The organism is Xanthomonas hawaiiensis, assembly GCF_031834635.1.
Taxonomy (GTDB): domain Bacteria; phylum Pseudomonadota; class Gammaproteobacteria; order Xanthomonadales; family Xanthomonadaceae; genus Xanthomonas_A; species Xanthomonas_A sacchari.
On sequence record NZ_CP115873.1, the window covers coordinates 3752839 to 3810509 of the forward strand.

Annotated in this window: 45 protein-coding genes (2 of these 45 only partly in view); 21 read left to right on the forward strand and 24 right to left on the reverse strand. The window is 70.4% G+C overall.

Annotation, left to right across the window (positions count from 1 at the left end):
- The 3 genes in view from PG878_RS15995 to leuB are tightly spaced (each overlapping or abutting the next) and all read left to right on the forward strand, a layout consistent with a single transcriptional unit that may run on beyond the window.
- Positions 1-43: the 3' end of a hypothetical protein gene (locus tag PG878_RS15995; RefSeq protein ID WP_209030850.1), read on the forward strand. It extends 140 nt beyond the left edge of the window; only the last 43 of its 183 coding nucleotides appear in the window; its start codon lies beyond the left edge, outside the window; the stop codon is at positions 41-43.
- Complete coding sequence (leuD, locus tag PG878_RS16000; protein WP_148828555.1) at positions 43-621, forward strand: 3-isopropylmalate dehydratase small subunit; 579 nt, start codon at positions 43-45, stop codon at positions 619-621. Before PG878_RS15995 ends, leuD begins: the two co-directional genes overlap by 1 nt.
- Entirely contained in the window at positions 611-1672 is a 1062-nt protein-coding gene (gene leuB, locus PG878_RS16005) for a 3-isopropylmalate dehydrogenase (RefSeq protein WP_209030849.1), read from the forward strand. Before leuD ends, leuB begins: the two co-directional genes overlap by 11 nt.
- A 180-nt stretch (positions 1673-1852) precedes the next feature.
- Here the strand turns inward: leuB and PG878_RS16010 are convergent, their stop codons facing one another.
- The 8 genes from PG878_RS16010 to PG878_RS16045 form a co-directional block, all read right to left on the reverse strand.
- Complete coding sequence (locus tag PG878_RS16010) at positions 1853-4858, reverse strand: two-component regulator propeller domain-containing protein (protein ID WP_209030848.1); 3006 nt, start codon at positions 4856-4858, stop codon at positions 1853-1855.
- Between the two features lie 114 nt (positions 4859-4972).
- On the reverse strand, positions 4973-6349 hold the full coding sequence (locus tag PG878_RS16015) for an ATP-binding protein (protein ID WP_209031076.1): 1377 nt from the start codon (positions 6347-6349) through the stop codon (positions 4973-4975).
- A gap of 17 nt (positions 6350-6366) precedes the next feature.
- A complete protein-coding gene (locus PG878_RS16020; RefSeq protein ID WP_209030847.1) occupies positions 6367-7044 on the reverse strand; it encodes a response regulator transcription factor in 678 nt (225 codons plus the stop codon).
- A gap of 21 nt (positions 7045-7065) precedes the next feature.
- Complete coding sequence (locus PG878_RS16025; RefSeq protein WP_209030846.1) at positions 7066-7719, reverse strand: tetratricopeptide repeat protein; 654 nt, start codon at positions 7717-7719, stop codon at positions 7066-7068.
- A complete protein-coding gene (locus PG878_RS16030) occupies positions 7716-8534 on the reverse strand; it encodes an SDR family oxidoreductase (RefSeq protein ID WP_209031075.1) in 819 nt (272 codons plus the stop codon). Before PG878_RS16030 ends, PG878_RS16025 begins: the two co-directional genes overlap by 4 nt.
- A complete protein-coding gene (locus PG878_RS16035; protein ID WP_209030845.1) occupies positions 8534-9211 on the reverse strand; it encodes an iron-containing redox enzyme family protein in 678 nt (225 codons plus the stop codon). The genes PG878_RS16030 and PG878_RS16035 overlap by 1 nt, the downstream gene beginning before the upstream one ends.
- A complete protein-coding gene (locus PG878_RS16040) occupies positions 9208-10701 on the reverse strand; it encodes an AMP-binding protein (protein WP_209030844.1) in 1494 nt (497 codons plus the stop codon). Before PG878_RS16040 ends, PG878_RS16035 begins: the two co-directional genes overlap by 4 nt.
- The gene (locus tag PG878_RS16045) at positions 10698-11354 is read right to left on the reverse strand and encodes a thermostable hemolysin (protein ID WP_209030843.1); all 657 of its coding nucleotides are present in this window, start codon (positions 11352-11354) and stop codon (positions 10698-10700) included. The genes PG878_RS16040 and PG878_RS16045 overlap by 4 nt, the downstream gene beginning before the upstream one ends.
- A 220-nt stretch (positions 11355-11574) precedes the next feature.
- Between PG878_RS16045 and PG878_RS16050 the strand changes: the two genes are divergently transcribed.
- The 3 genes from PG878_RS16050 (at position 11575) to PG878_RS16060 (ending at position 14408) form a co-directional block, all read left to right on the forward strand.
- The gene (locus PG878_RS16050) at positions 11575-12234 is read left to right on the forward strand and encodes a TetR/AcrR family transcriptional regulator (RefSeq protein WP_209030842.1); all 660 of its coding nucleotides are present in this window, start codon (positions 11575-11577) and stop codon (positions 12232-12234) included.
- A gap of 134 nt (positions 12235-12368) precedes the next feature.
- The gene (locus PG878_RS16055; protein ID WP_209030841.1) at positions 12369-13028 is read left to right on the forward strand and encodes a protein-L-isoaspartate O-methyltransferase family protein; all 660 of its coding nucleotides are present in this window, start codon (positions 12369-12371) and stop codon (positions 13026-13028) included.
- A gap of 18 nt (positions 13029-13046) precedes the next feature.
- Positions 13047-14408, forward strand: a complete 1362-nt coding sequence (locus tag PG878_RS16060) for a TolC family outer membrane protein (protein ID WP_209030839.1) — start codon at positions 13047-13049, stop codon at positions 14406-14408.
- Positions 14409-14859: 451 nt separating this feature from the next.
- Here the strand turns inward: PG878_RS16060 and waaA are convergent, their stop codons facing one another.
- On the reverse strand, positions 14860-16179 hold the full coding sequence (gene waaA, locus PG878_RS16065) for a lipid IV(A) 3-deoxy-D-manno-octulosonic acid transferase (RefSeq protein ID WP_209030837.1): 1320 nt from the start codon (positions 16177-16179) through the stop codon (positions 14860-14862).
- Between the two features lie 103 nt (positions 16180-16282).
- Between waaA and PG878_RS16070 the strand changes: the two genes are divergently transcribed.
- Positions 16283-17230 (forward strand): LpxL/LpxP family Kdo(2)-lipid IV(A) lauroyl/palmitoleoyl acyltransferase, encoded by a 948-nt coding sequence (locus PG878_RS16070; protein ID WP_209030835.1) that lies wholly within the window; start codon positions 16283-16285, stop codon positions 17228-17230.
- A 4-nt stretch (positions 17231-17234) separates the two neighbouring features.
- Here the strand turns inward: PG878_RS16070 and PG878_RS16075 are convergent, their stop codons facing one another.
- Genes PG878_RS16075 through PG878_RS16085 form a run of 3 tightly spaced genes read right to left on the reverse strand, consistent with a single transcriptional unit; the run spans position 17235 to position 19900 of the window.
- Entirely contained in the window at positions 17235-18590 is a 1356-nt protein-coding gene (locus tag PG878_RS16075) for an O-antigen ligase family protein (protein ID WP_209030834.1), read from the reverse strand.
- A complete protein-coding gene (locus PG878_RS16080) occupies positions 18571-19692 on the reverse strand; it encodes a glycosyltransferase (protein ID WP_209030833.1) in 1122 nt (373 codons plus the stop codon). The genes PG878_RS16075 and PG878_RS16080 overlap by 20 nt, the downstream gene beginning before the upstream one ends.
- 10 nt (positions 19693-19702) lie before the next feature.
- A complete protein-coding gene (locus PG878_RS16085) occupies positions 19703-19900 on the reverse strand; it encodes a zinc-finger domain-containing protein (protein ID WP_010344507.1) in 198 nt (65 codons plus the stop codon).
- Positions 19901-20102: 202 nt separating this feature from the next.
- On the opposite strand from PG878_RS16085, the gene PG878_RS16090 reads away from it, so the two are divergent.
- Complete coding sequence (locus PG878_RS16090; protein WP_244672594.1) at positions 20103-20342, forward strand: helix-turn-helix domain-containing protein; 240 nt, start codon at positions 20103-20105, stop codon at positions 20340-20342.
- Between the two features lie 419 nt (positions 20343-20761).
- Here the strand turns inward: PG878_RS16090 and PG878_RS16095 are convergent, their stop codons facing one another.
- Together PG878_RS16095 and PG878_RS16100 are read right to left on the reverse strand one after the other, a co-directional pair.
- Positions 20762-23047 (reverse strand): NADP-dependent malic enzyme, encoded by a 2286-nt coding sequence (locus tag PG878_RS16095; RefSeq protein WP_209030832.1) that lies wholly within the window; start codon positions 23045-23047, stop codon positions 20762-20764.
- A gap of 149 nt (positions 23048-23196) precedes the next feature.
- On the reverse strand, positions 23197-24558 hold the full coding sequence (locus PG878_RS16100; protein ID WP_209030831.1) for a dicarboxylate/amino acid:cation symporter: 1362 nt from the start codon (positions 24556-24558) through the stop codon (positions 23197-23199).
- A 447-nt stretch (positions 24559-25005) separates the two neighbouring features.
- Between PG878_RS16100 and PG878_RS16105 the strand changes: the two genes are divergently transcribed.
- Together PG878_RS16105 and PG878_RS16110 are read left to right on the forward strand one after the other, a co-directional pair.
- Positions 25006-26178, forward strand: a complete 1173-nt coding sequence (locus PG878_RS16105; protein ID WP_209030830.1) for an OprO/OprP family phosphate-selective porin — start codon at positions 25006-25008, stop codon at positions 26176-26178.
- 306 nt (positions 26179-26484) lie between these two features.
- A complete protein-coding gene (locus PG878_RS16110; protein WP_209030828.1) occupies positions 26485-29130 on the forward strand; it encodes a hybrid sensor histidine kinase/response regulator in 2646 nt (881 codons plus the stop codon).
- A 690-nt stretch (positions 29131-29820) separates the two neighbouring features.
- Here the strand turns inward: PG878_RS16110 and PG878_RS16115 are convergent.
- Both PG878_RS16115 and PG878_RS16120 read right to left on the reverse strand, forming a co-directional pair.
- Complete coding sequence (locus PG878_RS16115) at positions 29821-30171, reverse strand: DUF5713 family protein (protein ID WP_209030827.1); 351 nt, start codon at positions 30169-30171, stop codon at positions 29821-29823.
- Between the two features lie 94 nt (positions 30172-30265).
- Entirely contained in the window at positions 30266-30904 is a 639-nt protein-coding gene (locus PG878_RS16120; RefSeq protein WP_209030825.1) for a LuxR C-terminal-related transcriptional regulator, read from the reverse strand.
- A 283-nt stretch (positions 30905-31187) separates the two neighbouring features.
- On the opposite strand from PG878_RS16120, the gene PG878_RS16125 reads away from it, so the two are divergent.
- Complete coding sequence (locus PG878_RS16125; protein ID WP_209030823.1) at positions 31188-34322, forward strand: ligand-binding sensor domain-containing diguanylate cyclase; 3135 nt, start codon at positions 31188-31190, stop codon at positions 34320-34322.
- A 28-nt stretch (positions 34323-34350) separates the two neighbouring features.
- On the opposite strand, the gene PG878_RS16130 is transcribed toward PG878_RS16125, so the two are convergent.
- From PG878_RS16130 to PG878_RS16140, 3 genes are read right to left on the reverse strand one after another with little or no spacing between them, the layout of a single operon-like run.
- The gene (locus PG878_RS16130; protein ID WP_425611752.1) at positions 34351-35433 is read right to left on the reverse strand and encodes an ABC transporter substrate-binding protein; all 1083 of its coding nucleotides are present in this window, start codon (positions 35431-35433) and stop codon (positions 34351-34353) included.
- Positions 35430-36818, reverse strand: a complete 1389-nt coding sequence (locus PG878_RS16135) for a sensor histidine kinase (protein WP_209030821.1) — start codon at positions 36816-36818, stop codon at positions 35430-35432. The genes PG878_RS16130 and PG878_RS16135 overlap by 4 nt, the downstream gene beginning before the upstream one ends.
- Positions 36811-37515 carry a response regulator transcription factor gene (locus tag PG878_RS16140; RefSeq protein WP_209030819.1) on the reverse strand — a complete coding sequence of 235 codons (705 nt, stop codon included), beginning with the start codon at positions 37513-37515 and terminating at the stop codon, positions 36811-36813. Before PG878_RS16140 ends, PG878_RS16135 begins: the two co-directional genes overlap by 8 nt.
- A 221-nt stretch (positions 37516-37736) precedes the next feature.
- On the opposite strand from PG878_RS16140, the gene PG878_RS16145 reads away from it, so the two are divergent.
- From PG878_RS16145 to PG878_RS16165, 5 genes are all read left to right on the forward strand, one after another.
- Positions 37737-38927 (forward strand): OprO/OprP family phosphate-selective porin, encoded by a 1191-nt coding sequence (locus PG878_RS16145; protein WP_209030817.1) that lies wholly within the window; start codon positions 37737-37739, stop codon positions 38925-38927.
- A gap of 131 nt (positions 38928-39058) precedes the next feature.
- Positions 39059-40384, forward strand: a complete 1326-nt coding sequence (locus PG878_RS16150) for a CitMHS family transporter (protein WP_209030816.1) — start codon at positions 39059-39061, stop codon at positions 40382-40384.
- A gap of 107 nt (positions 40385-40491) precedes the next feature.
- On the forward strand, positions 40492-41232 hold the full coding sequence (gene phbB, locus PG878_RS16155) for an acetoacetyl-CoA reductase (protein WP_010344527.1): 741 nt from the start codon (positions 40492-40494) through the stop codon (positions 41230-41232).
- 87 nt (positions 41233-41319) lie between these two features.
- Complete coding sequence (locus tag PG878_RS16160; protein WP_209030814.1) at positions 41320-42351, forward strand: LacI family DNA-binding transcriptional regulator; 1032 nt, start codon at positions 41320-41322, stop codon at positions 42349-42351.
- A gap of 180 nt (positions 42352-42531) precedes the next feature.
- Positions 42532-43890 (forward strand): sensor domain-containing protein, encoded by a 1359-nt coding sequence (locus tag PG878_RS16165; protein WP_209030812.1) that lies wholly within the window; start codon positions 42532-42534, stop codon positions 43888-43890.
- Between the two features lie 84 nt (positions 43891-43974).
- Here PG878_RS16165 and PG878_RS16170 read toward each other — a convergent pair whose 3' ends face one another.
- Entirely contained in the window at positions 43975-45321 is a 1347-nt protein-coding gene (locus PG878_RS16170) for an MFS transporter (RefSeq protein WP_209031072.1), read from the reverse strand.
- Between the two features lie 299 nt (positions 45322-45620).
- Here PG878_RS16170 and PG878_RS16175 point away from each other — a divergent pair, with 299 nt between their 5' ends.
- Both PG878_RS16175 and PG878_RS16180 read left to right on the forward strand, forming a co-directional pair.
- Complete coding sequence (locus tag PG878_RS16175; RefSeq protein WP_209030811.1) at positions 45621-48080, forward strand: TonB-dependent receptor domain-containing protein; 2460 nt, start codon at positions 45621-45623, stop codon at positions 48078-48080.
- 47 nt (positions 48081-48127) lie between these two features.
- Positions 48128-50047, forward strand: a complete 1920-nt coding sequence (locus PG878_RS16180; RefSeq protein WP_209030810.1) for an alpha-amylase family glycosyl hydrolase — start codon at positions 48128-48130, stop codon at positions 50045-50047.
- A gap of 343 nt (positions 50048-50390) precedes the next feature.
- Here the strand turns inward: PG878_RS16180 and PG878_RS16185 are convergent, their stop codons facing one another.
- The 4 genes from PG878_RS16185 to rsgA all read right to left on the reverse strand — a co-directional run bounded on the left by PG878_RS16185 (position 50391) and on the right by rsgA (position 55224).
- Positions 50391-51074, reverse strand: coding sequence for a type 1 glutamine amidotransferase domain-containing protein (locus tag PG878_RS16185; RefSeq protein ID WP_209030809.1), 684 nt, complete (start codon positions 51072-51074; stop codon positions 50391-50393).
- A gap of 692 nt (positions 51075-51766) precedes the next feature.
- Positions 51767-52822: a hypothetical protein gene (locus PG878_RS16190; RefSeq protein ID WP_209030808.1), complete on the reverse strand. Its 1056-nt coding sequence runs from the start codon at positions 52820-52822 to the stop codon at positions 51767-51769.
- Positions 52823-52858: 36 nt separating this feature from the next.
- Positions 52859-54103: a flavohemoglobin expression-modulating QEGLA motif protein gene (locus PG878_RS16195; RefSeq protein WP_209030807.1), complete on the reverse strand. Its 1245-nt coding sequence runs from the start codon at positions 54101-54103 to the stop codon at positions 52859-52861.
- An 8-nt stretch (positions 54104-54111) separates the two neighbouring features.
- Positions 54112-55224: a ribosome small subunit-dependent GTPase A gene (rsgA, locus tag PG878_RS16200; RefSeq protein ID WP_209030806.1), complete on the reverse strand. Its 1113-nt coding sequence runs from the start codon at positions 55222-55224 to the stop codon at positions 54112-54114.
- A gap of 213 nt (positions 55225-55437) precedes the next feature.
- Between rsgA and PG878_RS16205 the strand changes: the two genes are divergently transcribed.
- From PG878_RS16205 to PG878_RS16215, 3 genes are all read left to right on the forward strand, one after another.
- A complete protein-coding gene (locus tag PG878_RS16205; protein ID WP_017910899.1) occupies positions 55438-56715 on the forward strand; it encodes a pyridoxal phosphate-dependent aminotransferase in 1278 nt (425 codons plus the stop codon).
- A gap of 144 nt (positions 56716-56859) precedes the next feature.
- Positions 56860-57501 carry an SGNH/GDSL hydrolase family protein gene (locus PG878_RS16210; RefSeq protein ID WP_209030805.1) on the forward strand — a complete coding sequence of 214 codons (642 nt, stop codon included), beginning with the start codon at positions 56860-56862 and terminating at the stop codon, positions 57499-57501.
- Between the two features lie 57 nt (positions 57502-57558).
- Positions 57559-57671 carry the 5' portion of a methyltransferase domain-containing protein gene (locus PG878_RS16215; protein ID WP_209030804.1) on the forward strand. 559 nt of this gene lie beyond the right edge of the window, so only the first 113 of its 672 coding nucleotides appear in the window; the start codon lies at positions 57559-57561; its stop codon lies off the right edge, out of view.

Sequence of the window (57671 nt, forward strand, 5' to 3'; positions counted from 1 at the left end):
GGCGCCCGCCCCCGACTCCATCGCTTCCCAGGAGACCCCGTGATGGCCGGCTTCGCCACCCTCACCTCGCGCAGCGTGGTGCTGCGCCAGACCAACATCGACACCGACCAGATCATCCCGGCGCGGTTCCTGTCCACCACCGAGCGCGCCGGCCTCGGCCGCCACGCGTTCAACGACTGGCGCTGGCAGGCCGACGGCACGCCGAATCCCGAGTTCGCCTTCAACCAGGCGCACAACGCCGGCCGCCAGATCCTGCTGGCCGGGCGCAACTTCGGCTGTGGCTCCTCGCGCGAGCATGCGCCGTGGGCGCTGACCGACCTGGGCCTGCGCGCCATCGTCAGCAGCGAGATCGCCGACATCTTCCGCAACAACAGCCTCAAGAACGGCCTGCTGCCGATCGTGCTGGCCGAGGACGACGTGCAGACGCTGATGCAGCGCCCGGACGACGCGCTGACCGTGGACGTGGCCGCGCGCGAACTGCGCACGCCCGACGGCCGCGTCTACGCCTTCCCGCTCGACGCGTTCTCGCAGACCTGCCTGCTCGAAGGCGTGGACGAGATGGGCTACCTGCTGCTGCGCCAACCCGACATCGAACGCTACGAGGCCACCCATGCACGCTGACATCGTCGTCCTGCCCGGCGACGGCATCGGTCCGGAAGTCGCCGCCGCCGCGGTCGCGGTGCTGCGCGCCGTCGCCGCGCGCCACGGCCACGACTTCCAGTTCCACGAACACGACATCGGCGGCATCGCCATCGACCGCCACGGCGAGCCGCTGCCGGCGGCCACGCTGACCGCCTGCCAGGGTGCCGATGCGGTGCTGCTGGGTGCGGTCGGCGGACCGAAGTGGTCCGACCCCAACGCCAAGGTGCGCCCCGAACAGGGCCTGCTGGCGATCCGCCGCGGCCTGGGCCTGTTCGCCAACCTGCGCCCGGTCAAGCCGCACCAGGCGGCACTGGACGCCTCGCCGATCAAGCCGCACCTGCTGCAGGGCGTGGACATCGTGGTGGTGCGCGAACTGACCGGCGGCATCTACTTCGGCGACAAGACCCGCAGCGCCAGCGACGCCAGCGACCTGTGCCGCTACACCGTCGCGGAGATCGAGCGAGTGCTGCGCAGCGCGTTCCGCCTGGCCCGGCAGCGCCGCAATCACGTGGTCTCGGTGGACAAGGCCAACGTGCTGGAAACCTCGCGACTGTGGCGCGACGTCGCCGCGCGCATCGGCCGCGAGGAATTCCCGGACGTGCGCCTGGAACACCAACTGGTCGATTCGATGGCCATGCACCTGCTGGCCAAGCCGCGCGAGTACGACGTGATCGTCACCGAGAACATGTTCGGCGACATCCTCACCGACGAAGCCTCGATGCTCGCCGGCTCGCTGGGCCTGCTGCCATCGGCCTCGCTGGGCGATGGCCGCATCGGCCTGTACGAGCCGATCCACGGGTCGGCGCCGGACATCGCCGGCAAGGGCATCGCCAACCCCTACGCGACCATCCTCAGCGCCGCACTGCTGCTGCGCCACTCGCTGGGCCTGGAAGCCGAGGCGGCGGCGATCGAGCAGGCGGTGGATGCCGCGCTCGAGGCGCAGGCGTTCACTGCCGATCTCGCCGCGCCCGGCCAGGGCATCTCCACCGAAGCCGCCACGCAGGCGGTGCTGCAGCGCCTGCAGGGCTGATCCGCGCCGGCGCCCTGGCGCCGGCCATTTCCCGCCCGCCGCGACGATGCGGCGGGTGCGGAACGCTCCACTGGAACGCCCCCACGCGCTTCGCGGCGCCTGCCTGGCGCCTGCGCGCGCTTCCCACCCAACCTGCGTCGCCGCGCAACCGCCGCGCGGCGCCCGTGTTGCGACAGCGCCCTAGCCGACCACCCGATCGCGGCCTTCGCGCTTGGCCTGGTACAGGAGCTTGTCGGCCTTCACCAGCAGGTCGCGGCGCGTGCGCAGGGTCGGCGACACGCAGGCGAAGCCGATGCTGGCGGTGAAGCGCACCGCGCGCCCGTCGTCGTCGTACAGCACCAGGTCGGCGATGCGCACGCGCAACGCGTCCAGGCGCATGCGCGCCGGTTCCTGGTCCAGGCCGGGCAGCACCAGCAGGAATTCCTCGCCACCGTGGCGCGCGGCGAACGCCTGCTCGCCGAGGCTGGCGCGCAGCGCCTCGCCGACCCGGCGCAGCACCTCGTCGCCGATCTCATGGCCGTGCGCGTCGTTGATCTTCTTGAAGTGGTCGATGTCCAGCAGCGCCACGCACAAGGGCGTGCGCGTGCTCAGCGCCCGCTCCAGCGCCGCGTTGAGGTAGGGATCGCCGGTGCGCCGGTTGGGCAGGCCGGTCAGCGCATCGTGGCCGGCCTGGTAGGCGAGCTTGCGCACCAGATCCTCGCGTTCGAGGTTGGCCAGCTTCAAGGCCAGGTTCTTGGCCTTCAGCTCGTGGGTACGCTCGGCGATGATGGTGTTGAGGCGGCGCTGGCGGCGCCGGTAGCGATGGCTGCGGCCGCGGTACCACCACAGGATCAGGCCGGTCGCGCACAGGGCCACCAGCACCACGAACGGCCAGCGCTCCCAGAACGGCGGCACCACCTGCAACTGCAGCGAGGCGCTGCCGATGCGTTCGCTGCGCGACCAGTCCAGCGGACTGGTCATCGCCTGCACGTCCAGGCGATAGCTGCCCGACGGCAGGTTGGTGTAGACGGCCTCCTCGCTGCTGCCGGCATCGACCCACTGACGGTCGAATCCCTGCAGGCGGTAGCGGTAGCGCACCTTGTCCGGCGAACGGAAGCTCAGCCCGGCATAGCCGACCGCGAGCCGGGCGATGCCGCCGTGCAGGCGGTACTCGCCGCGCAGCGGCTGCGCCACGCCATCCACCTGCACGTGGGAGATCACCAGCGGCGGCGCCCGCACGTCGCGCCGGCTCGGCAGCGCCGGATCGATCAGCGCCAGGCCGGCCGAGGTCGGGATCAGCAACACCCCGTCGCGGCTGCGCCAACCGGCCGGCGCGGTGCTGCCGTTGCCCTGCACGCTGGGCATGCCGTCGCTGCGGTCGACCACGTCCACCGCCAGGGTGCTGCGCTGGCCGGCGTCCAGTTCCGCCAGGCGCGCACGCGCGATGCGCAGCACGCCGCGATTGCTGTTGGCCCACAGGTTGCCGTTGCCGTCGTCGAGCAACCGGAACAGCTTGTCGCGCGGCAGGCCGACGCGGTGGTCGTAGATGCGCCACTGCCCGCCGCGCAGCCGCAGCAGGCCGCGGTCACTGGCGACCCACAGGGTGCCGTCGGCATCTTCGAGGAAGTCGAAGGCGTTCTGCGCCGGGAAGCCGTGGCCGCTCGGCCGCGCCCGCAGCGTGCCGTCCGCGGCGAGCGTAGCGATGCCCTGGCTGGTGCCGATCCACAGCACGCCGGCGCGGTCGCGGTACAGCGCCTGCACCTGCCGCCCCGGCAAGCCGTCGGCGCTGCCGTAGGCCCGCGTGCGATCGCCCTTGCGGTACAGCAGCCCCTCGTTGCCGCCGATCCACAGGCCACCATCGGCGTCGGCCAGCAGCGCCCGCACCATGCTCCGCGGCACGCCCGCGGCCACGCCCAGGCGCTGCCGGATGGTGCCGTCGGCCGACAGCAGCAGCACGCCCTGGTCGTAGGTGCCCACCCACATGCCGCCGTCGCGCGCGGCGGCCAGCGCCAGCACCGACGGATCGCGGCCCGCGCGTTCGCTCAGCCGCACCCCACGGATGCGGCCGCCCTGCCAGCGGTCGAGACCGGCGGCATGGCCGATCCAGATCGCGCCATCGGCGTTCTGCTGGACAACGCGCACGTAGTCGCTGCCCAGCCCGTCCTGGCGGGTCAGGCCGCCCGCGTCGCCCTTGGCGACGCGGAACAGGCCTTCGGTACTGCCGGCCCAGACCAGGCCTTCGTGATCTTCGATCAGCGCCGGGCTGACCACGCCGGAAATCGACAGCACTTCGTCGCTGGCGCCGTTGCCGGCGCGCCGCAGCAGTTGCCCGCTGGACAGGCTCATCCACAGTTGGCCGTCGCGGTCCTGCAGCGCGGCATCGACGCGCTGGCCGCGGCGCAGCCATTGCAGGCTGTCATTGGCGCCGAGCCAGAACAGGCCTTCGTCGCTGGCCGCCAGCAGGCCGCCGTGGCGGTCGGGCGCCAGGCGCCGGATCGACGCCGTGCGCATCGCCGGCGCGCCCCAGGGTTGCGCGCGCGTGCCATGCGCGGTCAGCCGGAACAGCCCTTGCGGCGTCCCCACCAGCACCGCATCGCGGTAGCGCAGCAGCGCGGCGATGCGGGTCCTGCCCAGCCCCGCGGCGGCGCCGACATCGACCAGGCGGCCGTCGGCCTCGATCCGGAACAGGCCGTCCTCGCTGCCCACCCACAGCCCGCCATCGGCATCGCGCAGCAGCGCGGTGACCCGCAGCCGTTGTGCGCGCGCATCGCCCAGATGCTCCCAGCGCCCGGCGGCGTAGCGGAACACGCCGTCGTAGGCGGTGCCGACCAGCATGCCGCCGTCGGCGTCGGCGAGCAGCGCGAACACCCCCGACAGCTCCATGCCCGGCGTGCTCTGCCGATCGAAGACGGTGAAGGCGCGGCCGTCGAAACGCGCCACGCCTTCCCAGGTGCCGACCCAGATCATGCCGTCGCGGTCCTGCGCCAGCGCGTGCACCAGGTTGTGCGGCAGCCCCTCCTGCATGGTCCAGCGCGCGATCACCGGGCGCTCGAGCACCGCGCGTTCGGTCAGCGCCGCAGCCGGTTCGGCGCGGGCGACGACATTGGCGCAGCACAACGCCAGCAACAGGCACAGACCCACGCCCAAGCGGCGACACAGCGCGTGCGCGCCGTCGCGAATATCGTGACGCCGATCCCCCTGTTCCATCCTTTCCGAATCACACCGGCAACGGCGCGCGGGTACCCCCCTGTGGGCAGATGGCTAATCTATCACCGCCTGTTCGGCGCCGATGTCAGGGTGTTCCTGACGCCCAGGCCGCATTCACGGCGGCAGCGGCAAGGTCACGCAAACGCGCAGGCCACCCAGGGTCGGGGAGGCGTCCAGGGTCACCTCGCCACCGTGCGCGGTCACCACCTCGCGCACGATCGCCAGGCCCAGGCCGCTGCCCTCCACGCCGCTGCCCAGTTCACGGTGGAAGCGTGCGAACACCCGCTCGCGCGCCTCGGCCGGGATGCCGGGGCCGGAATCCTCGACGCTGAAGCAGACCCCATCGCGCCCGGCGCACAGCGCCACCTCGACCTGGCCCTGCGGCGGCGCGTAGCGCAACGCGTTGTCGATCAGGTTGCGCACCAGCGCCGACAGCGCCGCCTCGTTGGCCGGCAACCGCGCCGGGTCGTTGCGGCGCAGGTGCAGGTGCTGGCCGCGGCGCGCGGCCAGGTCGTGCGCCTCCTCCACCTGCAGCGCCACCAGCGCGTCCAGCGCCAGCGGCGCCAGCGTCGCGGCGGCAGCCCCCGGCTCGACCCGGCTCAGGGTCAGCAACTGCGCGACCAGCCGCTCCACCCGCCGCACGCTGGCGTCCAGGTGCCGCTGCGAGTCGGCGCGCTCGTCGGCATCGCGGGCCTGCCGCAGGTTGTCGGCGTGCACCTTCAGCGCGGCGATCGGGGTGCGCAGTTCGTGCGCGGCGTCGGCGATGAAGCGGCGTTCGCGCTCCAGCGCGGTCTGCAGGCGCCGCATCAGCCCGTTGACCGCGGCGACCAGGCCGAGGATCTCGCGCGGCACGCCCTGCAGCGGCAGCGGCTCCAGCCGCTGCGGGTCGCGCTCGCCGATCTCTTGCGACACCCGGCTCAACGCGCCGCTGGCCCAGTTCACCAGCAGCCACACCAGCACCACCAGCACCGGCAGCGCCAGCAGCAGCGGCAAGGCCGTGCCCAGCGCGATGTCCTCGGCCAGTTCCTCGCGGATATCGGCCTGTTCGCCGGTCTGGAACCAGCGCCCGCCCGGCGAGCGCAGGCTGAAGGTGCGCCAGCGGTCGCCATCCAGCGTCACGTCGGCGAAGCCGGCGCGCAGCGGCGCCAGTTGCCGGGTCGGCCCGCTGTCCGAGCGCAGCAGCAGATGGCCGTTGCCATCGCGTACCTGGAACGCCAGCTTGCTTTCGTAGGCATGTCCGGTGCGGAACGCCAGCGCCTCGCCCACCCCCTGCGCCTGGCCATGCCAGCCGTGGATCACGATGGCATCGCCGGCCGGCCCCAGCCGCGACAGATCGTCCAGCGGTTCGTCGACCAGGCTCAGCAGCACCCGCGAGGACTGCACCAGCTTGGCGTCGAACATCTCGCCGGCCTCCTGCAGGCCGGCACGGTAGCTCAGCAGCGCGGTCAGCGCGAACACCGGCACCACCACGCCCAGCAGGCCGCCCAGCAAGCGTCGCCGCATCGAACTCATGGCGCCGCCGTCGCGGCCTGGGTGTCGAGCGCGTAGCCGACCCCGCGCACGGTGCGGATCAGCGCCGGATCGAGCTTGCGCCGCAACTGGTGCACGTGCACGTCCACCGCATTGCTGGCCACGTCCTCGTCCCAGCCGTACAGCCGCTGCTGGATCGAATCGCGGGCGATGGCGCGACCGTGGCGCTCGGCCAACAGCCACAGCAGGGCGAACTCGCGCCGGGTCAGGTCCAGCGCACGGCCGCGCCAGCGCACCGCCAGGCGCTCGGGGTCCAGGTGCAACGCGCCGATCTCCAGTTGCGGCGTGGCGCGGCCGGCGCTGCGTCGCAGCAGCGCACGCGTGCGCGCCAGCAGTTCGGTGGTGTCGAAGGGCTTGCCCAGATAATCGTCGGCGCCCACGTCCAGGCCCAGCGCGCGATCGGCCGGCCGTTCGCGCGCGCTGAGCACCAGGATCGGCACGTCGGCGCCGAGCTGGCGGGTGCGCCGGATCACCTCCAGCCCGTCCATCCGCGGCAGGCCCAGGTCCAGCAGCACCAGGTCGATGTCGCCATCGCCGATCGCAGCCAGCGCGGCGGCACCGTCCTGCACCCAGTCCACCGAATAGGCGGCGCGGCGCAACGCGGTGCGGATGCCTTCTCCCAGCGACAGATCGTCTTCCACCAGCAGGATGCGCATGGCCGCAGTGTGGGCGGCCGCTCAGCGGCTGGCAAGATGCGGTTCGACCTCGCGCAGCGCCGCCTGGATCTGCTGGCGGCGGCCGTGGTCGGCCACCTCGCGGCCGGGCCGCGGCGCCGCCGCCAGGGCCTTGCGCAAGGCGGCGGCAGCGCCGCTCCAGTCCTTCTGCGCGCGCAGGAAATCGCCGTAGAAGTAATTGGCGTCGATGCCGTCCGGATCGTACTGCAGGCCCTGCTGCAACAAGGTCCGCGCCTTGGCGTCGTCGCCGAAGCCCACCGGCCAGCCCGGCACCTGGTAGTACAGCGCGCCCAGGCTGGTGCAGGCGGCGCCGTTCAAGGCCGCCGGGTCCAGTGCCAGCGCCTGCTCGAAGTCGCCGCGGGCGCGCTTGACCAGGGCGAGCGCGCCGAGTCCGCCGCGTTCGTTGGCCTCGCTGGACAGCACGATGCCCTCCCAGATCAGCGCCGCCGGATCGCGCGGCGCCGCCTGCCTGGCCACGCCCGCCTGCGTGGCCAGGCGGGCATAGGCCTGCAGGCGTTGCGGCTTCGGGGTCTGGTAGGCGATCTGCGCCCACTGGTCGCGCACCGCGGCGACCGCGGGCATCAGCGGCGTGGCGGCAGCCGCACCCAGCGGCGACAGCGCAAGCAACAGGAACAACACACGCGAGCGGTATTTCATCGGGCATCTCCAAATCGGGAAGGAACACGCGCGGCATGCCGGCGTACCACCGGCAACTGCGCTTTCAGGCTGCGGTCCACCAGTCCCGGCAAGGCGCCGTTGAGGCGGGCGAAGAGCTTTTCCGGCCAGCCGATCTGCAGGCGGCGGTCGCCGCGTTCGATCGCCTGACGCAACGCGCGCGCCACCCGTTCGGGCGTATCCGCACCGACCTTCAGTTCCTGGTTCATCGCATCCACCTGCGCGGTGTTGAACGCCGTGCGGGTGGCGCGCGGCGCCAGGTACTGGAAGCGCACATGGCTGTCGGCGTACTCGCGCGCCAGCGCCTCGAACAGGCCGCGCAGGCCGAACTTGCTGGCGCTGTAGCCGGCGAAACCGGGAAAACCCAGGCTACCGAAGGTCGAGCCGACCGCCACCACCGTGGCCTGGGGCTGCGCCTGCAGCAACGGCAGCAACGCGCGCACCAGCAACATCGGCGCCATCAGGTTGGTGTCCAGCAGTTGCCGCAGATCCTGCTCGGACTGCTCGGCGAACAGGCCGAAGCCGCTCTGCGCATGGGCGATCAGCAGCAGCGAGGGACGGATCGGCAAGGCCCCGGCGGCGCCGAGCAACTGCGCGCGCCCGGCCGGCGTGGACAGATCCAGCGGCAGCGGCAGCACCCGCCCCTGCGGATGCCGGCCGGCGACCTGCGCCAGCCGCATCGGGTCGCGGCCGACCGCCAGCACGCAGGCGCCGGCGGCCACCAGTTCGTCGCAAAGGGCGGCGCCGATGCCGCCGCTGGCGCCGGTGAGAATCACGCTGCGTCCGTTGAGATCCATCATGCGGCCTCCGCCATGGGCAGCGCCGGCTGGACGCGCAGGCTGCGGAAAATGTCGCCGTACAGGCCGTAGAAGCGCTTGGCCGCATGCACCACGGCGCGCTGATCGTCGGCGTCGTCGAGGCGGTCCATCAGGCCTTCGAAGAAGCCGGCGTGCTCGATGTCCAGGTCGCCGTGCGAGCGCAGGTAGCTGAAGGCATTGCGCGGCAGGCCCAGCGAGATCTCGATGCTCTCGGCCGCGCGCGTGGCCAGCGCCACGCTGGTGCCTTCCAGCACCAGCACCATGCCGAAGAAGCCGACCGGATTGCCGCGGGCGATGGTGTCGTAGGCGTAGGCCACCATCAGCTCGGTCGCCGCCGAGGGCATCGATGCGGCGGCGGCGGCGCGGTCGGCGCCGCAGGCGGCCAGGTCGTCGAGGATCCACTCCTGGTGGCCCAACTCTTCCTCGATGTACTCGGCCACCGCGCTGCGCAGCCATTCCAGCCGTGCCGGCAGGCGCGCGCCGCAGGCCATCAGCAAGGGCACGGTGTGGCGTACGTGGTGATAGGCCTGGCCGAGGAAGGCGACATAGTCGGCGCGGGCGATCTGCCCGGCCAGGGCGGTCTGGATGATCGGGATGGCGATCAGGTCGGCGCGTTCGGCCTGGGTCTCGGCGAGCAGCCGGGCATGGAAACTCATTGGAAGGCTCCTGGGGCGGGATCGGGTTCGAGTTCGGCATAGCGCTGCGCCACGGCGTCGGCGTAGCGCTGCAGGATGGCGTCGCGGCGCGGGCGGCCGTTGCCGGTGAGCAGGCCGTCGGCGGCGCTGAACGGCGCGGCGGCGCGCACGAAGCCGGCGACGCGGGCGTAATCGGGCAGGCCGGCATTGACCTCGGCCAGCGCCCCTTGCAGCGCGGCGTCGTCTTCGCCGGGTCGGCGCGGCCACAGCACCGCCAGGTTGTGCGCACGCGCCTCGCCGCACACCACCGCCTGCGCGATCAGCGGATGCTGCAGCAATTCGCTTTCCACCCACTCCGGCGAGACGTTGCGGCCGAACGCGGTGATGAACACATGCTTGCGGCGGCCGGTGATGTGGACGAAGCCGTCGGCGTCGACATGGCCCAGGTCGCCGGTGGCGATCGGCCCCGGCGCCGGGCCGGAGGCGCCCAGGTAGCCCAGGCAGCGCACGCCTTCGACCTGCAACTCGCCATCGATCACCTGCACACGCGCATGCGGCAGCGGCCGCCCGACGCTGCCCAGGCGCTGCGCCTCGGGTCGGTTCAAGGCCACCACCGAGGCGCATTCGGTCAGGCCGTAGCCTTCGAACACCGGCAACTGCAGCGCCGCCGCCCGGCGCAGCAGGCCCGGGCCGACGCGGCCGCCGCCGACCGCCAGGTAGCGCAACGAGCCAGGCAGCGGCACGCCGCGCTCGGCGGCCATGACCAGCGCCAGCAGCAACTGCGGCACCAGGATCACGCTGTGCGGCTGGTAGCGGTGCAGGCAGGCGATCAGGGTCGGAATGTCGAGGCCGGCGGCGCCGCTGTAGCCGATCTCGGCCAGCGACGGCAGCGCGATCTGCGCGCCCGACAGCAACGGTGCGTACAGGCCGCCGACGTTTTCCAGCAGCGTCGACAGCGGCATCAGGCACAGGTGCCGGCGCGGCGCCAGCGCCGAGGCGGCGTCGGCCAGCGAATCGGCCACCTGCAGCAACGCGTCGGCACTCAGGCACACGCCCTTGGGCTGGCCGGTGGTGCCGGAGGTGTAGGTGATGCAGCCGGTGCCCGCGGGCAGCGCCACCGGCGCCTGCGCCAGGCGCCGGCACGCCAGGCCCGGCTCCGGCAGGCGCAGCGCCTCGCCGTCGAGGCCGGCCAGCGCAGGGCCCGGCGCCGCGACCAGCGCCTGCGCACCGCTGCTGGCCAGCGCGTACTGCGCCTGCGCCGGGCTGAAGAAGGTCGGCAGTGGCACGTGCACGCCGCCACGCAGGCGGATCGCCAGGTCCAGCAGCAGCCACTCGGGACCGTTGTCCAGGCGGCTGGCCACGCAATGCAACCCATGCCGCTGCAGCGCATCGGCCAGGCGCTGTGCGCGCTCGACCAGATCGCGCTCGGGCAGCGCCCCATCGGCGTAAAGCACCCGCGTGGCGTCGCCGCGCAAGCCGGCCAGCAGTTCGGGGACGCCGGGCGCGCTCACGGCGCCCCCGCCAGGCAGGCGCGGAACGTCGGCAGCACGCCGTGGCGTGGTTCCGCCTCGCGCTGCAGGAAGGCGTGCCCGGCGGCGATGTCGCCGAACATCAGCCGCGGCTGCGCCGCGTAGTAGTCGCCCCAGTCGCTGGGATCGTCGCGCAGGTCCTGGCCGCGCGCCTCGCCCAGCTCCACCGTCGCCAGGTGCAGGCGGTCGAAGGCGTTGCGCAGTTGCCGGGTCGCCACGAACAGCACCCAGCGCAGGCCCGCGCCATGCAGGGTGCAGGTCAGCGCGCGGATCATCGCCCGCGCATCGCCGGCGTGCTCGGCGGCGAAATTGCCCACCTCCACCAGTTCGCTGCGCACCACCCGCCGCGGCATCCGCTCGGCGATCGCCAGCTCGGCCGGCTGCGCCAGGTACTGCTCGACGAACAGCGGGCCCTCGCTGGCGCAGCGCAGGCCCAGCGCCGCCTGCAGGCGACCGTCGGCGCCGTGGTAGGCGAGCAGGTGCGGAAGGAAACCGCGCAGGACCGCGCCGTAGCGCTCGCGGTAGACCCGGGCGATGAAGGCTTCCACCTGGGCGCGGTCGGGATGCAGGGCATCCACCAGCACGGGGTCGGCGAAGCGGAAACCGGAAGCGGCGGAGAGGGGGACGATGGCCATGGCGGCATCGTCGGGGCGGCCGATTAGGCGACCATGAGCCCGATGTTAGGCAAATGTAAGCCGCGCATAAGCAAAGCATTGGACGGCGATGCCGCCACGGCCCGACAGGCCGATCGGCGCATGTCCTGCCCGGTCCCCCACGCCGGTCGAACGCAGCGTCACAATAATGAACCAGCGGGTCTAGTATAAATATCGAACCGACTGGTCTAGTATTGCCGCCATGGTCAGCAAATCACCCGCCGCCGCCAAGCCCTCCTCCCGTCCCGCCGGACCCGGCCGCCCCAAGGACATGGGCAAACGTGCCGCGATCCTGGAAGCGGCGCGGGAGATGTTCACCGAACTGGGCTTCGGCGGGGTCAGCATGGACGGCATCGCCGCCCGCGCCGGCGTCTCCAAGCTCACCGTCTACAGCCACTATGGCGACAAGGAGACCCTGTTCGCCGAGGCGGTGCGCGCGCAATGCCAGGCGCTGCTGCCGGACGACCTGTTCGGGCACGCGCTCAAGGGTCCCCTGCGCGCCCAGTTGCTGGACATCGGCCAGGCCTTCTTCGCCATGATCAGCAGCGAGGCGGCGATGGCCACCCACCGCATGATGCTGACCCCCGGCACCGGCGACGACCACGTCCGCGAGATGTTCTGGAATGCCGGCCCCAAGCGCACCCAGCAGGACCTGGCGCGATTGCTGCAGGCCCACGTCGCCGCCGGCGAACTGGACATCGCCGACCTGGACCTGGCCGCCTCGCAGTTCTTCTGCCTGGTCAAGGGCGAGTTGTACTCGCTGATGATGTGCGGCCTGTGCCGCGACGCCAGCCAGGAGCGGATCCGCGCCCATGTCGAGGCCAGCATCGACTTCTTCCTGCGTGCCTATGCGGTGCGCTAGCCCGGCCGTCCGGCCATTCCCCGGTGCCGATGACTTCCGGCACTGCGCGCCGGGCCGTCCGGCGGCGATGCTGCGGCATACGCCCGGCCTCCGTGCCGGCTAAAATGCCCGGCCCTCCGCGTTGGATGCCCGAAATGACGATCGACTACTCCCAAGCCCGCGAAAAGATGGTGGAACAGCAGGTCCGTCCCTGGGACGTGCTGGACCTGCGCGTGCTCGACGTGCTGTCGCGGCTGCCGCGCGAGACCTTCGTGCCGCCGGCCCACCGCGCCGTGGCCTATGCCGACCTGGAGATTCCGCTGGGCCACGGCCAGTCCATGATGAAGCCGGTCATCGAAGGCCGCATGTTGCAGGCCCTGGACCTGCAGCCGGGCGAGGACGTGCTGGAGATCGGCACCGGCAGCGGCTTCGTCAGCGCCTGCCTGGGCGAACTCGGCCGCGAAGTGGTCAGCCTGGAGATCGAGCCGGCCCTGGCCGCCGCCGCGCGCGCCAACCTGGACGCCGCCGGCCTGGGCAGCAACGTCCGCATCGAGACCGCCGACGCCTTCGCCTGGAACAGCGAGCGCCGCTTCGACGTGGTCTGCGTCACCGCCGCGGTCACCGAGATCCCGGCGCAGTTCCTGGCCTGGCTGCGTCCCGGCGGGCGCCTGTTCGCGATCCGCGGCCGCGCGCCGGTCATGGAAGCGGTGCTGGTGCATGCCGACGCCGGCGCGCCGCGCACGGAATCGCTGTTCGAAACCGACCTGGCGTACTACCTGCGAGGCGCAGCGCCAGTCCCCCAGTTCACATTCTGATCCATCAAGGAAGCCGCAATGATCCGCCGATCCCTCGTCCTGGCGCTGGCCGCCGCGCTGTTTCCGTTGGCCGCCAACGCCACGGACCTGCTGCAAGTCTACGAAATGGCCCGCAACAGCGACCCGCAGTTGGCCTCCGCGGAATCGACCCGGCTGTACGACAAGGAGGGCGAAGTGCAGGCGCGCGCCGCGCTGCTGCCGCAGCTCAACGGCAGTGCATCGCTGCAGCGCAGCCATAGCGAGATCGAGCGCGGCACCGGCGAGCTGTCCGGCACCAGCAAGAGCCGCAGCTACGCCGTGCAGGGCCAGCAGACCCTGGTCAACTTCGCGCAGTTCTCCAACCTGCGCGCGCAGAAGGCGCGCAGCCTGGCCGCCGACTACACCCTGGATTCGGCCAACGACGACCTGATCGTGCGCACCTCGGCGGCCTACTTCAACGTGCTGGTGGCGATCGAGTCGCTGGTCGCCGCCGAGACCAACGAAGCCGCCGCCAAGAAGCAGTTCGACTACGCCGACAAGCGCCTGGAAGTGGGCCTGGCGCCGATCACCGACGTGCACGAAGCCCGCGCCGAGTACGACCAGGCCCGCGCCGACACGATCACCGCGCGCAATTCGCTGCAGGACCTGTACCAGGCGCTGACCGAGATCACCGGCCAGCCGGTGCGCGACCTGCGCGGCCTGCCGGAGGATTTCCGTCCGCAACTGCCGGCCACCGGCGGCGACATCGACAGCCTGATCGCCTCGGCGCTGGACAAGAATCCGTCGCTGCGTTCGTACCAGTACCAGGTGCAGGCCGCCGAGGCCAGCGTCTCGGCCGCGCGCGCCGGGCACCTGCCGACGCTGAACCTGGCCGCCAGCGCCGGCCGCGATGCGACCTGGGGCGACGGCGTCTCCGGCAGCAATTCGCCGCGTGCCGACAGCAACACCATCGGCGTCACCCTGAACATCCCGATCTTCGCCGGCGGCGCCACCCAGTCGGCGGTGCGCCAGGCGCTGGCGCAGCGCGACATCGCCCAGGACACGTACGAACTTCAGAAGCGCGCGCTCGACCGCAACACCCGCAACGCCTACCAGACGGTGGTGGCCGGGATCAGCGAGATCGAGGCGCGGCGCCTGGCGGTGGTCTCGGCGCAGGCCGCGTTCGACGCCTCGCAGGTCGGCCTGGAAGTGGGCACCCGCACCGTGCTGGACGTGGTGCAGAACCAGCGCACCCTGTACCAGGCGCAATTGGCCTACGCGCAGGCGCGCTACAACTTCCTGCAGAACCGCCTGCTGCTGAGCCAGGCGCTCGGCTCGCTGGACGTGGCCGAGGTGCAGTCGATCAACGCGCTGCTGACCCAGAGCGCCGAATCCAAGCTCAACTCCACCAGCACGCAGTAAGCGCGTTCGCTCGCGCACCCATCGAAACGGCGGGCCTTCGGGTCCGCCGTTTTGTTTTGGGGAGCCACGGGCGGCGATGTGTCAGGCGCCCCGTTCCCGCCTGCCGGTCGCGGCTGAAGCCGCTCCTACAAGTGCGCACTCGCCATGCGACACGCGCCGTGCAGCGTCGCCCGCCATCTGGCAAAGAGAACGCCGTCCTGACCGTGACACGACAATCCGGCAGCCCCACTGTAGGAGGGACTTCAGTCCCGACGCGCTGCGCGATGGAAGGGGCGGAATAGGCGAACGGAGAGTGTCATGCGTCGCGACTGAAGTCGCTCCCACACGGGTCTTTCTGGGAGACGGAAAAGGAGGCTGGCGCAGCAACCGTAGGAGCGGCTTCAGCCGCGACGCGCTTTACCGGTGACGCCCGTCGCGCCTGAAGGACGCCCGCATCCCGGCGCGACGCACGTCAGTCCTCCGCACTCGCCTCGCCCGCCAGCGGCGGCAGATGCGGCGCGATCAGTTGCAGGGTCCGTTGCAGCGCGCCGCGACCGTTGGCGACCAGCGCGCAGCCGGCCTCGGCCATCTGCTTGCGCGCCTCCGCGTCGCCCAGCAGGGTCTGCAGCGCCGCGCACACGGCGCCGGCATCCTCGCAGATGGCCACCGCACCGGCCTCGCGCATGCGCCGCGAGATTTCGGAGAAGTTGTGCAGGTGCGGGCCGGTGACCGACGGCGTGCCGACCGCCGCCGGCTCCAGCAGGTTGTGGCCGCCGATCGGCTGCAGGCTGCCGCCGACGAAGGCCACCTGGGCGCAGGCGTAGAAGCCCATCAACTCGCCCAGCGTATCGATCACGAAGACCGCATCGTCGGCACCCGGCCACTGCTGCTGGCGGCGCGTGGCCACGCGCCACCCCTGGTCGCGCGCCAGCGCCTCGACCTTGGCGAAACGTTCCGGATGCCGCGGCGCCCACAGCAGCAGCAGGTCCGGCCAGTGCCGGCGCAGTTGCCGGTGCATCTCGATCACCGCCGCTTCCTCGCCGTCATGGGTGCTGGCGGCGATCCACACCGGGCGCGCCGCCGGCACGCGCTCGCGGAACGCGGCGACGACCTCCGGCAGGTGCGCGGGCGCGGCGATGTCGAACTTCAGGTTGCCCAGCGCGCGCACCTGCTCGGCGCGCGCGCCCAGCGCGACGAAGCGCTCGGCGTCCTCCTGCGACTGCGCCGCCACGCAGGTGACGGTGCGCAGCGCGCGTCCGATCAACGGCCGCAGCACCCGGTAGCCGCGCAGCGAACGCGCCGACAGCCGCGCGTTGAGCACGTACACCGGAATGCCGCGGTCGCGGCAGCCGAACAGCATGTTCGGCCACAGCTCGGTCTCCAGGATCAGCGCCAGGCTCGGGCGGAAGTGCTGCAGGAAGCGGCCGACGCTGCCGGGCACGTCGTAGGGCAGGTACACGTGGTCGAGGGCGTCGCCCCACAGCGCGCGCACCCGCTCCGAGCCGGTCGGGGTGATCGTGGTGATCACCCAGCGGATGTCCGGACGCTGCGCGCGCAGCGCGTTGACCACCGGCGCGGCGACGTTGACCTCGCCCACCGAGACCGCGTGCAGCCACACCCGCGGACGCCCGCGCGCCTGCGAGTACGAGGCGTAGCGCTCGTCCCAGCGCTGGAAATACTGGCGCACGCGGAAGCCGCGCCAGACCAGGTGATAGACGGTGACCGGCAGCAGCAGATAGAGCACGGCCGAGTACAGGCCGCGCAGCAGCCGCTCGATGAAATCGTTGCGCATCCGGACAGCATAGCCGGTTGCGCCGGGACGGCGGCAGACGATCGCCATGCGCCCAGCAGTGCGCGCCGACGCGGCCGTACGCGTGCCCGGCTAAACTTGGCGCATGTCTGCCGCCCCCACTCCGCCCGCGTCCGCGACCCAGGCCGCACCGCCGCCACGCTCGCCCCGCCACTGGCCCACCTGGCTGCTGCTCGGCCTGGCGGTGATCGCCGCACGCCTGCCATGGCTGTTGCAACGCGCCCTGGGCCGCGGCATCGGCTGGCTGGCGCTGCGCCTGGCCGGCACCCGCCGCCACGCCGCCGAGGTGAACCTGACACTGTGCTTCCCGGAGCAGAGCGAGTCCTGGCGCGCGCGCCTGCTGCGCGACAGCTTCGATGCGCTGGGCGTGGGCGTGTTCGAATTCGCCCGCGCCTGGTGGGGCGGCATCGGCGCGATTCGCCGGCGCACCCGCATCGAGGGCCTGGAACACCTGCAGGCGCTGCAGGCGCAAGGCCGCGGCGTGCTGCTGGTGTCGGGCCACTTCATGACCCTGGAGATCTGCGGCCGCCTGCTGTGCGATCACGTGCCGCTGGCCGGCATGTACCGGCGCCACCGCAATCCGGTGTTCGAATGGGCGGTCAAGCGCGGCCGCCTGCGCTACGCCACCGCCATGTTCGCCAACGAGGACCTGCGCGGCAGCGTGCGCCACCTCAAGCGCGGCGGTTTCCTGTGGTACGCGCCGGACCAGGACATGCGCGGCAAGGACACGGTGTTCGTGCCGTTCTTCGGCATGCCCGCGGCGACCATCACCGCCACCCACCAGCTGGCGCGACTGACCGGCTGCGCGGTGGTGCCGTACTTCCATCGCCGCGAAGGCGCCGACTACATCCTGCGCATCGCCCCGCCGCTGCCGGACTTCCCGTCGGAGGACATGGTCGCCGACACCGCGCGGGTCAACGCCGCCATTGAGGCGATGGTGCGCGAGGCGCCGGCGCAGTATCTGTGGATCCACCGCCGCTTCAAGCGCCAGCCAGGCGGCCGCAGCGACTTCTACGAGCGCCAGCGCGGCTGAGCGCTCACCCCGGCGTCGCGGCGTCCGCGCGCTCGGCCGGTTCGGGGTCGTTGGCGAGCAGGGCGCCGGCGTACAGGCCGATCAGCAGCATGGTCAGCGCGCCCCAGAACGACGAGTAGAAGGCCAGGTGGGTGTTGAACGGGAACACCGTGATCAGCAGCGCCTGCATGGCCGGCCGTGCGCGCTCGCGCGCCTGCGCCGACGCATAGCGCCACGCGCGCCATGCCTGTGCGGCACCGGCCAGCCACAGCAGCAGGCCGATCACGCCGGTCTCGGCGAGCACCTCGAGCACGATCTGGTGGGCATGGAACGCCGGTTCGCGCCCCCATTCCCCGCCATGGCTCGGGTCAGGGTCGCACCCGACGTAGGCCTCGCGGAAGCCGCGCACGCCGACGCCGTTGATCGGGTGCTGGCGGATCATGCACCAGGCCGCGGTCCAGATCTGCGCGCGTCCGGTCAGCGCGGCGTTGAGGTCGGCCGGATGCCCGCTGAGCGCGCGCGCGGTGCGCTCGAAGCGGTCGTGCACCTGCGGCGACACCACGCCCAGCACACCGGCCCCCAGCAGCGCGGCCACGCCCAGCGCCAGCAGCTTGCGCGCGCCGAGCAGGCGCCAGCCCGACAGCACCAGCAGCAGCGCATAGGTCACCCACGACGCGCGCGATCCGGCCAGCACCAGCACCACGCCCACCGCGCCCGCCGCAAGCAGCCAGCCCCAGGCGCCGCCGCGGCGCCCCGCCACCCACAGCAGGAACGGCGACACGCTGGCCAGCACCTGGCCGAACTTCAGGTTGCACGGGCCGAACACGCCGCTGAGGCGATCGGCCAGGGCGATCTCCTGCGGCGTGCACAGGCCGTGGTGGCTGATCGCCCACTTCAGTTGGTCCATCGACCAGAACAGCGGGCTGGTGCCGCACAGCGCCTGCGCCAGCGCGTCCACGGTCCAGATCGCCGCGATCGCCGCCAGGCCGTTGAAGGTGGTGCGGCGCCCGCGCGGCGTCGCCACGGCCATCGCCACCAGCCACAGGAACGGCAGGAAGCGCAGGTCCACCGCCGATTCGCGCAGGGCCAGCGGCACGTCCACCGCGCCGAACGCCGACAGCGGCTGCGGCAGCCAGTAGGTGAGGAACAGCAGCGTGGTCAGCGCCCAGGCCGGACCGCTGAGCAGGCGCGCGCCGCCGCGGAAGCGGCTGTGCAGCAGCCGCGCCAGGGTGACCAGGGCGCCCAGCGCCAGCACGCCTGCGGCCAGGCCGGGCGCCGGCCACAGCGCGACGAACACCAGCACCCACACCGGCGCCCAGCGTTCGCGGACCTCGGGCAAGTGGGAAGCGGACAGGGAACCGTCAGGGCCGGAGTTCGTCATAGATCGCCAGGGTGCTGCGCTGCATCGCCTGCAGCGTATAGGGAAGCGTGGCCGGCGGCGCCGGTGGTTGCGCCAGCAGCGCGCGCGCGGCCGCCACCAGGGCCGTGGCGTCGAACGTCGCCACTGCGCCTGCGGGCTGCAGTTCTGCCAGCAGTTCGCCGACTCCGCCATGCGCCCAGCCCAGCACCGGTCGCCCGACCGCCAGCGCCTCGACCACGGTGCGGCCGAACGCCTCGGGCTTGCGCGAGAGTTGCAGCACCAGGTCGCTGGCGGCGTAGGCCTCGGCGATGCGGGCGGTCGGCGGCGTGAACGCCACCGCGTCGGCCACGCCGAGCGATGCCGCCTCGGCCTCCAGTTCGCGCACATACGCGTCTCGCCCGGGCTCGCGCGCGCCGGGCAGCCACAGCCGCGCATCCGCGGCCACGCCGCCCTCGCCGCGCAGCGCGACCAGCAGGCGCAGCGCGTCGACGTGGCCCTTCAGGCGCGTGCCGCGCCCCGGCAACAGCAGCAGCGGCCCATTGCCGGCCAACGCCGGCGCCTGGCTGACGGCCCACGCCCGCGCCTGCGCATCGGGCCAGGGACTTCGCGGGAACTGCGCCGGATCGATGCCGCGCGGCACCACCCGCAGGCGCGCCGGGTCGGTCTGCGGATAGTGCTGCAGCACGTAGGCGCGCACGGTCTCGGACACGCAGATGACCCGCTCGCCGCGGGTCATCACCGCGCTGTAGCGGCTCGGCGAATTGAGCCCGTGCACGGTGGTGACCAGGCGCGGACGCTGCGCCGCCGGCACGCCCTGCAACGCGCGCCAGCCCAGCCAGGCCGGCAGCCGCGAGCGCGCGTGCACGATGTCGGCGCGCTCGCGCGCGAACAGCCGCCGCAGCGCCGGCACGTGGCGCAGGGTCAGCAAGGACTTGCGGCCGATGTCCAGGGCGATGTGCTCGGCGCCGGTGGCGGCCAGCGCCGGGAGCAAGCGGCCGCCGGCCGAAACCACCACGGCGCGATGCCCGGCGTCGACCAGAGCCTGGGCGATTTCCAGCGTGGACCGCTCGACGCCGCCGGACTCCAGCGCCGGCAGCAACTGCACCACGGTCAGGCGGTGCATCGAACCCGGATCAGTCGACCAGCACGAAGACCGCGCCGCAGTACGGGCACTTGGCTTCCAGGCCCGGCTCGTCCTCGATCGGCAGGTAGACCCGCGGATGCGAGTTCCACAGCGCCATCTCCGGCGTCGGGCAGCTCAGCGGCAGGTCGGCGCGGCGCACCTCGTAGCGCGTCTGGGCGTTGGCGGGCGCGGTGGCGGTATGGCTCATGGCGGTGGGGACACGGCGAAAAGGGACAGGCGATTCTAGCAGCCCGCCCCCGGGCCGGGCGCGGGCCGCAGCGGCGATCGCGAGCGGTCCTTTCACGCGCCTTTCCGGTTCGCTTGATACGGAACCGACGCACCACTATGCTGGCATCACGCGGCGCCGACATGCCGCTTTGAGGTGTCTCGTGGATATAGGTGTGCGTTTGATGCAGGCGCGGCGAAATGCCGGTTTCACACTGCGCGAGCTTGCCGCCTTGTTGGGCGTGGCGCATAGCACCCTGGGTCATTGGGAGAACAACCGTTCGGTTCCCAATGCCCGGCATTTGCTGAAGATCGCCGAACTTACTGGCGTCGACGCATATGTGCTGCTGACCGGCAAGCCTTCCAAGCTGAACCAGGCCGACGGCGACAACCTGCCGCTGCCGGTGGGCAAGCGCATGGCCTGAACGGGGCGCGGCGCCGCCGGCGCCGCCTTCGTGCCTGGCCTCCCCTCGCGCGGCCTTCGTGCCGGCCGCGCACGCAGCGATGCGAATGGCACTGCGGCACTCGGTGTCGCCCACGTATGAAAGCGTTTTCAGTCTCGACCTTTCGATCCCTCCCCTAGCGTCTCTCTCGCCCGAACGGTCCCGCAGCCGCGGCCATCGCGGCGCCGCTACTGTTCTCCTCTCGCCCCACACCATTGCGCGCAACCAGCGCAGGCCTCTGCGTGCGCGAAACGCCGGCGCGGCAGATGCGATTCGCCTGCAATGCGGGAATGCCCAGGCCGATGCGCCGCCGCATCAGCGGCAGCGCATCGGCACAGCGAACGTGGGCATCACCGACGAACGCACGGCGCGCGACGCGTGCCGGCGCCGCGATGCGGCGCTTACTTCTCCGCGTCGCGTTGCTTGCGGATCTGCGCATCGACCGCGGCGATCGCGGTCATGTTCATCACCCGGCGCGAAGTGGCGCTGGTGGTGAGGATGTGCACCGGCTTGGAGATGCCCATCAAGATCGGGCCGATCGCCACGCCGTCGGTGAACACGCGCACCAGGTTGTAGGCGATGTTGGCCGCTTCCAGGTTCGGCAGCACGAACAGGTTGGCGCGGCCCTTGAGCGTGCTGTTGGGCATGATCTGCTTGCGCAGCGCCTCGTCCCACGCGGTGTCGCCCTGCATCTCGCCGTCGATGTTGAGTTCGGGTTTGCGCTTGAGCAGCGCCTCGCGCACCTGGCGCATCTTCAGCGCGTCGCGCGAATCGTGGCTGCCGAAGTTGGAATGCGACAGCAGCGCGATGTTCGGCTCGATGCCGAACAGCTTCAGGCGATAGGCGGCCTGCAGCGTGGCCTCGACGATCTGCTCCACGCTCGGGTCTTCCTGCACGTGGGTGTCGACGAAGAAGAACGCGCCCTGCTGGTTGATCACGCCGGTCATCGCCGAGGTCGAGCTGACCCGCGGCTCCAGCGGAATCACGCTGCGCGCGTAGCCGAGCTTCTTGTGGAAGCGGCCGACCACGCCGGTGAGCAGCGCATCGGCTTCGCCGCGCGCGACCATCACCGCGGCGATCAGCGTCGGCCGCGAGCGCATCAGCTCCTTGGCCGCGGTGACGGTGACGCCGCGGCGCTCGGTCAGCGCGTGGTAGTACTGCCAGTAGTCGTTGAAGCGCGGGTCGTCGTGGATGTTGGTGATCTCGAAATCCACGCCGGCGGTGATGCGCAGGCCCAGGCGCTGGATGCGCGCCTCGATCACGTCCGGGCGGCCGATCAGGATCGGGAACGCCAGACCCTCGTCGATCACGCTCTGCACTGCGCGCAGCACCACTTCTTCTTCGCCCTCGGCGTACACCACGCGCTGCTTGTCGGCGCGGGCGCGGTCGTACACCGGCTTCATCATCAGGCTGGTGCGGTAGACGAACTGGCTGAGCTTGTCGCGGTAGGCAGCCATGTCGGCGATCGGCCGCGTGGCCACCCCCGAATCCATCGCCGCCTGCGCCACCGCCGAGGACAGCTCGACCAGCAGGCGCGGATCCAGCGGCCGCGGGATCAGGTAGTCGGGGCCGAAGCTCGGCGTCTCGCCGCCATAGGCCGCGCCGAGGTCGGAGGCCTCGCGCCGCGCCATTGCCGCGATCGCCTTGACGCAGGCGATCTTCATCTCCTCGTTGATGCCGGTGGCGCCGACGTCGATGGCGCCACGGAACAGATAGGGGAAGCACAGCACGTTGTTGATCTGGTTCGGATAGTCCGAACGGCCGGTGCCGATGATCGCGTCCGGGCGCACCGCCTTGGCCGCCTCCGGGGTGATCTCCGGATTCGGATTGGCCAAAGCGAAGATCACCGGCTGCGGCGCCATCGTCGCCACCATCTCCGGCTTGAGGATGCCCGCGGCCGACAGGCCGAGGAAGATATCCGCGCCCTCGACGATCTCGGCCAGCGTGCGCTTGTCGGTGTCGCGGGCGTAGCGCGCCTTGTCCGGGTCCAGGTCGGTGCGGCCGGTATGGATCACGCCGTCGCGGTCCAGCGCCAGGATGTTCTCCGGCTTCAGGCCCAGCGACACCAGCATGTTGACGCAGGAAATGCCCGCCGCGCCCATGCCGGTGGTGGCCAGCTTGACCTCTTCGATCTTCTTGCCGGTGACCACCAGCGCGTTGAGCACGGCAGCGCCGACGATGATCGCGGTGCCGTGCTGGTCGTCGTGGAACACCGGGATGTTCATGCGCTCGCGCAGCTTGCGCTCGACGATGAAGCACTCCGGCGCCTTGATGTCTTCCAGGTTGATGCCGCCGAAGGTCGGCTCGAGGCTGGCGATGATGTCGACCAGCTTGTCCGGATCGTTCTCGTTGATCTCGATGTCGAACACGTCGATGCCGGCGAACTTCTGGAACAGCACGCCCTTGCCTTCCATCACCGGCTTGGATGCCAGCGGGCCGATGTTGCCCAGGCCCAGCACCGCGGTGCCGTTGCTGATCACCGCCACCAGGTTGCCGCGCGCGGTCAGTTCGCTGGCCTGTTTCGGATCGGCGACGATGGCCTCGCAGGCGAAGGCCACGCCCGGCGAATAGGCCAGGGAGAGATCGCGCTGGGTCAGCATGGGCTTGGTCGCGGAGACCTTGATCTTGCCCGGCGGCTGCTGGCGGTGATAGTCGAGGGCGGCCTGTTTGAAATCGTCGTTTGACATCGAGAGCTTCTTTTGTCGAAAGGCGCGGAGGCCCGGAATTCTACCCCCAGCCGCAGGAGCGGTCCTGTCTGGCGGCTGTCGCCAGGGCCTTGGGCGCCGGCAAAAACGCGACGCGCCGGCAAGGCCGGCGCGTCGTGCGGTGCAGCGGATCAGCGCGTGGCGAGCGGTTCGGCCGCCACCGCGGGCAGCGGCACGGCCTCGCCATCCAGGGCCAGGCGCAGGCGATCGCGATCCAGTGCGTTCTCCCAGCGCGAGACCACCACGGTGGCCACCGCATTGCCCATGAAGTTGGTCAGCGAGCGGCACTCGCTCATGAAGCGGTCCACGCCCAGGATCAGCGCCATGCCGGCCACCGGCACCTCCGGCACCACCGCCAGCGTCGCCGCCAGGGTGATGAAGCCGGCGCCGGTCACGCCGGCCGCGCCCTTGGAGCTGAGCATCGCCACCAGCAGCAGCGTGATCTGATGGCCGAGGGTGAGTTCGGTGTTGGTGGCCTGGGCGATGAACAGCGCCGCCAGGGTCATGTAGATGTTGGTACCGTCGAGATTGAAGGAGTAACCGGTGGGCACCACCAGGCCGACCACCGACTTCTCGCAGCCGGCGCGTTCCATCTTCTCCATCAGCGACGGCAGCGCCGATTCGGACGAGGACGTGCCCAGCACCAACAGCAGCTCCGCCTTCAGATAGCGGATCAGCTTGAAGATGGAGAACCCGCATAGATACGCCACGACGCCCAGGATCACCACCACGAACAGCAAGGAGGTGACGTAGAACGAACCGACCAGCCAGGCAAGCTGCACCAGCGAGTGCAGACCGTGTTCGCCGATGGTGTAGGCGATCGCGCCCAGCGCGCCGATCGGCGCGGTCTTCATCAGGATGTGCACCAGCTTGAACACCGGCGCGATCAGCGCCTCCAGCAGGTTCACCACCGGCCTGCCACGCTCGCCGACCAGGGCCAGCGACACACCGAACAGCACGGCGACGAACAGCACCTGCAGCACATTGGGGCCGGCCAGCTTGCCGTTGACCACTTGGTCGCCGGTGAACGCGCCGATCAGCGAATTGGGAATGATGTCCATCAGGAAGCCGACCAGGGTCAGGTCGTGCGACTTCTGCACGTAGCTGGCGACCTTGCTCTGGTCCAGCGTCGCCAGGTTGACGTTCATGCCCGCGCCGGGCTGCACCACGTGCGCGACGATCATGCCCACCACCAGCGCCAGGGTGGAGAAGAACAGGAAGTACACCATCGCCTTGCCGAACACCCGGCCCACCATCTTCAGCTGGGTCATGCCGGCGATGCCGGTGACGATGGTCAGGAAGATCACCGGCGCGATGATCATCTTCACCAGCTTGATGAAGGCATCGGCCAGCGGCTTGAGCTGGGTGGCGAACTGCGGCTCCAGATGACCGAGGACGGCACCGATGACGATGGCCACCAGCACCTGGACGTACGTGTGCCGGTAGAACGGCACAGGCCGCGGCGGCGTGGCCGGGGAAGTTGAGATGTGCATCGAAAGTGCTCCGGGACGGTCCGCCCACCCGACGCGGGTCGCGGAATGCTGCCTTTGTACGCGTCGCCAGCGTCTAAGCAGATAACCTATTGGTACTAGGCCCGGCGCCGCGCCGTGTCGACGCGGTTACAGTGGCGCGGCAGGCTCACGGAAGGGCTGACGCAACGCCGCACGCAGACGCCGCCCCTCGCGGCCGACGGCGGCGCCGTCGCCATCGCAGCGCACGTCTTCAGGGGTAGACGTCGCCGCAGGACTGCAACATCGCCGTAAAGAACGGCCGGGCGCGTCCGCTATTGCATGCAGGGGGCATCACGTCCGGCACACCGTGTCCGCATCGCGGCGGCGCCGCCGTTCGCGTGCGGCCCGCCGCCGCACTGCCCGCGTCATCGCACCACCTGCCCGGCCGGGGACTGCCGTGCCTTCATTCCTTACCGAGACGACTCCATCATGCGCCACACTCTTCTCTTCGCCGCGCTGGGCCTGACCGCCGCCGCTCCCGCCTTCGCCGCCAACGGCTTCGACGACTGGCCGACCAAGGTCGCCTTCAACGACGGCACCGAACTGGCCGTGACCGGCAACTACGCCTACGACTGGAACAACTTCTCCAACGACGACGGCCGCCTGGAGGACGACAATACGTTCCGGCGCAAGGAGTTCGGCGCCACGCTGAAGAAGAAGGGCGTGTACGACGCGATGGTGTACTTCGACTTCCAGTCCAAGCTGTGGCTGGACGTGTTCTTCCGCTTCGAGACCAAGGCCCTGTTCGGCGCCGATTACGGCAAGGTGCGCCTGGGCTACATCAAGGTGCCGGTGGGCCTGGAAGGCGTGACCAGCTCGCGTGCGGACAGCTTCATGGAAGTGGCGCTGCCGGTGCAGGCGATCTACCAGGGCCGCAGGACCGGCGTGGAGTGGACCTTCGAGCGTCCGCAGTACCTGCTGCAGGCCGGCGCTTACGGCGGCAAGGATCTGCAGGGCGACAATCCCGGCACCACCCAGGCGGTGCGCGGCGTGTGGACGCCGTTCAAGGCCGACGGCGACGTGCTGCACCTGGGCCTGGCGTATTCGCAGGAGAATCCGCGCGGCTACCACAACGGCCTGGACGTGAGCTTCAGCCCGCGCGCGCGCTTCCGTGCGCGCCCGGAAGCCGGCCTGACCGACGTGCGCCTGATCGATTCGGGCACGCTGGTCGACGTCGACCAGGTGCGCCGCACCGGCCTGGAGGCGATCTGGATCAAGGGCCCGTTCTCGATGCAGGGCGAGGCGCTGCGCGCCGACGTGACCCGCGACAACGGCCGCCCCGACTACACCGCCGACGGCCAGTACGTGTTCGCCAGCTACGTGCTGACCGGCGAATCGCGGCCCTACAGCGCCGGCAATGTCGGCAACATCAAGCCGGCCAACGCCTACGGCGCGGTCGAACTGCTGGCGCGCTACAGCCGCCTGGACCTGGACGACGGCACGGTGCTCGGCGGCCGCCAGCACGACTGGACCCTGGGCGCCAACTGGTATCTGACCAGCCACTTCAAGTTCCAGGTGAACTACGTGCGCGCCGATGCCGAGCGCGCCGGCGTGCGCGTCAAGCCGAACTCGCTGGACGTCCGCGCCCAGATCCAGTTCTGAGCCGACGCAGCCCGGCCGATCCGACGCGATCGGCCGGGCTGCGGACTGCTGCGCCAGCCGCAAGGGCTGTTCAAGCCGTCGGCAAGCCGACGGCCATTGCGTCACCGCGTCTGGCCACGCACAGCGTGTCCACGCTGCATCCGCGGGACTTTACCGACGACGCTCGCTGACGTGGGCGCATTGCAGACCTGCGACGGGCCGCTTGCTGCCGCCTGCCGATCCACGACACCGTCGATCGCCGCCGCGCACCGCAAACGGTGGCGCACCCTCTAAGCTGATGCGGTCCCGGCCGCCGCGTTCTTCCGCATGCCCTCGCTCCTGCGCCATCGTCGCCTGATCCTGCTGCTGGTCGTCATCGTCGGCGGCATGGTGCTGGCGATGCTGTCGGCGCAACACGTCGCCGAACAGCGCGCGCTGCGCGCCGAGAGCGTGCAGTTGCGGCAGCAGCTGGAGCTGTATGCGCAGACCCTGCAGCAGCGCATCGACCGCTACCGCACCCTGCCGCAGGTGCTGGCGCTGGACCCGGAACTGCGCGACGCCCTCACCCATCCGCTGGACGCGGCCACGCAGCAGCAGTTGAACCTGAAGCTGGAACGCGCCAACGACGTCACCCGCTCCTCGACCCTGACCCTGATCGACGCCAACGGCGTGGCCCTGGCCGCCAGCAACTGGCGCCTGGCCAGCAGCAACGTCGGCGCCGACTACAGCTTCCGCCCCTACGTGAAGCAGGCCCTGGCGCAGGGCAAGGGTCGCTTCTACGGCATCGGCATGACCACCGGCGTGCCCGGCTACTTCCTCTCGCAGGCGATCCTCGACGCGCATGGACGCACGCTCGGGGTGATCGTGATCAAGATCGAACTGGCTGCGCTGGAGCACGAATGGCTGCGCGTGCCCGACGTGGTGCTGGTCAGCGACGGCCATGGCGTGGTGTTCCTGTCCAGCCGCGACGTCTGGCGCTACCGCCAGTTGCAACCGCTCAGCGCGCGCGAGCGCGACGAACTGCTGGCGACCCGCCAGTACGCCCAGCAGACCCTGCTGCCGGCGCGACGGCGGGTCTTGGAGACGCTGGACGACGGCGGGCAGGTGATGCGCATCGACATGCCGGCGCAGCCGGCGCCGCTGCTGTGGCAGAGCATGGCGCTGCCGGAAAGCGGCTGGCGCCTGCACCTGCTGCACGACATCGGCGGCAGCCGCGCCGCCGGCCGCGCCGCCGCGCTGGCCGCGGCCGGCATCTGGCTGGCGCTGTCGTTCCTGGGCCTGCTGTTCCAGCAGCGCCAGCGCCTGGCGCGGCTGCGCCAACGCAGCCGGCGCGAACTGGAAGCGCTGTTGCAGCAGCACGCGCAGGAACTGCGCACTGCCCAGGACGGCATCGTGCAGGCCGCGCAGCAGGCCGACACCGGCCTCAGCCGCAGCCTGGAGCACCTGCCGCAGGGCGTGGTGATCATCGACGCGCAACTGCGCCTGGTGGCGTGGAATTCGCGCTATCTGGAGATCTTCCGCTTTCCCCCTGAGCTGATCCGGGTCGGCCGTCCGATCGAGGACGTGTTCCGCTACAACGCGCGCCGCGGCCTGCTCGGCCCCGGCCCGGTGGAAGCGGCGATCCAGCGCCGCCTGGACCACCTGCGCAGCGGCCGCCCGCACATGCGCGAGAGCGAGAAGGACGACGGCACGGTGCTGGAGATCCGCGGCAATCCGCTGCCCGACGGCGGCTTCGTCACCAGCTACGCCGACATCACCAGCTACAAGAACGCCGCACGCGAACTGCGCTCGCTGGCCGACGCGCTGGAGCATCGCGTCGCCGAACGCACCCACGACCTGGCCGAGGCCAAGCGCGAGGCCGAGAACGCCAACCGCTACAAGACCCGCTTCGTGGCCTCGGCGGTGCACGACCTGCTGCAGCCGCTCAACGCCGCGCGCATGTTCGTCTCGGCGCTGCGCGGCAAGCTGCACGATGCCGATGCGCGGCAGATCGCCGACCATGTCGACAACGCGCTGGCGGCGCAGGACGCGATCCTCAACAGCCTGCTGGACATCTCGCGGCTGGAAGCGGGCACGCTGAAGACGCAGGTGCAGGACCTGGCGCTGGACCCGCTGCTGCAGACCCTGGCGCGCGAGTTCGGCATCGTCGCCGAAGGCCGCGGCCTGCGCCTGGACTACGTGCCGACCCGCGCCACCGTGCGCAGCGATGCGACCCTGCTGCGGCGCATCCTGCAGAACTTCCTGTCCAACGCAGTGCGCTACACGCCGCGCGGACGCGTGCTGCTGGGCTGCCGGCGCGATGGCACCCAGTTGCGCATCGAGGTCCACGATCAGGGACCGGGCATTCCCGAAGCGCTGCAACAGGAAATCTTCGAGGAATTCCGTCGGCTCGGCGACGGCGTCGCCAACGACCGCGGCGCCGGCCTCGGCCTGGCGATCGTGGAGCGCATCGGCCGCCTGCTCGGCCACCGCATCGGCCTGCGCTCGCAGCTAGGCCGCGGCAGCGTGTTCTCGGTGACCGTGCCGCTGGGCGATGCCGCGGCCGCACAACGCCAGGCGCCGGCGGCGATGGCCAGCGACAACGGCGACGACCCGATCCTGCACGGTTGCCGGGTGTGGTGCATCGACGACGACCCGCGGGTCTGCGAGGCCAGCCGCACCCTGCTGACGCGCTGGGCCTGCCAAGTCGAGCTGGCCGCCGGCCCGGACCAGGCGCTGGCCGCGGCGCAGCCGGCGCAGGCGCCGGAACTGGTGTTGCTGGACGTGCGCATGGGCGAGTGCGACGGCCCGACCCTGTTCGCGCAGTTGTGCACGCGCTGGCAGGCCGAACCGCGCGCGATCCTGGTCACCGCCGAGGCCGATCCGGCGCTGCGCACCCTGGCGCAGGAGCGCGGCTGGGGCTTCCTGGCCAAGCCGGTCCGCGCGCCGGCGCTGCGCGCGCTGATGACGCAGATGTTGCTGCGGCGTGGGTGAGGCGGGTGCGTGCGCGGGTTGGACTTCTGGCCGCCGTACCCTCATCCGCCCCTGCGGGGCACCTTCTCCCGATGGGAGAAGGGAAGCGCTGGCCCCCTCTCCCACCGGGAGAGGGGTTGGGGTGAGGGTCCGGGGCGCACAGCGCGGCCCAAGATCTCATGCGCCGTTAGCGAACGGCCCTCGCCGCTGCCTGGTGACGGAGAAAATTCTAGCCACCGCACCCTCATCCGCCCCTGCGGGGCACCTTCTCCCGGCGGGAGAAGGGAAACGCTGGCCCCTCTCCCCCCGGGAGAGGGGTTGGGGTGAGGGTCCGGGGCGCGCAGCGCGGCGCACCACCTCATCCGCAGTTGACGCGCCGATCCCGCCGCCGCCCCAGCGGTGAAAGAATCCTGGCCGCCGTACCCTCATCCGCCCCTGCGGGGCACCTTCTCCCGGCGGGAGAAGGGAAGCGCTGGCCCCTCTCCCACCGGGAGAGGGGTTGGGGTGAGGGTCCGGGGCGCGCAGCGCCACGCACCACCTGATCCGCAGTTGACGCGACGATCCCGCCGCTGCCCCGACGGCGAAAGAATCCTGGCTGCCGCACCCTCATCCGCCCCTGCGGGGCACCTTCTCCCGGCGGGAGAAGGGAAACGCTGGCCCCTCTCCCCTCGGGAGAGGGGTTGGGGTGAGGTCCGGGGCGCAGCGAAGCCTCTACCACTCGCGCGGCGCAATCAGCTCCTCGACGTCGGCGTCTTCGAAACCGTAGGCCTTGGCGATGTACAGGAAATCCACGCCGATGTTCTCGCTTGCGGCGGTCTCGATCTCGCTGTCGTGGGCCTCGAACTCCAGCGCCAGCTTGTTGAACTCCTCGGTGGCGGCATGGGTCAGCCGGTACAGCGCCGCCAGATCCGCCGGTGCCTGCGCCTCGATCGCCTCGCACAACCGCAGCAGGATCTTCTGCCCCTTGCCGACCAGCGACGGGGGGAAGTAGTCGTCGTCCAGCATCTCCTGCAGGAACGGATAGTGGGCGGTCTGCTCGTTGCGGAGGGTCGTGGTGGGCATGGTCCGGTGGTCTCCGCCCGCGGGGGGCGCGGGCATCGGCGCATAGCATCGCGTATCCGGGCGCCGCGGAAAACGCCCCCCACCGCCGTTCGGTTCAGGCCTCGCCTTCCGGCTCCAGCGCCTTCACCAGCACCGCGGCCTGGGTGCGGCTGTGGCATTCGAGCTTCTTGAGGATCGCGGTCACGTGGACCTTGACCGTGTTCTCGGCCAGGCCCAGCGCGTAGGCGATCTGCTTGTTGAGCAGGCCGTCGGCCAGGCACAGCAGCACGCGGAACTGCTGCGGGGTCAGTTGCGCCAGGCGCGCGGCCAGCTGCGCATCGGCCTCCGAGCGCGCCGCGGTCAGCGGCGGAAACCAGGTGCCGCCGTCGAGCACCGCCGCCACCGCGATGCCGATGGTCTCGGCCGGCGAGGACTTGGGGATGAAGCCGGCCGCGCCGAACTGCTGCGCGCGACGGATCACCCGCGGGTGATCGTTGGAGGAGATCACCACCACCGGCACGTCCGGGCGCTCGCCGCGCACGTGCAGCAGGGCCGAGAAGCCGCGCGCGCCGGGCATGGCCAGGTCCAGCAGGATCAGGTCGGCATCGGCCTGCGCGGCCAGCGCCGCGTCCAAGGTGGCGGCGCTGGCCGCTTCCACCACCAGGGCGCGCGGCAAGGCCTGGCGCAGCGCGTGCAGCACGGCGGCGCGGAACAGCGGGTGGTCGTCGGCGACCAGGATCGTCGGGGCATCCATGGGCGTGAGGCGGCTGGCATGACGCCGCAAGGCGTCGGGTGGGCGCGGACAGCGCGCAGGACATGCAGTGTACGTGCGGCGCGGATGGATGCCGAGCGCGCGCGCCACCGGAGGGGCGCGTGCCAGCACCCGCCTGGCGGATCTTGTCGGCAGCGCGCGCCACGCGGCACAGCCGTGCACGAGCCGAACCGGACAATCGCCCAGCATCGTGGCCGCCACCGCCAGCGGCAGACCCCGACTGCCGCGCATTCAAGACCGACACCACAGTGGCCGATAACACGGCGTGATCGTCTCCCTCTCCAACCTGCTGGGCCGCCTGCCGCTGGCCGCGTCCTGGCTCACCCTGTGCCTGGCGCTCGCGCCGGCTGCCTCCGCGGCCGTGACCGCCGACGACGACGACCTGCCCAGCAGCCTGGAGCACTTCGGCCTGGACGAGGGCCTGTCGCAACTGTCGATCAACGCCTTGCAGAGCGACGACCAGGGCTTCCTGTGGGTCGGCACGCAGGAGGGCCTGAACCGCTTCGACGGACATCTGTTCCGTGCCTACCGGCGCGAACTCGGCAGCGACAGCCGGCAGAGCCTGCTCAGCAGCAGCATCGACAGCATCGGTTTCGAGCCGCGCGGCACCCGCCTGTGGCTGGGCACCAACGACGCCGGCCTGGAGGTGATCGAACTGGCGACCTGGCAACACCACCGCCTCGACACGACGCAGGGCCTGTCGCACAACCGCGTCACCCAGATCCTCATCGATCCGCAGGGCGGCGCGTGGCTGGGCACCGAACGCGGCCTGGACCGGGTCGAGACCGACCTGCAGCGGGCACGGCCGCTGGGCGGCGATGCGCCGGTGGTGGGGCTGACCTGGATGCCGGACGGCAAGCAGCCGGTGGCGCTGGACCGGCAATGCCGGCTGTGGCGGCTGGGCCGCGACGCACGCGAGGAACTGCCCGCGCCGCGCGGGATCGACGAATGCGTGGGGCTGCAGTCCGGGCCGGAAGGCCTGTGGCTGGCCTCGGCGCACGGCGGCCTGTTCCAGCTCGATGCGCATGGCGCAGTGCTGGCGCACTGGACGCCGGCGCAGTTGTTCACCCGCGGCAGCGACCTCAGCGCGCTGATCCGGCTGCACGACGGCCGCGTGCTGGTCGGCACCACCAACGCCACGGTGACGCAACTGGACAGCGTGCGGCATGTGCCGCAGCGGCTCAGCTTCGACCTGCCGCCGAACAGCGCGATCATCCGCTTCTACCAGGCGCACGACGGCACCTGGTGGATCGGCACCTACACCGCCGGGCTGTACCGGGTGCGACCGTTGTCGGCGGTGATCCGCAACGACGAGGAGCGCGTCAGCGACACCCACGCCTGGCCCAGCAGCAGCGTGCGCAGCATCTGGCGCGACGGCGAGCGCATGCTGATCGGCACCGACCAGGGCCTGCTGACCCGCGACGACAGCCGCGCCGCCTGGCATCTGGTGCCGGGGCTGGCCAGCCAGGCGATCCGCAGCATCGCCGCCGACCGCGACGGCTGGTGGCTGGGCACGCGCCAGGGCCTGTGGCGCCTGGACCGCAGCGGCGCGCTGCGACGCCTGGGCGGCCTGGCCGACGAGCACATCAACGATCTGCTGCTGGAAGGCGACACGCTATGGGCGGCCACCCGCCGCGGCCTGACCCGGGTGGTCGGCGGACAGGTGCGCAACGATCCACGCTGGGCGCCGCTGAACGGGCACACCCTGACCCGGGTCTACCGCGACAGCGAAGACACGCTGTGGATCGGCTGCAACGACTGCGGCGTATGGCGCATGCGCAGCGGCCGTCCCGCCGAACCCTACCGCCCGCGCGGCAGCACCCTGTACCCCTCGGTGTGGTCGCTGTACGAACACGACGGCGTGCTGTGGGTGGGCACCTTCTCCGGCGGGCTGTACCGCATCGATCTCAAGCGCGACGTGGCGCTGCGCTACAGCGACCGCGAGGGACTCAGCAGCAACGTCATCTACACCATCCTGCCGGATCCGCAGGGACGGCTGTGGCTGAGCACCAACAACGGCCTGAGCGTGCTCGACCCGCGCACCCGCATCGTGCAGAGCCTGGGCCGCCGCGACGGCCTGCAGAACCAGGAGTACAACAGCGGCCGCGGCTACCGCGACGCGCACGGGCTGCTGTACTTCGGCGGCACCCAGGGCGTGGACGTGATCGACCCCACGCGCCTGCCGCTGCGCAGCCCGCAGGCACGTGCAGTGCTGACCGACTTGCGCATCCTCACGGCCGGCGAGGACCGCAACGGCAGTGAGAACCAGACCGAGAGCGACGTGGTCTACGCGCAGCGCATCGCCCTGGACCACCGCGACAACGTGTTCACCATCGGCATGACCGCGATCGACTTCGCCGCACCCGGCACCGCGCGCCTGCGCTACCGCGTCGACGGACTGCAGAAGGGCTGGGTGTATCCGCAGACCGCGCACAGCGATTTCTCGGTCAGCCACCTGCCGCCGGACCGCTATACGCTGGTGGTGGAAGCGGCCGGGCGCGACGGCCAGTTCGGTGCCGCGCGACGGCTGCAGATCGAGGTGCTGCCGCCGCCGTGGCGGCATCCGCTGGCCTATGCCGGCTACGTGCTGCTGGGACTGGCGCTGCTCGGGCTGGTCCTGCATCGCGTGCGACGCACGGTCAACCGCGAGCGCGACATGGTGGAACTGTTGAACCTCACCGTGGCCGAGCGCACCCGCCAGCTCGAACGTGCCAACCAGCAACTGCTGCAGAGCAACGCGCGCCTGCAGGCGGCCACGCGCCTGGATCCGCTGACCCAGGTCGCCAACCGCCGCGAGCTGCAGGATTGGCTGGCGCGCGAATGCCCGCTCCTGCTGGCGGCGCTGGACGACGGCAGCAGCGCCGATGCGCTGTACTTCTTCATGATCGACGTGGACAACTTCAAGCGCATCAACGACGACTACGGCCACCAGGCCGGCGACGCGGCGCTGGTGCACTGCGCCGATCGCCTGCGCGGGCTGTGCGGCGAACGCGACCTGCTGGTGCGCTGGGGCGGCGAGGAGTTCCTGCTGGTCACGCGCCTGCCGCGCGAGGACGCCGCCAGCGCCCTGGCCGAACGCCTGCGCGCGGCGGTGGCGACGCAGGGCTTCGCCCTGGCCGAGCGCGAACTGACCCTGACCTGTTCGATCGGGTTCGCACCGTGGCCGTTCGTCGCCGCGTGGCCGGCGCTGGGCGACTGGGAACAGAGCGTGGGCCTGGCCGACCGCTGCCTCTACGCCGCCAAGGGCGCCGGCAAGGACGCCTGGGTGGGGCTGGCGCCGGGCGCGGCGCCGGACCGGCCGCGCCTGCACGCGCTGCTGGCCGGCGGCGCGCCGGAGGAACTGGGCGACAGCGTGCGCGTGCTGTGCTCGCCCGGGCGCCAGCCTCGCTTCGCGCGCTGAGCGCCGGCGCCCTGGGGCGTGCCCTAGCTCAGCGCGGCGGCGTCTGCTGCATGCTGCTGCGCCAGGCGTCCAGGAACTGCCGCCGCTTCAGCGCGTCCAGGTACACCAGCAGGCCCGGGCCCAGCGCGATCGGGCGGAACGCCGACGCAGCGGCCGGCCCACCCTGCGCGACCCTGCCCGGCTGCGGCAGGATCGGCTGCAGCCGCGCCTCGCGCGACAACACCTGCTGTCCGCGCGGCGACAGCAGGTAATCCAGGAAGCGGCGCGCCTCGGCTGCGTGCGGGCTGTCGCGCGGGATCACCGCCGTGCGCAGCGCGACCAGGGTGTAGTCCTCCGGCTGCACGATCGCCAGCGGCGCGCCGGCGTCGATGCGCGCCTGCGCGTACGAGCCCAGCACGTTGTAGGCCAGCAGCAAGTCGCCGCGCGCAACCTTGTCCAGCAGCACGCCGGTGCGCTCTTCCAGCAACACGTGGTTGTCGCCCATCGCCGCCAGCAGCGCCCCGGCCATGCTGCCGAGCTGGCTGTCCTGGGTCGCGAACAGATAGCCCACGCCGCTGCGTTCGACGTCGTAGGTGCCGATGCGCCCGCGCAGCGGCGAGGCGGGCGCGCGCAGCAGTTCCAGCAGCCGGCGGCGGGTCCGCGGCACCTGCGCGGCCGGCAGCCGCGCGGTGTTGTAGACGATCGCCACCGGCTCGTAGCTGATGCCGAACACTTCGTGCCGCCATTGCGCCCAGGCCGGCAGCGCCTCGGTCTGCGGCGAGCGGTGCGCCAGCGCGTGGCCGTCGTTCACCAGCTTGGTCTGCAGGTCCATGCTGGCGCTGATCAGCAGATCGGCGCAGCGCGGGCCCGGGCCCGGATGCAGGTAACGTCGGTAGATATCGCCGGCGATCACGTCCTGATACACCACCTCGGTGCGCGGATGCAGGCGTTGGTAGTCGCCGATCACCGCGGCGAATACCTCGATGTCGGTCGAGCCCTGGATGCACAGGTGCGCGGTGGCCGCGCCCTGCGCCGGGAAGCGGCGCACGTCGCCCGGTGCGGCCAGCGCGCTGCCGGCAAGCAGCACGGTCAGCAGCAGCGGCAGACGGCGCAGCAGCATGGACAGGCTCATGGATGCAACCTCGGCAGATGCAGGCTGGCGATCAGGCCGCCGCCCACGCGGTTGGACAGGTCGATGCGCCCGCCATGGGCCTCGACCACGCGCTTGACGATCGCCAGGCCCAGCCCGGCGCCGCCGGCAGCCGCGCCCTCGCCGCGCACGAAGCGCTCGAACACGCGCTCGGCCTCGGCCGCGGCGATGCCCGGGCCATGGTCGGCCACGGTCACCACGCAATCGCGCGCGCTGCAGGTCAGCGCCACCTGCAGCGCACCGTCGCCGCCGTACTTGCAGGCGTTGTCGATCAGGTTCTTGATCGCCTCGCGCAGCAGCAGCGCATCGCCGCGCACCAGCGCCGGCTCGCTGGCGACGGCCAGTTGCACGCGTGGCCGCGGCGCGGCCTGCGGCACGGCCTCGTGCAGCGCCTGGTGCAGCACCTCAGCCAGGTCGACGCTGGCGTAGCGCTGCAGGTTGGAGCGGTGGATCACGCTGGCGTCGCTGAGCAACTGGTTGAGCAGGCGGCTCATGTGCGTGGCGTTGCGCTCGATCGCTTCCAGGCTGCGGCGCATCTCCTGCGGGTCGTCCTCGTCCAGCGCCAGTTGCGCCTGCGCGCGCAGCGCCGCCAGCGGCGTGCGCATCTGGTGCGCGGCCTCGGCCATGAACGCCCGCAGGGTCTCGTTGCTGCCGGCCAGGCGCGCCATGAAGCGGTTCAGCGCCGCCACCATCTGCTGCATCTCCTGCGGCGCGGTCGCGGCCACCGGCTTGAGCTCGGACGGTTCGCGCCGCGACAGCTCGCGTTCGAGCGTGCGCAACGGCCGCAAGGCGCGCGACACGCCCAGCCACACCAGCGCCAAGGCCAGCAGCGACAGCAGCGCGATGGCGACCAGCGCGTGCAGCACCACATCCTGCGCCAGCGCCTCGCGGGCGCGGCGGGTCTGCCCCACCTGCACCCACACCTGGTCCTGCGCCGCCGCCGAGGACACCCGCCGCGACACCACCGCAAAGCGCACCGGCTCGCCGCTGTAGACCGCATCGAACAAGCGCGGCGGCGCGCTGGCGCGCGGCAGCGACGGCGCCGCCGGCAGGTCGTCGTAGCCGGTGATGGTGCGCCCGCGCGCATCGAACACGCGGTAGAACACCCGGTCCTCCGGCGCCATCGCCAGCAGGTCCAGCGCCGCATAGGGCAGGTCCACCTGCCACTGGCCGCCGGCCAGCGCCACCGAATCGACGATGGACAGCGCCGAGGACACCAGCAGGTGGTCGTAGGAACGGTTGGCGGCACGCTGGCCGTAGTCGCGCGCGACGAAGAACAGCGCCACCGCGCCGAGCAACGACAGCGCGCCCAGGTAGCGCAGCAGCGTGCGCCGGATCGACGGCGCCGGCAGCGCGGCCTCAGCCATCGGCGTCCGCTGCCGCCGGATCCGGCGGCGTCGTGGCCGCCTCCAGCTTGTAGCCGACGCCGCGCACGGTGACGATGCGCAACGGCGCGGCGGCCAGCTTCTTGCGCAGACGCCCGACGTACAGCTCGATCGCGTTCGGCCCGGCCTCGTCATCGAAGCCGAACAGGCCGTTGCCGATCTCGTCCTTGCCGACGACCTGGCCGAGCCGGCCGATCAGGATCTCCAGCAGGCGGTACTCGCGGTTGGGCAGTTCGATCGGGATACCGTCCAGGCTGACGCTGTGCGCGGCGTTGTCGAAGGCGAAACCGCCGAGCTGCACCACCTCGCTGGCCTGGCCGCGGTTGCGCCGCAGCAGCACCCGGCAGCGCGCCTCGAACTCGCGGAAATCGAACGGCTTGCCCAGGTAATCGTCGGCGCCCACGTCCAGCGCCTGCACCCGGTCCTCGATGCCGTCGCGCGCGGTCAGCATCAGCACCGGCGTGGTATCGCCGCGCTCGCGCAGCCCGGCCAGCACGCGCAGCCCGTCCAGCCCCGGCAGGCCGATGTCCAGCACCACCAGATCGAAACGCTGGTAGCGCAGCACCCCGGCCGCGCTCAAGCCATCGCGCTGCCAGTCCACCGCATGCCCGCTACGGCGCATGCGGCGCACGATCGCATCGGCGAGATCGGCGTTGTCTTCTACCAGGAGCAGGCGCATGGGGGCCGGGAATGGTGAATCGGGAATGGGGAATGGAAACAGCAACAGCAGAAGCCTAGCGCATCCGGGAACGTGCTTTTTCGATTCCCCATTCTCGATTCCCGATTCCCTACCGCCGACAGGTCGTTGACAGCTACGCCCGACTAGGCTGCGTCCATGCCGGTCCGCGGCCGTTGCTGGCGGACCGATCCAATCGCTGCGACACGCACCTGGGAGGGGACGTGGAACTGAAGACTCTGACATGGGGCAGCGCCTGCGCGTTGCTGTGCCTGGCCGGATCGGCGCGTGCCGCCACCGACGACGATGGCCCGGTGACCGCCGAGCTCGGCGGCCGCCTGCACTGGGATTTCGCCCACTTCGACAACGACCATCGCGGTACGCCCAATCCCGACGACACCGAGATCCGCCGGCTGTGGCTGGATGTGTCCGGCAAGTTCTTCGGATTCGGCTACAAGGTCGAAGGCGATTTCGCCGGGCTGCAGGACGACTTCAACGGCAAGGGCATCGAGGCCAAGGACGTCTACCTCACCCGCAAGTTCGGCGCCGGCACCCTCACCGTGGGCCAGTTCAAGCAGTACTTCACGCTCGACGACCGCACCGGCTCCAACTTCGGCCAGTTCCTGGAGCGCAGCGGCGCGGCCAGCACGCTGGCGCCGCTGTACCGCAAGGCGGTGTCGTGGCAGGCCGCGGGCACCGACTACACCTGGGCCGCCAGCGTCTACAGCCTGCAGAGCATCGACGTCTCCAACACCCGCGGCCATGCGTTCGGCGGCCGCGGCACCTGGGCGCCGGGCGCGCGCGACGGCGACGTGCTGCACCTGGGCCTGTCGCTGGCGCACGAGCACTACGACCATCCCGGCGCCGGCGGCGCGCCGGCGCTGAGCATCCGTCCGCGCCCGGCCGGGCACCTGTCCGACGACAGCCGCATCACCCTGGCGCGCTTCGCCGACGGTCGCGATACCAATGTGGACAAGTGGTCGCTGGAATACGCGCAGGTGCGCGGGCCGCTGTCGTGGCAGGGCGAATTCAGCGGCGGGTTGTTCGACGACGGCGCGCAGCGTGCCGACGTGATGGCGGCCTATGGTTTCGTCAGCTGGTTCGCCACCGGCGAATCGCGCCGCTACGACAGCAAGACCGGCCGCTTCACCCGCATCAAGCAGGTCAACCACACGTACGGTGCCTTCGAACTGGCATTGCGCTACGACCGCATGTGGGGCGAGCAGCACCGCGACGGGCAGCCCGACCTGCTCGACGCCTCCACCGCGTCGTGGACGCTGGCCGGCAACTGGTACATCAAGCCGAATCTGCGGCTGATGCTCAACCTGATCGACAGCCGCAACCGCGACCACCTGGCCGGCGTGACGCTGGACCATACGCGGGCCATCACCGGGCGTTTCCAATATGACTTCTGAGAGCCGGGATTGGGGAATGGGGATTGGGGATTCGCAACGGCGGGATCGCGCGATGTGACGTCTGGTCGGCCTCTTTTCTGATCCCTGACGCGGGGTCCATTTTCTTTCATGCACCACCCTGAGGAACTTCCATGCTGACCGCGCTCGGTTTCGGAATGGTCATTACCTTCATGTACCTGATCATGAGCAAGCGGCTGTCGCCGCTGGTCGCGCTGATCATCGTACCGATCGTGTTCGCGCTGGCCGGCGGCTTCGGCACCGGCATCAACGAGATGATGCTGGAGGGGATCAAGAAGATCGCGCCCACCGGCGTCATGCTGATGTTCGCGATCCTGTACTTCGGGGTGATGATCGACGCCGGCCTGTTCGACCCGCTGGTGCGGCGCATCCTGCGCCTGGTCAAGGGCGACCCGATGAAGATCGTGGTCGGCACAGCGGTGCTGGCGCTGCTGATCTCGCTCGACGGCGACGGCTCCACCACCTACATGATCACCGTCTCGGCGATGCTGCCGCTGTACCGCCGCCTGGGCATGAACGCGCTGAACATGACCTGCGTGACCATCCTCGCCGGCGGCGTGATGAACCTGACACCGTGGGGCGGCCCGACCGCGCGCGCCGCCACCGCCCTGCACGTGGACCCGGCCGACGTGTTCGTGCCGCTGGTGCCGGCGATGGCGCTGGCGATCGCCGGCATCCTGGTGCTGGCCTGGTACCTGGGCATGAAGGAGCGGCGCCGCCTCGGCGTGGTGACGCTGCCCGGCGATGCCTGGATGGACGGCAGCGTGGCCGACGACGGCGAGGCGCTGCCCACCGTGGAAGACGCCGAGGACATCAAGCGGCCGCGGCTGCTGTGGGTGAACCTGGCGCTGACCCTGGCGCTGATGGCGGCGCTGGTGATCGGCGTGCTGCCGATGCCGGTGCTGTTCATGATCGGCTTCGCGCTGGCGCTGCTGATCAACTACCCGAACCTGGCCGAGCAGCGTCGCCGCCTGGTCAACCATGCCGGCAACGTGCTGTCGGTGGTGTCGCTGATCTTCGCCGCCGGCGTGTTCACCGGCATCCTCTCCAACACCGGCATGGTCGAGGCGATGTCGCGCAGCTTCCTGGCGGTGATCCCCGACGCGTGGGGCCCATACCTGGCGGTGATCACCGCACTGGCGAGCATGCCCTTCACCTTCTTCATGTCCAACGACGCCTTCTACTTCGGCGTGCTGCCGATCCTGTCCGACGCCGCCAGCCACTACGGCATCACCCCGGTGGAAATGGCCCGCGCCTCGCTGGCCGGGCAACCGGTGCACCTGCTCAGCCCGCTGGTGCCCTCCACCTACCTGCTGGTCGGCCTGGCCAAGGTCGACTTCGCCGACCACCAGCGCTTCACCCTGAAGTGGGCGGTGCTGGTGTCGTTGGTGTTGATGGGCGGCAGCTTGTTGTTCGCGCTGTATCCGTTGGCCGCCTGAGCGCTGCCGGGAATGGGGAATCGAGAATCGGGAATCGCAAAAGCGGCCCCGCTTCCCACCATTCCCGATTCCCCACTCCCCATTCCCAACTCCGAAGGAGTTAAACCGTGACCCTCAGAATCGCCTACGTCACCAGCGGCATGGGCAGCATCGGTACCGCGATCTGCCAGAAGCTGGCGCGCAACGGCCACACCGTGGTCGCCGGCTGCGGGCCGGACTCGCCGCGTAAGTCGGCGTGGCTGCGCGAGCAGCGCGAGCTCGGCTTCGACTTCATCGCCTCCGAGGGCAACGCCACCGACTGGGATTCGACGGTGGCCGCGTTCGCCAAGGTCAAGGCCGAGGTCGGCGAGATCGACGTGCTGGTCAACAACGCCGGCGGCAGCCGCGACATGCTGTTCCGGCAGATGGGCCGCGAGGACTGGCAGGCGGTGATCGCCAGCAACCTGCATGCGCTGTTCAACATCACCAAGCAGGTGGTGGACGGCATGACCGCGCGCGGCTGGGGCCGCATCGTCAACATCGGCGCGGTCAGCGCGCAGAAGGGCCAGATCGGGCAGATCAACTACGCCACCGCCAAGGCGGCGATGCAGGGTTTCAGCCGCGCGCTGGCGCAGGAAGTGGCCTCGCGCGGGGTCACCGTCAACACCGTCTCGCCCGGCTACATCGCCAGCGCGGCGATCAGCGGCTTCCCGCCGGACGTGCTCGACCGCCTGGCCAGCTCGGTGCCGCTGCGCCGGCTCGGCAAGCCCGAGGAAGTGGCCGCGTTGTGCGCCTGGCTGGCCTCGGACGAGGCCGCCTACGTCACCGGCGCCGACTACGCGGTCAACGGCGGCTTGCACATGGCCTAGCGTCTCTGCTGCGGCCGCGCACGCAGCGCCGCGACGCGCGCCTGGCATACACTGCCGGTTCCGCTTCATTCGTCGCGCCCGCTCCGCATGTCCGACAAACCCGAATCCGGCGCGCCCGCCGCGCGCCTGCAGATGGCCGACATCGCGCGCATGGCCGGCGTTTCCGAATCCACGGTATCGCGCGCGCTCGCCGACAACCCGGTGGTCGCCGAGCGCACCCGCGCCTACATCAAGCAACTCGCCCGCGATGCCGGCTACCGGGTCGATCCGGTGGCGCGCAGCCTGCGCTCGCGCCGCTCCAACATCGTCTGCGTGGCGGTGCCGCTGATGCACGCGCACGAGCAGCCGCTGTCGGACCCGTTCATGATGACCATGCTGGCGCTGCTGGCCGACGCGCTGACCGCGCGCGGCTACAGCATGCTGCTGTCCAAGCTGGACCAGCACCAGGACCACTGGGTCGAGGACCTGGCGCGCAACAGCCGCGCCGACGGCGTGATCATGCTCGGCCAGAGCCATGAGCATGCGTCGCTCGATGCGGCCGCGCGCGGCGGCCTGCCGATGCTGGTGTGGGGCAGCCGCATCGACGGCCAGGCCTATGCCAGTGTCGGCAGCGACAACCTGCGCGGCGGCGAACTGGCCACCGCACACCTGATCGAGCACGGCCGCCGGCGCATCGCCTTCCTCGGCGACGAGCAGTTGCCGGAAGTGGCGCCGCGCTTCGCCGGCTACCGGCGCATGCTCGACGCGCACGGCCTGGCGTTCGACCCGCGGCTGCACGCACGCAGCCACTTCCTCAGCGAGGACGCCTACCGTCTGACCCGCGCGATGCTGAAGAAGACCGACCCGCCGGATGCGGTGTTCGCCGCCTCCGACGTGATCGCCCTGGGCGCGATCCGCGCCCTGATCGAAGCCGGCCACCGGGTGCCGCAGGACATCGCCCTGATCGGCTTCGACGACATCCCCCTGGCCGCCTACAGCCAGCCGCCGTTGACCACCGTGCGCCAGGATCTGGCCCAGGCCGCCACCCTGCTGGTGGCCGGCGTCCTGAACCTGATCGCCGGCACCCCGGTGGACTCGGTGGAGATGCCGGTGAGTCTGGTGGTGCGGGAATCGGCGTGAGGGGAGATAGGACCATCGCGAACGCGGCAAGGACGCGCACCAGGGCCGATTGATACGGAGCGCGTCCTCCAGCGCACCCGAACCCCAGCTGCATCGCCTCCCGAAACCTTCTCCGCCCTGGCAGCGCAAATCGCGACACCGCGGCACAATGGGTCACCAGGCCCCGACGACTCGTGCCGCATGCAACGCATTTCGCCCCTGAACATCGTGGACCTGCTGCTCGATGCGGTCTGCGTCGTCGAACCGGACAGCACCATCGTGTTCGTCAGCCCCGCCTTCGAGCGCATCTTCGGCTATACGCCGCAGGAGGTGGTGGGCAAGCGCATGCTGGACATGGTGCATCCCGACGACCTGCCGGCCACCCGCGCGCAGGCGGACAGCATCACCGAGGGCGAACTGCAGCTCCACTTCGAGAACCGCTACATCCGCAAGGACGGGCGCATCGCGCACATCCGCTGGACCGCACGCTGGGTCGCCGACTACAGCATGCGCCTGGCCGTGGCGCACGACATCACCGAACGCAAGTCGACCGAGGCGTTGCAGGCGGCGCTCTACGGCATCTCGGAGGCGGCGCATACCGAGCAGACGCTGCAATCGCTGTGCAGCCGCATCCACCAGATCATCGGTGGGCTGCTGCCTGCCGCCAATTTTTCCGTGGCGCTGTACGACGCGTCGTCGCAGGTGCTGCGGTTTCCGTACCATGCCGATGAGCACCACACTGCCCCGCCCAGCTTGCCGCTGGCCGAGGCGCCGCTGCACGCCGAGGTGATCCGCACCGGCTGCACGCTCCTGCGCGTACCCTACGCCCCCATCACGCCGGCATCGGCTGCACTGGAGCAACCCGCGCTCGCACCGCAGCCCCATTCGTGGCTGGGCGTCCCGCTGCAGACGCCGAAGGGCGTTCTCGGCGTGCTGGTGCTGCTCGGCTACTCCGAGCAGTCGCGCTACACCGACAAGGACCAGGCGCTGCTGCAGTTCGTGTCCACCCAGGTGGCAGCCGCCGTCGAGCGCAAGCAGACGCTGGAACGCCTGCAGCACATGGCCCAGTACGACCATCTGACCCAGCTCCCCAATCGCCAGCTGTTCCTGGACCGGCTCGAGACCGCCCTGGTGCAGGCCAGGCGCGCGCGCAGACGGCTGTCGCTGTTGTTCATCGACCTGGATCGCTTCAAGGACGTGAACGATACCCTGGGCCACGCGATCGGCGATCTGCTGCTGCAGCGCGTGGCGCGGCGCCTGCTCGACTGCGTCCAGGCATCGGATACGGTCGCCCGGCTGGGCGGAGACGAATTCGTGGTGCTGATCGAAGACTGCCACTCGGCCGACCATGCCACGGCAACGGCCGACAGGATCCAGGCCGTCTTCGGCGAGGCATTCGACCTGGACGGCCACCCCCTGCGCATGTCGCCCAGCATCGGCGTGGCGCTCTATCCCGATCACGGCGACGACGCCCACAGCCTGCTGGTGCACGCCGACGGGGCGATGTACCGCGCGAAGAAGGGCCCTGACAACCGGGTCGGCGTGGCGCCGGCGGCATGAGCGACACGTCGCCAGGCCGGCGGCGTTCACGCAACGGAATGGACCGAGACGTGCGAGAGCGGAGATCGACGCTGCAGCGGCGCTTCAGTGCGCCGTGCCGCGCTTTTCCAATTCCCCATTCCCGGTTCCCCATTCCCGACGCTTCACCAACACCATCGCCACCGCCGCCGCCAGCATCAGCGCGCCGGCCAGGCGGATCACGTTGCGCGGGTCGCCCTGCAGCAGGCGGTCGTAGTACAGCGGCAGGGTCACGATCTGGATCAGCATCGGCAGCACGATGAACAGGTTGAACAGACCCATGTACACGCCGGTGCGCTCGGGCGGGATGCTGTTGGCCAGCATCAGGTAGGGATTGCCCATCATGCTGGCCCAGGCCAGGCCGATGCCGATCATCGGCAGCAGCAACAGCCAGCGGTCGTGGATCGACGGCAGCACGCACATGCCGACGCCGGCGGCGACCAGGCAGGCGGCGTGGGTCGCCTTGGGGCCGAACCGCCGCGCCACCGGCACCATCGCGAATGCGGCCAGGAAGGCGACGAAGTTGTAGAAGCCGCCGATCTGGCCGTTGACCAGGCCGGCCTCGCGGAAGCCGTGCGAATCGGCCGCCGTGGTGCCGAACAGGGTGGTCGACAGCGACAGCACGATGTACTGCCAGTAGCAGAACATCGCATACCACTGGAACAGCATCACCGGCGCCATCTGCCGCATCGTCGGCGGCATCTGCCGCACGGCATCGACGATCTCGCGCAGCGTCGCCAGCGGCCCGACCGGGGCGCTGCGCAAGCGTTGCAGTTCCACTGCCGGCAGCACCGGCTCGCGCACGCTGCGCGCGGTGAGCAGGATCGAGGCGGCGGAAAAGCCCGCGCCGATCGCGAACGCGGCGATGGTGACGTAGGGAATGTGGTGTGCGTTGGCCGCGTCCTGGTTCATGCCCAGCCACACCAGCAATGGCGGGGTCACGTAGGCCAGGGTCTGGCCGAGGCCGGTGAACGCGCTCTGGGTCAGGTAGCCCAGCGGCCGCTGCGGCGGCGCCAGCACGTCGCTGACCAGCGCGCGGTACGGCTCCATCGCCACGTTGTTGGCCGCATCCAGCATCCACAGCAGCGCCACCGCCATCCACAGCGCCACGCTGAACGGCATGGTCAGCAGGCACAGGCTGCAGACCAGCGCGCCCACCACCATGTACGGCATGCGTCGGCCCCAGCGCGTCACCGTGCGGTCGCTGAGCACGCCGACCACCGGCTGCAGCACCAGCCCGGTGATCGGGCCGGCCAGCCACAGGTACGGCAGATTGGCGTGGTCGGCACCCAGGTAGTTGTAGATCGGGCTCATGTTGCTCTGCTGCAGCCCGAAGCTGTACTGCACGCCGAAGAAACCGGCGTTGAGCGCCAGCACGCGCGAGAGCGGAAGCAGGGGACGATCGGTACGCATGAGCATCGGCATCGGCCTGGACGGGTCGGACACGCGGGAGGCGTGCCGCAGCGGCGGAGCGGAGTGTCGCTGTGCCTGCAATCGTTTGTAACGCTGCGTTGCACCATGCAGAATGCCTCGATCTCTCATCGGAAAGGTTTGCGCAAGCGCCACGGGCGGCTTTGCTGCACTGCAAATTGCAATCGATTGCGGACAGCCGTATCTGTACGCCGCCGCACCCACCGCATGCGCCGCGCCCTGCCCGTTCAGGCAGCGACGCGCCGCCACTCACTGCACCACTCGCTTCGGGAGAGACAGCGATGCATCACCCTTCGATCCGCCTGCAGACCCTGGCCCTGGCCGTCGCCGCGGCGCTGTCCGCACCGGCGGCGCTCGCGCAACAGGCCACGCCCGCCGCTGCCGACGCCCCGGCGGCGCAGGGCGACGTGGTCAGCCTGGACTCGGTGTTCGTCACCGGCACCGCCACGCCCAAGAGCAAGCTCAAATCCAGCGTCTCGGTCAGCACGGTCGGCGCCGAGGCGATCGAGCAGTCGGCGCCGCGCAGCACCGCCGAGATCTTCCGCAACATTCCCGGCATCCGTTCCGAATCCACCGGCGGCGAAGGCAACGCCAACATCGCCGTGCGCGGCCTGCCGGTCGCCTCCGGCGGCGCCAAGTTCCTGCAGTTGCAGGAAGACGGCCTGCCGGTGCTGGAGTTCGGCGACATCGCCTTCGGCAACGCCGACATCTTCCTGCGCGCCGACTACAGCCTGGAGCGCATCGAAGCGATCCGCGGCGGCTCGGCCTCCACCTTCGCCAGCAACTCGCCCGGCGGCATCATCAACTTCATCAGCAAGACCGGCGACACCGCCGGCGGCAGCGTCGGCCTCACCCGCGGCCTGGGCGGCTACGACAACACCCGCCTGGACTTCGACTACGGCGCACCGTTCGCCGAACACTGGCAGTTCAACGTCGGCGGTTTCTACCGGCGCGGCGACGGCGTGCGCGACGCCGGCTACACCACCGACAAGGGCGGTCAGCTCAAGGCCAACCTGACCCGGCTGTTCGACAACGGCTACGTGCGCGTCTACGCCAAGTACCTCAACGACCGCGCCGCCGGCTACCTGCCGGTGCCCACGCGGGTCAGCGGCAACGATGGGTCGCCGCACTTCGGCAGCATCGACGGTTTCGATCCGGGCACCGACACGCTGTACAGCCCGTACTTCCGCAGCAGCGCCACCCTCGATGGCGGCAACAAGCCCTCGCGGGTGGAACTGGGCGACGGCATGCATCCGCTGTCGCGTGCGTTCGGCGCCGAGGCGCAGTTAGACATCGGCGGCGGCTGGACCCTGACCGACAAGTTCCGTATCGCCGACACCTCCGGCCGCTTCGTCTCGCCGTTCCCGGCGCAGGTGGCCGATGCAAGCGCGCTGGCGGCGAGCATCGGCGGCGCCGGCGCCAGCCTGCGCTACGTCGACGGCCCGAACGCCGGCCAGACCTACAGCGGTCTGGCACTGCGCACGCATCTGTTCAACGTGCACCTCAACGACCTGGGCAACGCGGTCAACGACCTCAGCCTGGCACGCGACTTCGCGGCCACCAGCGGCGGCACGCTCAACCTCAAGGCCGGCTGGTACACCTCGCGCCAGACCATCGACGTTGACTGGACCTGGAACTCCTACGTGCAATCGCTGGCGCACCGCCCGCGGCTGCTGAACGTGGTCGACGCCGGCGGCGGCCTGCTGTCGCAGGATGGCCTGTACGCCTACGGCGTGCCGTACTGGGGCCTGGACGTCACCCGTCACTACGACGTGCGCTACGACATCAACGCACCGTACCTGGCGCTGAGTTGGGACCAGGGCCCGCTGAGCGTGGACGGCAGCCTGCGCTACGACATGGGCCGCGCGCGCGGCAACACCGCCGGCGGCGTGCTGGCCAGCAATGTCGACGTGAACGGCGACGGCGTGATCGAAGCGCCGGAGCAAAGCGTGGCGACCATCGACTATGCCAACCCCAAGCCGGTGCGCTACGACTGGAACTATCTGTCGTATTCGTTCGGCGGCAACTACATGCTCAACGACGACCTGGCCGCGTTCGCACGCTACAGCCGCGGCGCGCGCGCCAACGCCGACCGCCTGCTGTTCGGCGTGGTCCGCGATGACGGCTCGGTGTCCTCCAACGAAGCAGTGAACGTGGTCAAGCAACTGGAAGGCGGCCTGAAGTGGCGCAGCGGCGGACTGAGCCTGTTCGCCACCGCCTTCGCCGCGCGCACCCAGGAGCAGAACTACGAAGCCACCACCCAGCGCTTCTTCGACCGCACCTACAAGGCGCACGGCCTGGAACTGGAAGCCGCGTACCGCACCGGCGGCTTCACCCTCAACGGCGGCCTGACCTGGACCGACGCCACCATCGACAAGGACCAGATCACCCCGGCCAACGCCGGCAACACCCCGCGTCGGCAGGCACGCTTCGTCTGGCAGCTGACGCCGAGCTACCGGGGCGAGCGCTACCAGATCGGGGTCAATGCGATCGGCACCAGTTCGGCCTACACCCAGGACAGCAACCAGCTGAAGATGCCTGGCTACACCCAGGTCAACCTGTTCGGCGACTACCGCATCACCGATGCGCTGACCGTTTCGCTCAACGTCAACAACCTGTTCAACACCTTCGGCCTGACCGAAGCGGAGGAAGCGTCGATCGCCAATGCGTCCTCCGGCGTGATCCGCGCGCGCTCGATCCCGGGCCGCACCTCCAGCATCAGCCTGCGTTACGACTTCTGACGAGGACCGCACATCCGCGCCCCGCCCGGGGCGCGGCCAAGCCCCCCATGACCGCACCCGCTCCTTCCGCACTGTCCGCGCTCGCCCACACCCTGTGGCAGGCGCATCTGCAACCGGACGCCGCCGACGCAGTGCTGCCGCGCCTGCAGCGCCACGGCGAACGTTTGCTGGCCCCATTGCATGCGCTGTACGGCGCGCATCCGGCCTTCGCGCAATGGTTGCCGCACTGGCTGACGCAACTGGCAGCCACCGCCAACGCGCGGTCGCCGGCGCTGCGCCAGCTCGATGCCGGGCGCGCGCCCGACTGGTTCGCCACCCCGGCGATGCTCGGCTACAGCGCCTATGTCGACCGCTTCGCCGGCACCTTGAACGGCGTTGGCGAGCGCGTGCCCTACCTGCAGGAACTGGGCGTGCGCTACCTGCACCTGCTGCCGTTCCTGCGCGCCCGCGCGGGCGACAACGACGGCGGCTTCGCGGTCAGCGACTACGGCCAGGTCGAGCCGCGCCTCGGCGACACCGCCGATCTGGCGGCACTGACCGCACGCCTGCGCGCGGCCGGCATCAGTCTGTGCGCCGACTTCGTGCTCAACCACACCGCTGACGACCACCCCTGGGCGCTGGCGGCGAAGCGTGGCGATACGCAGTATCTGGACTACTACCACCACTTTCGCGACCGCGACGCGGTGGACGCTTACGAGCGGACCCTGGGCCAGGTGTTCCCGCACACCGCCCCGGGCAACTTCACCTGGGTGCAGGAAACCGACGCCTGGCTGTGGACCACGTTCTATCCCTACCAGTGGGATCTGGACTGGAGCAATCCGGCGGTGTTCGGCGAAATGGCGCTGGCGCTGCTGCACCTGGCCAACCTGGGCGTGGAGGTGTTCCGCCTGGATTCCACCGCCTACCTGTGGAAGCGCCCGGGCACCGACTGCATGAACCAGCCGGAGGCGCACACGATCCTGCAGGCGCTGCGCGCGCTCACCGACATCCTGGCCCCGGCGGTACTGCTGAAGGCCGAGGCGATCGTGCCGATGGCGCAGTTGCCGCCCTACTTCGGCGAAGGCGCCGCGCGCGGCCACGAATGCCACCTGGCCTACCACAGCACACTGATGGCGGCCGGCTGGGTGGCACTGGCCGAGCAGCGCGGCGACATCGTGCAGGCCGCGATCGCCCACACCCCTGCCTTGCCGCCGGCCTGCGGCTGGCTCAGCTACGTGCGCTGCCACGACGACATCGGCTGGAACGTGCTGCAGCGCGAAGCCGCCGGCGGCGATGGCGTCGCCCCGTTCGCGCTGGCGCGCATCGCCCAGTTCTATGCCGGCCGCACACCCGACAGCTACGCGCGTGGCGAAGCCTTCCAGAGCAGCGGCGACGGCGTGCACGGCAGCAACGGCATGAGCGCGGCGCTGGTTGGCATCGCTGCGGCGCTGGACGCGCACGACGCCGACGCGCTGGAACTGGGCGTGCGCCGCCTGCTGCTGCTGTACGCGGTGGCGCTGGCGATGCCGGGCATCCCGCTGCTGTACATGGGCGACGAACTGGCGCTGGGCAACGACCAGGACTATCGCCACGACCCGTTACGCCAGCACGAGGGCCGTTGGCTGCATCGCCCCGTCATGGACTGGGCACGCGCGGCGCAGCGCCACGACACCGACAGCTTGCCCGGCCAGGTCTACACCCGCCTGCGCGGGTTGATCGCCGCACGTGCCACCACCGCGGCGCTGGCCGCCGACCAGCCGCTGCGCGCGTTCCCGCTGGGCGATCCCGCCCTGCTCGGCCTAGCGCGTGGCGAGACGTTCGTGGCGGTGTACAACTTCAGTGCGCAGCCGATTGCGGTCGATGTCGCCGATGCGCTTGGAGCAGGCGACTGGCACGCCATCGCCGATGGCGGCAAGGATCCAGCAACGCTGATGCAGTGGGATGGCATCCTGCCTGCGTACGGTCTGCGCTGGTGGCGGCACGGCTGAGCCGAAAACAGCAGCGGCGCCGATCAGCGCCGCTGCGTTGCATCTGCGCTTGCGAGTGCGTGCAGTCGGGACTGAAGTCCCTCCCACAGGCGCGCACCCTGGCTGGCCCGCAGCGGCACATCTAGGCCTTGTAGGAGCGGCTTCAGCCGCGACCGGCATCAGTGGGAACGCCCGTCGCGGCTGAAGCCGCTCCTACGGATCACGGAGCACGGGTGCGTCTAGTGGAGCACGACAAGGCGGGCTATCAACGCGACCTTCAAGCGCTGCGCCATCACCAGGAACCGAAGCGCCCCTTACGCCGTGATGGCAAGTCGGCCTTGCCATCATCGCGCTCGGTGAGCGCTCACTTCCCGCGCAGCATTCCCAGCAACGCATCGGCCGCCGCCTCGGACGAGGCAGGGTTCTGCCCGGTGACCAAACGGCCGTCCTCGACCACGTGCACGCCCCAGTCGGCGACCTTGCTGTACTGGCCGCCCAGGCGCTGCAGTTCGTCCTCGACCAGGAACGGCACCACCTCGGTCAGGCCGACCGCGGCTTCCTCGCCGTTGGTGAAACCGGTGACGCGGCGGCCCTTCACCAGCGGCGTGCCATCGGCCGCGGTCACCCGGCGCAGCACACCCGGTGCATGGCAAACGAAGCCGATCGGCTTGTCGGCGCGTGCGAACGCTTCGATCAGCGCAATGGAGTCGCGGTCTTCGGCCAGATCCCACAGCGGTCCATGGCCGCCCGGATAGAACAGCGCGTCGTAGTCGTCCATGCGCACCGACGCCAAGGTCTGCGTGCTCGCCAGCTGCTGCTGCGCTGCCGGATCGCCCTTGAAGCGATGAGTGGCCGCGGTCTGCGCATCCGGCGCATCGCTCTTCGGGTCCAGCGGCGGTTGCCCGCCCTTTGGCGAGGCCAGGGTGAGTTCGGCGCCGGCATCCTTGAACGTGTAGTACGGCGCGGCGAATTCTTCCAGCCAGAAGCCGGTCTTTTTGCCGGTATCGCCCAGCTGGTCGTGCGACGTCAGTACCATCAGGATCTTCATGCGGGTCTCCTCGTGAGGGGAAATGGTCATACGGGGATAGGCCGGGCGCCGCAGTATCGGCAGCCGCACATTCGCGGCGGGTGAGCGTCACGCGGCACCGTTCAGCAAGCGCCCGATATCGAAAGCCCGTCGATGTCACCCGCTACGATGCCACCCTATCGACCTGCCACCGCGGGTCGACCAGCGCGTACGAGCGATATGACCGGTGCGTGAAACACGACCTGGCCCAGCACGAATCGGCCATCGGCCGCCGATGCCAGCACTCGGATACCGGTGAGGGTTGGCGCCAGCGCTACGCTCCAGGCTTGGATCCAGGTGAGCCGCACGGCGCGCAGCGTCGGCGCGATGCGGGCGATGGTGCGCTCAGTACGAGCGCCACCACGCATCGAACCCGGCATGGTCCGTAGAGCTACACAGCCGATCCAGTAGATTCACGACCTGTACCGCAGTCGGCGATGCAATCGCGACGGCCGCGGCAGCCCCCCACCCCACCGCTGGATCAGCAGGGCCGCCGGCTCGATCTGGAGGGCGTCGAACGCCGAAAAGTATTCTTCGGCCGCGCCTTCCGCCGTCGAAGAACATCCACGCCGGACATGATCGATGCAAGGAAAGCCCGACCATGACACACACCCCTCCGCATCGTCCCTATCGGCCAGCCTTGTCTTGTTCGATAGCGACTCTTGAGCGTGCAATTACTTCTTCACGACGGGATTTTCCGGAAGACTCTGGATGACGTCACCCTTGTCATCAATGAAATCCAGCGATGCCTTTCCGCCGGGCGTGACGGACATGATGATCCTGGGATTTCCGGACTCGTCCGCGAGAATCACCGCAGACGATTTTCCGCGAGTACGCCCGACAAAGAGCCTCTGCGTCTGCTCGCCGCCCGCGTCCTTCCACTGTTTCAACAGCGCATCCTTCTCCGGCCCATTCGGGGCCGCCAGATACTTTTCATACAGCCCTTCGTACTGCTTGGCGAGTCCGCGATCGAACACGGAAAGGCCGGTTTCCATGAAGCCGCCCTCCTCGTAGTGATGCAGGGCGATTTGCTGATCTCCGCCGAACCGATCCATCGAAAGATGCACCCCGCCGCTGGGTTTTCCATCTTTGCCGATACTGCCGTCATAGATGAGCCCGCCAACCTCGTCGCCCACGCCGTTATAGAAGAGCATTCCCGGCATGTTGCTCCTCTCGGTTTTCATCACCTTCCCACCCATCACCGGATCGGGCAGCAAACCGCGGGCGGCCAACACCATGGACCTGGAGCCGTCCTCGTTGACGATAGTGATGCGCTTGACATCGATCTCGGAAAAGACCTGCTTGCTGCCAGCGCTTCGGGCACCCATCAGCATCAGCGTCAAAGGACAGGCAAGCGCCACAGCCGAAAAGATCTTCAGAATGCGATTCTGCCTGCGCAACTGCGCGATGACGCCAGCCGCTCCCACGTTCCCACCCTTGCCTTCCGTCATAGACACGCAAGCCCCCTTATCGGCGATAAATGTGCGACCCAGCATAAGTACCTGATTCTTCTTTCTGCAAGCAAGACGGACACGAGTGAACCCTCTTTCTTGCCACAGAAAATCCGCGGGCTTCTTTTCGTTAGAAAATCCGCGGGCTTCCTTTCGCTTCTTCAAAAAGCCAAACGGCCGGCAGCCCGCAATGCGAGGTTGCGATAGCCACAGGAACAGTGCAGTCGCATTCGACGCTTTCGATCGTCCACGCGGCTGGTCGCCGCGAATGCCGCCCACCTCCTGCAGCGCAGCTCCTTCCTTTCTGGAGCGCCCCTACTCCACCTGATCCATGCGAATCCGGTTGGCGAACAGCGAGAACGCCAGCATCCCGGCCAGGCCGCTGGCGCGCGCCACCCAGGTCGGCAGCCAGCGCGGCGGCGCCAGCACGCCGGACTCGAACAGCGGCGCGAACGCGGCCACGTCCTCCAGCGCCATCTTGCCGGCGAACAGCCAGCGGCACAGCGGCAGGCGGTCGCGCTGCAACGCCTGGCGGAAGAACGTGTGCACCGACACCAGCCCGCGCAGGTACACGGTGTCCTTGGTGAACGCGGCCCCGCCGCTGGTGGGCACGCCGCGGAACACGCGCTGCGCCGAGGAGAAGCTTTCCGCCGGCGATTGCCCCGCTGCGTCGAAGTAGCGGAACACCTCGATGAAGTCGGCGCCGTCGCGGGCCAGCGCGATCGCCTCGATGCGCAGGCTGATCCGTTTCATCCGCTCGATGTCGATGCTGCCGGTGATCTGCTCGGCGAAGGTCGCCAGGCCTTCCTGGGTGGCGGTAGTGCGCGGCGAGGACAGCGCCAGGCTCGGCAACTGCGCCTGTTGCCGGCCGTTGAGCGCGGTCAGCGAATGCACCAGCGCCTCGTGGTGGAACAGTTGCGCGCGGTCGTAGTCGCTGAAGTGCGCGCCGGAGCGCAGGCGGATGCGCTGCGCGCCGGCGGCGGCCTTGGCCAGCAGATCCGGATCCAGTTCCACCGTGATCACCCGCGCGCCGAAGAATTCGTCCAGGTCGCGCTGCAGCAGCAGGCGCAACGCGGTGGCCGACACCGGCACCTGCTCCTCGGCCGAGAACAACTCGCGGTCCAGCTCCTGGGCGATGCGGATGAAATGGCCGGCCGCCTCGCGGGTGGTGGGTCCGTGGCCGGGCATCGGGTCGTCCGGCACCCCGAACAGTTGCGCCGAATACGTGCCCACCGCCGGCGTGCCGAGCGCTTCCAGCAGGGCCGCGGCCAGATCCCAGCTGTGCACCGAGGCCTGCAGGTAGGCGCCGAGCGGATGTGCCGGATCGGCGGCCTCGGCGATCGCCGCCAGCTCGCGACGGGTGTCGGCGAAATCCAGCCTGGGGTAGTCCACCCGCGGCAGTTGCGGATGCCCGCGCGCCACGCTCTCCAGGAACGGCGCCTGCAACGCCACCGGCCAACTGGCCAGGGCCAGCAGGCGGATGCCGCGCACTGCCTTGACCAGCCGCGCATCGAGCGCGGCGTGGTGGCGGATCTCGGCCGGCAGCGCGCGCTTGGCCACGGCCGGCGTCAGCGGCGCAGGGTGCGGGGCGGCGGGCGCTTGCCGCCCGGCTTGCCGCCGCCGGGCTTGCCGCTGCGGCCGGCGGCCGCGTTCTGCGCCTGGCGCTGCGCCAGCTTGCCGGCGGCGCCGGCCACTTCCTCGCGCAGCTTCAGGTAGTTGGCCAGGCGCGCGGCATCGATCTCGCCACGCTCGATCGCCGCCTGCACCGCGCAGCCCGGTTCGGCCAGGTGCGCGCAATCGTTGAAGCGGCACTGCGCCGCCAGCGCCTCGATGTCGGCGAAGGCGCCCTCGGCCAGATCCTCCTCGCCGGTGGGCTTGAGTTCGCGCATGCCCGGGGTGTCGATCAGGCAGGCGCCGGACGGCAGCGGCAGCAGCGCGCGATGGGTGGTGGTGTGGCGGCCGCGCGAATCGGTGGCGCGCACCGCCGCGGTGCGCATCTTCTGCACGCCCAGCAAGGTGTTGGTGAGAGTGGACTTGCCGGCACCGGACGAGCCGACCAGCACCGCGGTCTGCCCCGGCTCCAGCCACGGCCGCAGCGCGGCGACGCTGTCGGCCTCGCGGGCATTGACCGTCAACAGCGGGATCGACTGCGCCGCCAGTTCCTCCAGCACCGCCAGCGCGTCGTCGGCGTACTCGGTGAGGTCGGCCTTGGTCAGCACCACCACCGGCGCCGCCCCGCCGCCGCCCACCAGCAGCAGATAGCGCTCGATCCGCCGCGGATTGAAGTCCGCATCCAGGCCGCAGACGATGAACACCGTATCGATGTTGGCCGCGATCACCTGCTGGTGGTAGTGCTCGCCGGCGGCGCCGCGCTTGATCGCGGTGCGCCGCGGCAGCAAGGCGACGATGCGCGTGTCCTCCAGCAGCACCCAGTCACCGACCGCGGCGCGTTCGTGGCTGGGAAAGCGCGGCCGCTGCCAGTCCGGCAGCGACTCGACCTTGAACCCGGTATCCACCGCGTCGGCCACCACGTAGCCGGTGCGGTGCTGCTCCACCACCCGCGCCGGCCGCGCCTGCGGATGCGTCTCGAACAGCGCGCGCCAGGCCGGCTCCTCGGGCATTCCGGGCCAGGGCCAGCCGATGGGGCGCAACGCGTCGAAGTCGATCGGAGAAGAGGTCATGCGCGGATTCTAGAGGCTGCGCCATGCCCTGAGGTGAGTGCAGTCCGGCCGCGGGGCGACGTGCGGGCATGCCTGGCACCGCTCGCCGCGCCCATCGCAGTGTCGAGCGCGGAGGCCAACCGCCATGGACGTCCCGCCACCGTGGCGCCCCCGCCCCGCCGCGGTGTCACATTTCCGCTACCATGCAGGTCCCACGCCCCACCGGCCAATGCGATGCCCACCCTGCCGATCAAGCCGCTCGCGATCCGCGAACGCCTGTCCGAAGTCCGCTACGAGATCCGCGGCGAACTGGCACGGCGAGCCCGCGAGCTGGAGGCCCAGGGACGCAAGCTGATCAAGCTCAACATCGGCAATCCCGGCGCGTTCGGCTTCCGTGCGCCCGAGCACCTGCAGCGTGCGATCGCCGACGACATGGGCCGCACCGATCCCTACACCCACCAGCAGGGCCTGCCGGAGGCGCGCGAGGCGATCGCCGCGGCCTACGCCCGGCGCCAGCATCCGGACGCGCACCCGGACCGCATCTTCGTCGGCAACGGCGTCAGCGAGCTGATCGACCTGTCGCTGCGCGCGCTGCTCAACCCCGGCGATGAAGTGCTGGTGCCCTCGCCCGACTACCCGCTGTGGTCGGCCGCCACCATCCTCAACGACGGCCGCCCGGTGTACTACCGCTGCGCGCCAGAGAACGGCTTCCAGCCCGATCCGGTGGAGATCGAGACGCTGGTGTCCTCGCGCACCCGCGCCATCGTGCTGATCAACCCGAACAACCCCAGCGGCGCCAGCTACTCGCGCGCGCTGCTGGAGAAGATCGTCGCCATCGCGGTCAAGCACAACCTGCTGCTGATGGTCGACGAGATCTACGACCAGGTGCTGTACGACGACGCGGAATTCGTGTCGGTGGCGCCACTGGCCGGCGCGCATCCGTGCATCAGCTTCGGCGGCCTGAGCAAGGTGCACCGCGCCTGCGGCTGGCGCGTGGGCTGGGCGCTGCTGTCCGGCGATGCCGAGCGCGTCGGCGATTTCCGCAACGCCATGGACCTGCTCGGCGCGCTGCGCCTGTGCGCCAACGTCCCCGGCCAGTTCGCGATCGACGCCGCGGTCAACGGCCCGGACACGATTTCGCCGCTGTGCGCCCCGGGTGGACGCCTGTACGAAACGCGCCGCGCGGTGCTCGAGGCCTGCGCCGCCAGCGAGCACCTGTCGCTGGTGCAGCCGGCCGGCGCGCTGTACGCGTTCCCGGCGGTGGTCGGCGCCGCCGCGCGCGGCTTCGACGACCACGCCTTCGCCCTGGAGCTGATGGAACAGGAAGGCGTGCTGGTGGTGCCAGGCTCCAGCTTCAACGTGCCCTACCGACACCATTTCCGCGTCACCCTGCTGCCGGAGGCGGCGACGATGCGCGAGGTGTTCGCGCGCATCGACCGCGTCCTGGCGCGTCGCGCCGAGGACGCCACCAAGGTGGTGCCGCTGAAGCCGCGTGCGGCTGTGGGGCGGTGAGTGGGGAATCGGGAATGGGGAATGGGGAATGGGGAATGGGGAATGGGGAATGGGGAATGGGGAATGGGGAATGGGGAATGGGCAAAGCGTGCCGGTCGGCGCGGCTGAGCGCATGAGCCACCACGGCCCAACGGTCGCGGTGCGATGAGCGCATCCATTTCAGCGCCCCTGCACCACCCGCCGCTGCGCTACCTCGCGCTGGGCGATTCCTACAGCATCGGCGAAGGCGTGGACGCCGACGGACGCTGGCCGATGCAGCTGGCGGCGGCGTTGCGCCGCGACGGCATCGCGCTGGCCGATCCGCAGATCGTCGCCACCACCGGCTGGACCACCGACGAACTGGATGCCGGCATCGACGCGGCGGCCCCGCAGGGACCGTTCGACCTGGTGACGCTGCTGATCGGCGTCAACAACCAGTACCGCGGTTACCCGCTCGACGACTACCGCGCGCAGTTCGATGCCCTGTTGCAGCGCGCGATCGGCTTCGCCGACGCGCGGCCGCAGCGGGTGCTGGCGGTGTCGATTCCGGACTGGGGCGTGACCGCCTTCGCACAGCCGCCCGCACACGACCCGCCACGCATCGCCGTGCAGATCGACGCCTTCAACGCCGCCGCGCAGGCCTGCTGCGCCGCGCGCGCGGTGCGTTTCGTCGACATCACCGGCTGCAGCCGCGACGGCGGCGGCGATCCGGCGATGCTGGCCGCCGACGGGCTGCATCCGTCGGCGGCGATGTATGCGCGCTGGACCGCCGTGCTGTTGCCGGCGGCACGCGATGCGTTAGCCTAGCTGGCGTACGCCCGCTGCCAAGGACCGACATTGCGCGACGCCAGCACCACCCAGCCCATGACCCGCCCGCAGGCCCTGGCCATCGCCCGCGCCTTCCTGCCCACGCATCCGCTGGGCAACCGCTACGATTACTACTACACGCGCACCAAGCTGCGCACCGACCCGCTGTA

Bases quoted from the DNA above. Each gene is read 5' to 3' on its own strand.
- PG878_RS16010 (WP_209030848.1), bottom strand. From the start codon at position 4,858: ATGGAACAGGGGGATCGGCGTCACGATATTCGCGACGGCGCGCACGCG.
- PG878_RS16020 (WP_209030847.1), bottom strand. From the start codon at position 7,044: ATGCGCATCCTGCTGGTGGAAGACGATCTGTCGCTGGGAGAAGGCATC.
- PG878_RS16100 (WP_209030831.1), bottom strand. From the start codon at position 24,558: ATGCACATCTCAACTTCCCCGGCCACGCCGCCGCGGCCTGTGCCGTTC.
- PG878_RS16055 (WP_209030841.1), top strand. From the start codon at position 12,369: ATGACGATCGACTACTCCCAAGCCCGCGAAAAGATGGTGGAACAGCAG.
- PG878_RS16105 (WP_209030830.1), top strand. From the start codon at position 25,006: ATGCGCCACACTCTTCTCTTCGCCGCGCTGGGCCTGACCGCCGCCGCT.
- PG878_RS16175 (WP_209030811.1), top strand. From the start codon at position 45,621: ATGCATCACCCTTCGATCCGCCTGCAGACCCTGGCCCTGGCCGTCGCC.
- PG878_RS16035 (WP_209030845.1), bottom strand. From the start codon at position 9,211: ATGAGTTTCCATGCCCGGCTGCTCGCCGAGACCCAGGCCGAACGCGCC.
- PG878_RS16185 (WP_209030809.1), bottom strand. From the start codon at position 51,074: ATGAAGATCCTGATGGTACTGACGTCGCACGACCAGCTGGGCGATACC.
- PG878_RS16130 (WP_425611752.1), bottom strand. From the start codon at position 35,433: ATGAGCCTGTCCATGCTGCTGCGCCGTCTGCCGCTGCTGCTGACCGTG.
- PG878_RS16085 (WP_010344507.1), bottom strand. From the start codon at position 19,900: ATGAGCCATACCGCCACCGCGCCCGCCAACGCCCAGACGCGCTACGAG.
- PG878_RS16140 (WP_209030819.1), bottom strand. From the start codon at position 37,515: ATGCGCCTGCTCCTGGTAGAAGACAACGCCGATCTCGCCGATGCGATC.
- PG878_RS16165 (WP_209030812.1), top strand. From the start codon at position 42,532: ATGCAACGCATTTCGCCCCTGAACATCGTGGACCTGCTGCTCGATGCG.
- PG878_RS16205 (WP_017910899.1), top strand. From the start codon at position 55,438: ATGCCCACCCTGCCGATCAAGCCGCTCGCGATCCGCGAACGCCTGTCC.
- waaA (WP_209030837.1), bottom strand. From the start codon at position 16,179: ATGCGCAACGATTTCATCGAGCGGCTGCTGCGCGGCCTGTACTCGGCC.
- leuD (WP_148828555.1), top strand. From the start codon at position 43: ATGGCCGGCTTCGCCACCCTCACCTCGCGCAGCGTGGTGCTGCGCCAG.
- PG878_RS16150 (WP_209030816.1), top strand. From the start codon at position 39,059: ATGCTGACCGCGCTCGGTTTCGGAATGGTCATTACCTTCATGTACCTG.
- PG878_RS16210 (WP_209030805.1), top strand. From the start codon at position 56,860: ATGAGCGCATCCATTTCAGCGCCCCTGCACCACCCGCCGCTGCGCTAC.
- PG878_RS16045 (WP_209030843.1), bottom strand. From the start codon at position 11,354: ATGGCCATCGTCCCCCTCTCCGCCGCTTCCGGTTTCCGCTTCGCCGAC.
- PG878_RS16075 (WP_209030834.1), bottom strand. From the start codon at position 18,590: ATGACGAACTCCGGCCCTGACGGTTCCCTGTCCGCTTCCCACTTGCCC.
- PG878_RS16060 (WP_209030839.1), top strand. From the start codon at position 13,047: ATGATCCGCCGATCCCTCGTCCTGGCGCTGGCCGCCGCGCTGTTTCCG.
- PG878_RS16025 (WP_209030846.1), bottom strand. From the start codon at position 7,719: ATGAAATACCGCTCGCGTGTGTTGTTCCTGTTGCTTGCGCTGTCGCCG.
- PG878_RS16170 (WP_209031072.1), bottom strand. From the start codon at position 45,321: ATGCGTACCGATCGTCCCCTGCTTCCGCTCTCGCGCGTGCTGGCGCTC.
- PG878_RS16115 (WP_209030827.1), bottom strand. From the start codon at position 30,171: ATGCCCACCACGACCCTCCGCAACGAGCAGACCGCCCACTATCCGTTC.
- PG878_RS16030 (WP_209031075.1), bottom strand. From the start codon at position 8,534: ATGGATCTCAACGGACGCAGCGTGATTCTCACCGGCGCCAGCGGCGGC.
- PG878_RS16160 (WP_209030814.1), top strand. From the start codon at position 41,320: ATGTCCGACAAACCCGAATCCGGCGCGCCCGCCGCGCGCCTGCAGATG.
- PG878_RS16090 (WP_244672594.1), top strand. From the start codon at position 20,103: ATGCAGGCGCGGCGAAATGCCGGTTTCACACTGCGCGAGCTTGCCGCC.
- rsgA (WP_209030806.1), bottom strand. From the start codon at position 55,224: ATGACCTCTTCTCCGATCGACTTCGACGCGTTGCGCCCCATCGGCTGG.
- PG878_RS16080 (WP_209030833.1), bottom strand. From the start codon at position 19,692: ATGCACCGCCTGACCGTGGTGCAGTTGCTGCCGGCGCTGGAGTCCGGC.
- leuB (WP_209030849.1), top strand. From the start codon at position 611: ATGCACGCTGACATCGTCGTCCTGCCCGGCGACGGCATCGGTCCGGAA.
- PG878_RS16070 (WP_209030835.1), top strand. From the start codon at position 16,283: ATGTCTGCCGCCCCCACTCCGCCCGCGTCCGCGACCCAGGCCGCACCG.
- PG878_RS16180 (WP_209030810.1), top strand. From the start codon at position 48,128: ATGACCGCACCCGCTCCTTCCGCACTGTCCGCGCTCGCCCACACCCTG.
- PG878_RS16120 (WP_209030825.1), bottom strand. From the start codon at position 30,904: ATGGATGCCCCGACGATCCTGGTCGCCGACGACCACCCGCTGTTCCGC.
- PG878_RS16110 (WP_209030828.1), top strand. From the start codon at position 26,485: ATGCCCTCGCTCCTGCGCCATCGTCGCCTGATCCTGCTGCTGGTCGTC.
- PG878_RS16135 (WP_209030821.1), bottom strand. From the start codon at position 36,818: ATGGCTGAGGCCGCGCTGCCGGCGCCGTCGATCCGGCGCACGCTGCTG.
- PG878_RS16050 (WP_209030842.1), top strand. From the start codon at position 11,575: ATGGTCAGCAAATCACCCGCCGCCGCCAAGCCCTCCTCCCGTCCCGCC.
- PG878_RS16095 (WP_209030832.1), bottom strand. From the start codon at position 23,047: ATGTCAAACGACGATTTCAAACAGGCCGCCCTCGACTATCACCGCCAG.